Origin of the sequence: Halomonas almeriensis (genome assembly GCF_030409235.1) — a bacterium.
Classification (GTDB): domain Bacteria; phylum Pseudomonadota; class Gammaproteobacteria; order Pseudomonadales; family Halomonadaceae; genus Halomonas; species Halomonas almeriensis.
On record NZ_JAUFPO010000009.1, the window covers coordinates 339582 to 397252 of the forward strand.

Annotated in this window: 42 protein-coding genes (2 of these 42 cut by a window edge); 36 read left to right on the forward strand and 6 right to left on the reverse strand. The window is 62.4% G+C overall.

Annotated elements, in window-relative coordinates:
* The 15 genes from QWY74_RS08405 to lon all read left to right on the forward strand — a co-directional run.
* A protein-coding gene (locus tag QWY74_RS08405; protein ID WP_264824113.1) for an ABC transporter ATP-binding protein crosses the window boundary here: on the forward strand, positions 1-201 show its 3' portion. The gene continues 519 nt to the left of window position 1, outside the view; the window shows 201 of its 720 coding nt (coding positions 520-720); its start codon lies beyond the left edge, outside the window; its stop codon occupies positions 199-201.
* Positions 198-2768, forward strand: coding sequence for an ABC transporter permease (locus QWY74_RS08410; protein WP_290314130.1), 2571 nt, complete (start codon positions 198-200; stop codon positions 2766-2768). The genes QWY74_RS08405 and QWY74_RS08410 overlap by 4 nt, the downstream gene beginning before the upstream one ends.
* A gap of 104 nt (positions 2769-2872) precedes the next feature.
* Positions 2873-4291, forward strand: a complete 1419-nt coding sequence (locus tag QWY74_RS08415) for a hypothetical protein (protein ID WP_264824111.1) — start codon at positions 2873-2875, stop codon at positions 4289-4291.
* 36 nt (positions 4292-4327) lie between these two features.
* A complete protein-coding gene (locus QWY74_RS08420) occupies positions 4328-5737 on the forward strand; it encodes a hypothetical protein (RefSeq protein WP_290314133.1) in 1410 nt (469 codons plus the stop codon).
* Between the two features lie 142 nt (positions 5738-5879).
* Positions 5880-7145 (forward strand): serine hydroxymethyltransferase, encoded by a 1266-nt coding sequence (gene glyA, locus QWY74_RS08425; protein WP_290314135.1) that lies wholly within the window; start codon positions 5880-5882, stop codon positions 7143-7145.
* Positions 7146-7184: 39 nt separating this feature from the next.
* A complete protein-coding gene (locus QWY74_RS08430; protein WP_290314136.1) occupies positions 7185-7400 on the forward strand; it encodes a DUF6447 family protein in 216 nt (71 codons plus the stop codon).
* A gap of 164 nt (positions 7401-7564) precedes the next feature.
* Positions 7565-8050, forward strand: coding sequence for a transcriptional regulator NrdR (nrdR, locus tag QWY74_RS08435; RefSeq protein ID WP_264824107.1), 486 nt, complete (start codon positions 7565-7567; stop codon positions 8048-8050).
* A complete protein-coding gene (gene ribD / locus QWY74_RS08440) occupies positions 8047-9186 on the forward strand; it encodes a bifunctional diaminohydroxyphosphoribosylaminopyrimidine deaminase/5-amino-6-(5-phosphoribosylamino)uracil reductase RibD (RefSeq protein ID WP_264824106.1) in 1140 nt (379 codons plus the stop codon). Before nrdR ends, ribD begins: the two co-directional genes overlap by 4 nt.
* Before the next feature lie 314 nt (positions 9187-9500).
* Positions 9501-10661, forward strand: coding sequence for a bifunctional 3,4-dihydroxy-2-butanone-4-phosphate synthase/GTP cyclohydrolase II (gene ribBA / locus QWY74_RS08445; RefSeq protein ID WP_264824105.1), 1161 nt, complete (start codon positions 9501-9503; stop codon positions 10659-10661).
* 97 nt (positions 10662-10758) lie between these two features.
* Positions 10759-11256 carry a 6,7-dimethyl-8-ribityllumazine synthase gene (ribH, locus tag QWY74_RS08450; RefSeq protein WP_264824104.1) on the forward strand — a complete coding sequence of 166 codons (498 nt, stop codon included), beginning with the start codon at positions 10759-10761 and terminating at the stop codon, positions 11254-11256.
* Complete coding sequence (gene nusB / locus QWY74_RS08455) at positions 11253-11753, forward strand: transcription antitermination factor NusB (RefSeq protein ID WP_264824103.1); 501 nt, start codon at positions 11253-11255, stop codon at positions 11751-11753. Before ribH ends, nusB begins: the two co-directional genes overlap by 4 nt.
* A gap of 14 nt (positions 11754-11767) precedes the next feature.
* Positions 11768-12721, forward strand: coding sequence for a thiamine-phosphate kinase (gene thiL, locus QWY74_RS08460; RefSeq protein ID WP_290314137.1), 954 nt, complete (start codon positions 11768-11770; stop codon positions 12719-12721).
* On the forward strand, positions 12718-13191 hold the full coding sequence (locus tag QWY74_RS08465) for a phosphatidylglycerophosphatase A family protein (protein ID WP_264824101.1): 474 nt from the start codon (positions 12718-12720) through the stop codon (positions 13189-13191). The genes thiL and QWY74_RS08465 overlap by 4 nt, the downstream gene beginning before the upstream one ends.
* Positions 13192-13254: 63 nt before the next feature.
* Positions 13255-14484 (forward strand): DUF945 family protein, encoded by a 1230-nt coding sequence (locus tag QWY74_RS08470; RefSeq protein ID WP_290314138.1) that lies wholly within the window; start codon positions 13255-13257, stop codon positions 14482-14484.
* Between the two features lie 78 nt (positions 14485-14562).
* Positions 14563-16998, forward strand: a complete 2436-nt coding sequence (gene lon / locus QWY74_RS08475) for an endopeptidase La (protein WP_290314139.1) — start codon at positions 14563-14565, stop codon at positions 16996-16998.
* Between the two features lie 173 nt (positions 16999-17171).
* Here the strand turns inward: lon and QWY74_RS08480 are convergent, their stop codons facing one another.
* The gene (locus QWY74_RS08480) at positions 17172-18632 is read right to left on the reverse strand and encodes a M48 family metalloprotease (protein WP_290314140.1); all 1461 of its coding nucleotides are present in this window, start codon (positions 18630-18632) and stop codon (positions 17172-17174) included.
* 151 nt (positions 18633-18783) lie between these two features.
* Between QWY74_RS08480 and QWY74_RS08485 the strand changes: the two genes are divergently transcribed.
* Positions 18784-19032: a sulfurtransferase TusA family protein gene (locus QWY74_RS08485; protein WP_264824097.1), complete on the forward strand. Its 249-nt coding sequence runs from the start codon at positions 18784-18786 to the stop codon at positions 19030-19032.
* Positions 19029-20129, forward strand: coding sequence for an AI-2E family transporter (locus tag QWY74_RS08490; RefSeq protein WP_264824096.1), 1101 nt, complete (start codon positions 19029-19031; stop codon positions 20127-20129). Before QWY74_RS08485 ends, QWY74_RS08490 begins: the two co-directional genes overlap by 4 nt.
* A 98-nt stretch (positions 20130-20227) precedes the next feature.
* Here the strand turns inward: QWY74_RS08490 and QWY74_RS08495 are convergent, their stop codons facing one another.
* Complete coding sequence (locus QWY74_RS08495; protein ID WP_290314142.1) at positions 20228-20704, reverse strand: peroxiredoxin; 477 nt, start codon at positions 20702-20704, stop codon at positions 20228-20230.
* 177 nt (positions 20705-20881) lie between these two features.
* Here QWY74_RS08495 and dapA point away from each other — a divergent pair, with 177 nt between their 5' ends.
* The 4 genes from dapA (at position 20882) to purC (ending at position 24358) form a co-directional block, all read left to right on the forward strand.
* Entirely contained in the window at positions 20882-21766 is an 885-nt protein-coding gene (gene dapA / locus QWY74_RS08500; protein WP_264824094.1) for a 4-hydroxy-tetrahydrodipicolinate synthase, read from the forward strand.
* A 45-nt stretch (positions 21767-21811) separates the two neighbouring features.
* Positions 21812-22786 (forward strand): lipoprotein-34, encoded by a 975-nt coding sequence (locus tag QWY74_RS08505; RefSeq protein WP_290314143.1) that lies wholly within the window; start codon positions 21812-21814, stop codon positions 22784-22786.
* The gene (locus QWY74_RS08510) at positions 22786-23577 is read left to right on the forward strand and encodes an MBL fold metallo-hydrolase (RefSeq protein ID WP_290314145.1); all 792 of its coding nucleotides are present in this window, start codon (positions 22786-22788) and stop codon (positions 23575-23577) included. The genes QWY74_RS08505 and QWY74_RS08510 overlap by 1 nt, the downstream gene beginning before the upstream one ends.
* 67 nt (positions 23578-23644) lie before the next feature.
* A complete protein-coding gene (gene purC, locus QWY74_RS08515) occupies positions 23645-24358 on the forward strand; it encodes a phosphoribosylaminoimidazolesuccinocarboxamide synthase (protein ID WP_264824091.1) in 714 nt (237 codons plus the stop codon).
* 74 nt (positions 24359-24432) lie between these two features.
* On the opposite strand, the gene tsaA is transcribed toward purC, so the two are convergent.
* Positions 24433-25161, reverse strand: coding sequence for a tRNA (N6-threonylcarbamoyladenosine(37)-N6)-methyltransferase TrmO (gene tsaA / locus QWY74_RS08520; protein WP_264824090.1), 729 nt, complete (start codon positions 25159-25161; stop codon positions 24433-24435).
* Between the two features lie 90 nt (positions 25162-25251).
* Here tsaA and QWY74_RS08525 point away from each other — a divergent pair, with 90 nt between their 5' ends.
* The gene (locus QWY74_RS08525; RefSeq protein WP_290314146.1) at positions 25252-25809 is read left to right on the forward strand and encodes a GNAT family N-acetyltransferase; all 558 of its coding nucleotides are present in this window, start codon (positions 25252-25254) and stop codon (positions 25807-25809) included.
* 211 nt (positions 25810-26020) lie between these two features.
* Here QWY74_RS08525 and nadC read toward each other — a convergent pair whose 3' ends face one another.
* The gene (gene nadC, locus QWY74_RS08530; RefSeq protein ID WP_290314147.1) at positions 26021-26875 is read right to left on the reverse strand and encodes a carboxylating nicotinate-nucleotide diphosphorylase; all 855 of its coding nucleotides are present in this window, start codon (positions 26873-26875) and stop codon (positions 26021-26023) included.
* Between the two features lie 232 nt (positions 26876-27107).
* Between nadC and ampD the strand changes: the two genes are divergently transcribed.
* The 12 genes from ampD to QWY74_RS08590 all read left to right on the forward strand — a co-directional run bounded on the left by ampD (position 27108) and on the right by QWY74_RS08590 (position 52767).
* Entirely contained in the window at positions 27108-27677 is a 570-nt protein-coding gene (gene ampD, locus QWY74_RS08535) for a 1,6-anhydro-N-acetylmuramyl-L-alanine amidase AmpD (protein ID WP_264824086.1), read from the forward strand.
* A gap of 335 nt (positions 27678-28012) precedes the next feature.
* Positions 28013-30691 (forward strand): pyruvate dehydrogenase (acetyl-transferring), homodimeric type, encoded by a 2679-nt coding sequence (aceE, locus tag QWY74_RS08540; RefSeq protein ID WP_264824085.1) that lies wholly within the window; start codon positions 28013-28015, stop codon positions 30689-30691.
* A 72-nt stretch (positions 30692-30763) separates the two neighbouring features.
* The gene (gene aceF, locus QWY74_RS08545; protein ID WP_290314149.1) at positions 30764-32809 is read left to right on the forward strand and encodes a pyruvate dehydrogenase complex dihydrolipoyllysine-residue acetyltransferase; all 2046 of its coding nucleotides are present in this window, start codon (positions 30764-30766) and stop codon (positions 32807-32809) included.
* Between the two features lie 641 nt (positions 32810-33450).
* Positions 33451-33936 carry a hypothetical protein gene (locus QWY74_RS08550; RefSeq protein WP_264824083.1) on the forward strand — a complete coding sequence of 162 codons (486 nt, stop codon included), beginning with the start codon at positions 33451-33453 and terminating at the stop codon, positions 33934-33936.
* Between the two features lie 322 nt (positions 33937-34258).
* The gene (locus QWY74_RS08555; protein ID WP_290314152.1) at positions 34259-37177 is read left to right on the forward strand and encodes a hypothetical protein; all 2919 of its coding nucleotides are present in this window, start codon (positions 34259-34261) and stop codon (positions 37175-37177) included.
* Positions 37178-37297: 120 nt separating this feature from the next.
* Positions 37298-43528 carry a COG1361 family protein gene (locus tag QWY74_RS08560; RefSeq protein WP_290314153.1) on the forward strand — a complete coding sequence of 2077 codons (6231 nt, stop codon included), beginning with the start codon at positions 37298-37300 and terminating at the stop codon, positions 43526-43528.
* Positions 43525-44082 (forward strand): OmpA family protein, encoded by a 558-nt coding sequence (locus QWY74_RS08565; protein ID WP_290314154.1) that lies wholly within the window; start codon positions 43525-43527, stop codon positions 44080-44082. Before QWY74_RS08560 ends, QWY74_RS08565 begins: the two co-directional genes overlap by 4 nt.
* Positions 44083-44134: 52 nt before the next feature.
* A complete protein-coding gene (locus QWY74_RS08570; protein WP_290314155.1) occupies positions 44135-46927 on the forward strand; it encodes a hypothetical protein in 2793 nt (930 codons plus the stop codon).
* A gap of 2 nt (positions 46928-46929) precedes the next feature.
* Positions 46930-50325: a CshA/CshB family fibrillar adhesin-related protein gene (locus QWY74_RS08575; RefSeq protein ID WP_290314157.1), complete on the forward strand. Its 3396-nt coding sequence runs from the start codon at positions 46930-46932 to the stop codon at positions 50323-50325.
* Between the two features lie 205 nt (positions 50326-50530).
* Positions 50531-51187 (forward strand): adenylate kinase, encoded by a 657-nt coding sequence (gene adk / locus QWY74_RS08580; RefSeq protein WP_290314158.1) that lies wholly within the window; start codon positions 50531-50533, stop codon positions 51185-51187.
* Between the two features lie 111 nt (positions 51188-51298).
* Positions 51299-52003, forward strand: coding sequence for a tRNA (adenosine(37)-N6)-threonylcarbamoyltransferase complex dimerization subunit type 1 TsaB (tsaB, locus tag QWY74_RS08585; protein WP_290314159.1), 705 nt, complete (start codon positions 51299-51301; stop codon positions 52001-52003).
* The gene (locus tag QWY74_RS08590) at positions 52000-52767 is read left to right on the forward strand and encodes a class I SAM-dependent methyltransferase (RefSeq protein ID WP_290314160.1); all 768 of its coding nucleotides are present in this window, start codon (positions 52000-52002) and stop codon (positions 52765-52767) included. The genes tsaB and QWY74_RS08590 overlap by 4 nt, the downstream gene beginning before the upstream one ends.
* Positions 52768-52773: 6 nt before the next feature.
* On the opposite strand, the gene plsB is transcribed toward QWY74_RS08590, so the two are convergent.
* Positions 52774-55209 carry a glycerol-3-phosphate 1-O-acyltransferase PlsB gene (plsB, locus tag QWY74_RS08595; protein WP_290314161.1) on the reverse strand — a complete coding sequence of 812 codons (2436 nt, stop codon included), beginning with the start codon at positions 55207-55209 and terminating at the stop codon, positions 52774-52776.
* Positions 55210-55260: 51 nt separating this feature from the next.
* Positions 55261-55908 (reverse strand): YecA/YgfB family protein, encoded by a 648-nt coding sequence (locus QWY74_RS08600; protein ID WP_290314163.1) that lies wholly within the window; start codon positions 55906-55908, stop codon positions 55261-55263.
* Between the two features lie 63 nt (positions 55909-55971).
* Here QWY74_RS08600 and QWY74_RS08605 point away from each other — a divergent pair, with 63 nt between their 5' ends.
* Together QWY74_RS08605 and acs are read left to right on the forward strand one after the other, a co-directional pair.
* Entirely contained in the window at positions 55972-56523 is a 552-nt protein-coding gene (locus QWY74_RS08605; RefSeq protein ID WP_264824072.1) for a SprT family zinc-dependent metalloprotease, read from the forward strand.
* Between the two features lie 173 nt (positions 56524-56696).
* Positions 56697-57671, forward strand: the 5' portion of a protein-coding gene (acs, locus tag QWY74_RS08610; protein WP_264824071.1) for an acetate--CoA ligase. The gene runs 975 nt beyond the window's last position; 975 of the gene's 1950 nt are visible here — the first part of the coding sequence; its start codon is at positions 56697-56699; its stop codon lies off the right edge, out of view.

The window sequence follows — 57671 nt, forward strand, 5'->3', positions numbered from 1 at the left end:
TTCGCCGATGAGCCGACTGGCAATCTCGACCCCACGACCGGGGGGCGTATCATCGACACCCTGTTCGAGCTGAACCATGAAGCCGGCACCACCCTGGTGCTGGTCACCCACGATCATGCGCTGGCGCGCCGCTGCGATCGGTGCCTGCAACTCTCCGACGGTCAACTGGCCGAGCTGAACCTCGACGAGGTGGGCGCATGACGGACATGACACGCCTCGGCAGACTCTCCTGGCGGGGCCTGAAACGTGACATGCGCGCCGGCGATATGCGAGCCCTCTTCCTCGCCCTGGCGCTGGCCGTGGCCGCCTCGACCATGATCGGCTTCTTTCTCGACCGGCTCGATCGCGGCCTCACCCGGCAGGCCGGGCAGCTGCTGGGCGGGGATGTGGTGCTAGAGCAGTCGCGGCCCTTCGACACGGCGCTGCGCGAGACGCTGACGTCAGCGGGACTAACGCTATCGGATCAGGTCGATATGGTCTCGATGGTCAGCCAGGCCGATGCCTTTCAGTCGGTGAGCCTCAAGGCGGTGGATGATGTCTATCCGCACTACGGCGTCTCGCGCATTGCGCGAGGCGACGAGGTGGCCGAAGTGGCGTCCGGGCCGGCGCGGGGGGATGTCTGGGTCGCCCCCCGTCTGGCCATGCTGCTCGACGTCGAGGTCGGCGACAGCCTGCGGATCGGCAGTGCCGAGCTGCGGGTCGATGGGATCATCGAGCGTGAGGCCGATCCCTCGGCGGGCTTTGGCAGTTTCAATCCCCGCCTGATGATGCATGTCGACGATCTGCCGGCCACCGGCCTGGTGCGCGATGGCTCGCGCATCGAGTACGAGCTGCTGGCGGCGGGCTCGGCCGAGGCCGTGGCTTCGGTGGCACCGGTGCTCGAACGCCTGCGCGGCGAGGGGGTCGAGGTGCAGGATGTGCGCAAGGATCGGCCGCGGCTCGGCAGTGCCCTGGAGCGGGCCGATCGCTACCTGAGCCTGGCCGGGCTGGCGGCGGTCCTGCTGGCGGGTGTGGCGGTGGCCATGGCGACCCGACGTTATGTCGAACGCCACCTGGATACCGCGGCCCTGCTGCGGTGTTTCGGGGCCAGCCAGCGTGAGCTCGTGCGCCTTTTCGCCCTGCAGTTGTTATGGCTGGCGCTGGCGGCATCCCTGGTCGGCGCCCTGGCAGGACTCGCCGGTCAGGCCCTGCTGCTGGCATTGCTGGGGGCTGTGATGCCCATCGAGCTGCCGCCGCCGGGACTCCTGCCGCTGGGCATGGGCATCTTTACCGCGCTGGCGGTGCTGGCGGGCTTTGCCGGCCCTACGCTGCTTCGCTTGCGACGCGTCAGCGCGCTCAAGGTACTGCGCCGCGAGCTGGACCCGCTGCCGGCCTCGGCCTGGTGGGTGCTGATCATCGCCGCCGGCGTCTTTGGCGGCCTGCTGTGGCTGTATTCCGGTGATCCACTGCTGGCCCTGGGCCTCCTGGTGGGAGGCCTGATGGCGCTGTTGCTGCTGTGGGGCCTGGGGGGCGCCATGCTGACTCTGCTGGCCAGCTTGTGTCGGCGCCTGCCACGCGATATCGGCAAGCCGGACGGCCTCGGGCGGGCCCTGAGAATGGGCGGGCAGCAGTTGGCGAGGCGGCGCAATGCTAGCCTCGGCCAGTTGCTGGCATTTGCCACGGCACTGTTTGCCATGGCCATGATTGCTCTGGTGCGCGGTGACCTCCTGGATACCTGGCAGGACCAGCTGCCCGAGGACACCCCCAACCACTTCGCCATCAACATTCAGCCCGGCGAGCGGGATGTCTTCGAGGCGACCCTCAACGAGCGTGCCCCCACGAGCAGCGACCTCTATCCCATGGTACGCGGGCGCATCACCGCGATCGAGGGAAAGCCACCACGCGAGGTCGTGCCCGATGAAGCAAGGGGGGACAATGCCCTGCGCCGTGAGCTCAATCTGACCTGGAGCGATGAAGTGCCCAACGGCAATCGTTTGGTGGCCGGTGAATGGTTCGCGGCCTCGGCATCCGCCAGCGAAGGCTGGTTGGGTGCCGTGGATGCTCGGAGCGCGGCACCGATTTCCCTGGAAAGAGGACTGGCGAAGCGGCTGGGCCTGTCGCTGGGCGATACCCTGACCTTCACCGTGGGCAGCGAGACCCTGCAAGGGCAGGTCACCAGCCTGCGCGAGCTGGATTGGGACAGCTTCCGCCCCAACTTCTACGTGATCTTCCCGCCCGGCGTTCTCGAGACGTTCGGCCACAGCTACATCACGGCCTTCCATCTGGATGGCTCCCGGAACGGGCTGCTGCGCCAGCTGGTGGACGACTTCCCGGCAGTCACGCTGCTGGATGTCGAGTCGATTCTGTCCCGTGTCCGCGAGGTCCTGAGTCAGGTTACAAGGGCGGTCGAGCTGGTGCTGGCCTTCGTGCTGCTGGCCGGGGTCAGTGTGCTCTATGCCGCCCTGGTGGCGAGCATGCCGGTGAGAGCTCACGAGGCTGGCTTGTTGCGGGTGTTCGGTGCCGGTAATCGGTTGCTGGCCAGGGTTCAGGGGGCGGAGTTCGCCCTGCTGGGGCTCGCCAGCGGTTTGTTGGCGGCCATGCTGGCCGAGCTGGCGGCGGCCGGCATGTACCTTGTCTGGCTGGATCTGACGCCGCGCTGGCACCTCTGGCTATGGCTCGGCTTGCCGTTGGGTGGCATGCTGATGGTCGGGGGGATCGGCCATTGGCTATCGCGGGGGCTGCGCCGTCAGACGCCAATGACCAGCCTGGGCCTGCTCGGCGAAACCTAGCGAGTTGGCATCCGTGCCCGCCATATCGGCGGGGAGGGCGCCTGTCAGTGGCATGACAGGCCTGGTTCGAGGGAGGGACTCGGGGACATGGGCAGGGAAACACGATGAAGGCATCATGGCGCCTCGAGTTGCTTGAGGCCCAGCTCGAGCTCGCCCGACAGGCCACGCGTTCGGTCGTTCTGGTGGTAACCGGTCATGCGGCGGCAGGCAAGGCGGCGCTGATCAACGAGCTCAACCATCGGCTGGAAAACCGCCTCACGGAAGTGCATGCCCTGGTACCCAGCAGCGAGGATCGCGAGCGCCCCTACTGGTGGCGCTACTGGCGTCGCCTGCCGGCGCGAGGGCGGCTGGGCGTCTTCGTGCATGGCTGGTATGGCGATGCACTCTTCGCCCGCGCCGACCAGCGTCTCGGCCCCGGCGGTTTTGCCGATCGACTGGCCGAGATAGGAGCCTTCGAAGCGGAACTGGCCGCCGAAGGGGTGACCATCATTAAGGTGTGGATGGACATCGAGCCCGAGACGCAGGGAGAACACATCAAGAACCTGTGGCAGGACCCGGAGCAGGCCTGGCAGGTCAAGGACCATGACTGGCAGCGTCACCTTCAACATGCGCTCATTGAACAGCTTGGCAGCGAGATGCGGGCCGCCACGGATGCCACGCATGCGCCCTGGTATCGGCTCTCGGGCGGCCCCGGAACCCAACCCTTCAAGCAACTGGCACGCCATCTGGTCGCGGCCATCACGGCGCCCCTTGGCGAGCCGCCTGCCGAGCCCCCCGAGGCTACACAGCATGATGTCCCGTCACTGAAGCACCTCGCCGCCGAGCACCGCGGCGCGCTCGACAAGTCGGATTATCGACAGCGTCTGGCCGAGGCGCAGGCCCGGCTCGCCCGGAACGCGCGCGAGCTTCAGCAGCGTCGCATTCCCATGGTACTGGTCTTCGAAGGCCAGGACGCCGCCGGCAAGGGCGGCAGCATTCACCGCCTGACCTCGGCACTGGATGCCCGGCAGTACCGGGTTCATCAGATCGGCCCGCCCAGCGATGAAGAGCTGGCCCACCCCTGGGCCTGGCGCTTCTGGCGACGTCTGCCATTGGATGGCCGCATCGCGATCTTCGATCGCTCCTGGTATGGGCGGGTGCTGGTGGAGCGGGTGGAAGGGCTGGTGCCGCCAGACGCCTGGCAACGAGCCTATGTCGAGATATGCCGTTTCGAGCGACAGCTGCTGGCGCATGGCGCCGTGCTCGGCAAGCTTTTTCTGGCCATCGACAAGGATGAGCAGAAGCAACGCTTCGAGGCGCGTGCCGCCACGCCCCACAAGCGCCACAAGCTGACCGAGGAGGACTGGCGCAATCGTGAGCGCTGGGCGGATTACTGCCAGGCCATCGATGATGTCTTCCTGCATACTCATCAACACGGGGCGGCCTGGGCCCTGATCGATGCCAATGACAAGCGCCGCGCTCGCATTGACGTCCTGGAAGACGTCAATTGCCTGATGGAAAAGCGGTTGCTCGAGCCGCGATAACCCTTGATTCCAACGATCACCAGGGAGGTGACCGCAATGCGCATGACCCCACTTTGCACCGGCTTGATGGCCGCTGCACTGACCGTTCTCCCCTGCAGCCTGGCTCAGGCAGATGCCGAACGTCTGGAGGCGGACCTCGAGGCATTGTTTGCCGAGCGTTCGGGCGAGCTGACCATCGGTGATGTCTCGGACAGCATGCTGGGCGGCGAGACGCAGGCCAACAATATCGCGTACGTCAGCGAGCAGGGAGAGCGCCTTCGGATCGATCGTTACGCCGTCGAGGGCGATTATGACGACCCGGACCAGGTGGTCATGGAAGGCGTCAGGCTGGCCGACGAGCAGGGCGACGAGGCGGGCGTTATCGAGCTGCAGCGCCTGGTGGCGACTGGCCCGTCTCGCTCTGTGTTGTCCCTCGAGGACGGTTTGGGCGACCTCGAGGCCGAGCAAATGGTCATCGACGGCCTGAGCGTCGAGCGTCGCGGCAGCGTCGTGTTCGATGACACCACCCAGCCAGCGCGCACAATGCGTCATCCGCGGCTGACCATCGAGAGCCTGGAGCTCGCGTCGCTGTCGCCCCAGCACATCGGCAGCCTGGTCGGCCGCAACATCCGCGGCAGCGCCGAGGCCATCGAGGGGCTCGGGGATGGCGAATTCAGCCTGGCCAGCCTGGACCTTCAGGGTCTGCACGACCTGCAGAGTCAGGAGGCGCGGGCCGACCGAGTCGAACTCGAGGACCTGGACATCAGCGCAGAGGGGCTCTCGACCACCCTGGAACGGTTGCTGATCGACAGCGACATGACCGATGGGGCCGGTGGCTTGTGGCTGGAGTCGATGAACCTCGATCTGGCCGGAATGATCGAGCTCGCGCCGCTCGAGGAGCGAACCCGTCTGCGCATGATGAGCAATGTGCTGACCGGCGGCAGCGGCCAGTTGATGCTGGATGCCGCCTTCGATGGACGGTGGGAGGACGAGGGCGAGAACCGAGCCCTCCTGATCAGCGAGAGCCGGGTCACGGCTGGCAAAGCCTTTCGCTGGACCTTCGACAGCGAGACACCGGCGCGCATGCCGGAGGGCGTCGAGCCGGCCTCCTATCTGACCCGCCTCGACAGGCTGGATGAGGTGACCCTGCTGGGGGGCGAGGTCGAGACGACCCTGAGCGACCTCGGCCTGTTCGGCCGCTTGCCGGCCATCATCGCCACCACCCAGGGCATGAGCGAGGCGGACTTCCTGGCCCAGGCGCGTACTCAGGCCAAGGGACTGGGCGGCATGTTCGGGCCGGAAGCCGCTCGGCTGCTGGGCGGGCTGGTCGACATGATGGAAGGTAAGGCCAGCGAACTGGTCGTCAGCCTTTCGCTGCCGGAGGGCGGCGAGCATGAGGTCGAGGCCCTGGCCAATGATCCGCTGGTGTTGCCCAGCAAGCTGGACATGCAGGTCCAGACACGCTGAGCGCGCGCCCCCATGCTTGAGAATTTCTCAAGCCCGGATGAGAAATGATGGAGCCTCCCGAGGCAGCCTCTCATGTGAAAGCCGTCAGGGGCTGGGGTATGATGATCGTCCTGATTATTCACCGATGTGAGGTCCTGAGCCGATGTTCAGCCGTGATATGCAGATTGCCGGGTTCGATGACGCCCTCCTGGATGCGATGCAAAAGGAAAGCGCGCGTCAGGAAGCGCACATCGAGCTGATTGCTTCCGAGAACTATGCCAGCCCGCGGGTGCTCGAGGCGCAGGGCAGCCAGCTGACCAACAAGTACGCGGAAGGCTATCCCGGCAAGCGCTACTACGGCGGCTGCGAGTTCGTCGACATCGTGGAGCAACTGGCCATCGACTATGCTCGAGAACTCTTCGGTGCCAGCTATGCCAATGTCCAGCCGCACTCCGGCTCCCAGGCAAATGGCGCTGTCTTCCAGGCGCTGGTCAAGCCCGGCGACACCGTGCTGGGCATGAGCCTGGATGCGGGGGGCCACCTGACCCATGGGGCGCGTCCCAACTTTTCCGGCAAGCACTACAATGCCGTGCAGTACGGCATCGACGAGAGTGGCCGCATCGATTACGCCGAGGTCGCACGCCTGGCACGCGAGCACCAGCCGAAGATGATCATCGCCGGCTTCTCGGCCTATTCGCAGATCATCGACTGGGCGAAGTTCCGCGAGATCGCCGATGAGGTGGGTGCCTACCTGCTTGTCGACATGGCGCACATCGCCGGCCTGGTGGCCGCCGGGGTCTACCCGAGCCCCATGGCACACGCCCACGTGGTCACGACCACCACCCACAAGACACTGCGCGGGCCGCGTGGTGGACTGATTCTGTCCAGCGAGGACGACGCCGAGATCGAGAAGAAGCTGCAGGCCGCCGTCTTTCCGGGCGGGCAGGGTGGCCCCCTCGAGCATGTCATCGCCGCCAAGGCGATCTGCTTCAAGGAAGCCATGGAGCCCGAGTTCAAAACTTATCAGCAGCAGGTCGTCAAGAACGCCCAGGCCATGGCCGAGGTCTTCATCGAGCGGGGCTTCGATATCGTCTCCGGCGGCACCGAGGATCACCTCTTCCTGTTGTCGATGGTCAAGCAGGGGCTGACCGGCAAGGACGCGGACGCCGCCCTGGGGCGCGCCCACATCACCGTCAACAAGAATGCCGTGCCCAACGACCCGCAGAGCCCCTTCGTGACCTCCGGGCTGCGTATCGGTACTCCCGCCGTGACCACCCGCGGCTTCAACGCGGACGATTGTCGGGCACTCGCCGGCTGGATCAGCGATATCCTCGACGTCATGGTCAAGGGCGAGGACACCAGCGCCATCGAGGCCGATGTGAAGGGCAAGGTCGAGGAAATCTGCGGCCGGCTGCCTGTGTATCGTTAAGTTACTAACGTGGGAGGAAGTTAAATGGCAAATCAGCGAATGACTGCTCAATCTCAGGAGCAATCCCAGACAGTCACCATCGATGGCAAAGAATATCAACTGGATCAGCTGACCGAGTCCGCTCGCAACCAGGTCGTCAACCTGCAGGTCACCGATCAGGAGATCCAGCGCCTGCAGCACCAGCTGGCGATTGCCCAGACGGCACGAACCGCTTATTCGAATGAGCTCAAGTCTGAGCTCGACAAGCTCGGCTAGGCCCGGTTAGCCCGACGCCAGGGGCCGAAGAGAGTGACGGGGATGCCTGCGGGGATCCCTGTTGTCGTTTGCAGGGTCGAGGGGCGCAGACTGCTGTGCGCTGTTTCGGTTAAACGTTACAATATGATCAAACGTCACTTTCTTATTGATGCCGGGTGATTGCCATGCACTGTCCCTTCTGTGGCGCCAATGACACAAGAGTCACCGATTCGCGCCTGGTCGCCGAAGGGGATCAGGTGCGCCGCCGTCGTCAGTGTGCCGCCTGCAGCGAACGTTTCACGACCTATGAAACGGCCGAGTTGATCATGCCGCGTGTCATCAAATCGGATGGCTCGCGTGAATTGTTCGACGAGGCCAAGTTGCGGGCCGGCATGTTGCGCTCCCTGGAAAAGCGTCCGGTGGGAGCGGAGTCCATCGAGGCGGCGGTGGAACGCATTCGTCAGACCCTGCGGGCGCGCGGCGAGCGCGAGATTCACGCCCGTGACGTGGGTGAAGAGGTCATGCATGCGCTCAAGCGGCTCGACAAGGTGGCCTATATTCGTTTTGCCTCGGTGTATCGCAGTTTTCAGGATATCGACGAGTTTCGGGTCGAGATCGACCGCCTCGCTCAGGAGCCCAGCTTTCGCCCCGATGAGACGGAGTCGTCATGACGTCGGCCGATACGCCGCATGCCTGGATGGCCAGGGCCCTGCGTCTGGCGCGCCGGGGGCTCTATACCACCGACCCGAATCCACGGGTTGGCTGTGTGCTGGTAAAGCAGGGTGCGATGGTCGGCGAGGGCTTCCATGTGCGGGCGGGCGAGCCCCATGCCGAGATCCATGCCCTGCAGCAGGCCGGCGACGCGGCGCGCAGCGCCACGGCTTACGTCACCCTGGAACCCTGTGCCCATCAGGGCCGCACCGGCCCTTGTGCCGTGGCACTCGCCGAGGCCGGGGTAGCGCGTGTGGTGATCGCCATGCAGGACCCGAACCCCGAGGTCTCGGGGCGGGGGATCGAGCTGCTGAAAGAGGCAGGAGTCGCGGTCGAGGTCGGCGTGCTGGAAGAGCAGGCACGTGTCCTCAACCTCGGCTTCATCTCGCGCATGGCACGTGGGCGGCCGCATGTGTGCCTCAAGATGGCCATGAGCCTGGATGGGCGCACCGCCATGCGCTCCGGCGAATCCCAGTGGATTACCGGCCCCTCGGCGCGTCGTGAGGTTCAACGCCTGCGGGCGTGCTCGAGCGCCGTGTTGACCGGTGTCGAGTCGGTCATCTTCGATAATTCCCGGCTTACCGTGCGCGCCGAGCAGCTCGAGCTGCCTGATGCCACCTCGATTGCCCAGCGACAGCCGTTGCGGGTCATTGTCGACTCGGGATTGCGTCTTCCCCTGGCGGCGGCCTGCCTGACCCAGCCTGGCCGGACCCTGTTGGCCACCGTCGCCGGCCATGAGGCCGAGCGGCTAGACCGTCTGGAAGCAGCCGGCGCCGAGGTGGTCGAACTGCCGGCCGGGTCGGAGGGGCGTATCGACCTGCCAGCCCTGCTGGCCTATCTGGCCGCTGAGGAGTCGGTGAATGATGTCCTCCTGGAGACCGGAGCGACCCTGGCGGGCGTCATGGTCGACGTTGGCCTGGTGGACGAGATGCAGCTGTTCGTCGCCCCGACCCTGCTGGGCGGTGAAGCCCGGCCGCTTTTCGAACTGCCCGGTATCACTCGAATGGATGAACAACGGCCGCTGACCATCACGGATATTCGGGCCGTGGGGCAGGACTGGCGGATTACCGCCGTGCCCGGGGCGACATCCAGCTGACGTGACGTCATCCAACGATGCAAGGGCGGCACGGCACGCTGGCGTGTCGGCCGATTTACTAGGAGCCTGTCGGATTTGACCGATCGTCGCGAGAATCACGGATTTCGAGACAAGTTTATCGATCTGATGAGGCGAATAGCCCGCTATTTAACGAATCAGATCGAATAAAATTGGCCGAAAGCCCGGGTTTCGTAGCAGATCAGCGTTAAGTCCGACAGGCTCCTAGCGCTGACGCCCATGCCACGGTACCCTGACGCGGTTTCCGGAGGTTGTTGCCTTGCGCCGACAGCCGCACGCTCAAAGATGGAGAATCCATGGTGCACTCCTCAAACGGGGGGCTTTCCCCCATTCCAGAGCTGATCGAGGATATCCGCCAGGGGCGGATGGTCATCCTCATGGATGATGAGGATCGCGAAAATGAAGGCGATATCATCATGGCGGCGGAGAAGGTCGAGGCTGAGCACATCAATTTCATGGCCCGCCATGCGCGGGGGTTGATCTGCCTGCCGATGACCCCTGAGCGTTGCGAGCGACTGCAGCTGCCCTTGATGGTGACCGGCAACGGGTCCGGCTTCGGTACCAAGTTCACGCTGTCCATCGAGGCCGCGGAAGGGGTCACCACGGGCATTTCGGCGGCCGATCGGGCCCGCACCGTTCAGGCGGCCGCCGCGCGCAATGCCAGGCCGGAGGATCTGGTGCAGCCTGGCCACATCTTTCCGCTGATGTCGGAGCCGGGTGGCGTACTGCGGCGTGCCGGTCACACCGAGGCGGCCTGCGATCTTTCGGCACTGGCCGGCCTGGATCCCAGCGGCGTGATCTGCGAGGTCATGAACGACGATGGCAGTATGGCGCGTCGCCCTGAACTCGAGCGTTTTGCCCGGGCGCATGGCCTGAAGATGGGCACCATCGCCGACCTGATACACTACCGTATTCACAACGAGCAGACCGTGGAGCTGGTCGAGAACCTACCGGTGCAGACGCCGCACGGCGAACTGCAGCTGCATGTCTTTCGCGACCGTATTCAGGGCGCCCATCACCTTGCCCTGGTCAAGGGGGATCCGCAGCCGGAGGCCATGACTACGGTGCGGGTTCACCTGACCAATGTGATGCGGGATCTCCTGTCGCTGCAGTCGGGCGAGCACGATAGCTGGACGGCCCATGAAGCCGTGGCGGAGATCGCCCGGGCCGACCAGGGGGTATTCGTGCTGCTGGATGACGGCCGGCCGCGGCCGGACCTGCATGATCTGCTCGAGCAGTTTCTGGAGCGCCGACGGCCGCTGCGCACCACGGATTCCGACGGTGCCGGAAACTACCTGACCATCGGTACTGGCTCGCAGATGCTGCGCGAGCTCGGCGTTGGCCGCATGCGCCTGCTGAGCTCGCCCTGGCGCTTCTCCGCGCTGTCCGGCTTTGACCTGGAGGTCATCGAGCGTGTCGAGCCGAATGGCACAACCGTCAACGAGGGCGAGCACTGAGCGCGCCACCACTCAAGCAGGAATGGTAGGCTGCTGAACCGGCGTGCGCGGCGAGGATGTCGTCAGCAGGCCCTACCGGATTCACCAGGAACAGAACATGCAACCGATTTCTCAAGTCGAAGGAAGCTTCGTCGATGTCGATGGCCGCTACGTGATCGTGGTGGGCCGCTTCAATCATCATGTGGTCGACAGCCTGGTCGAGGGCGCCGTTGACAGTCTGACCCGCCATGGCGTGGATGAAGCCAATATCGACATCATTCACACCCCGGGGGCCTGGGAACTGCCGCTGGCCGTTCAGCGGGCGCTGCGCGTGGTGCAGCCGGAGGCGGTCATTGCCCTGGGCGCGGTGATCCGTGGCGGTACCCCACATTTCGAGCATGTGGCCGGTGAGTGCAATTCGGCCCTGAGCCGCCTGCAGCTGGAGTTCGAGACGCCGGTCGCCAATGGTGTCCTGACGGTCAACTCCATCGAGCAGGCCATCGAACGTGCCGGGACCAAGGCCGGCAACAAGGGAACCGAAGCTGCCATGGCGGCGATGGAGATGGTCTCGCTGATGCGTGCCATGCCCTCCCAGCCGGACGGAGAGACGTCATGAGCGGCAAGCAGCGTCAGCCGTCCAGGTCACAGCAATCGCGGCGCGCCGCGCGCGAACTGGCCGTTCAGGGCCTGTATCAATGGCACATGACGGGCAAGTCGGTGACGGCCTTGGAGGCCGAGTTCCGTAGTCAGGTGGCCGACGAGGACCTGGAGGATCACGAGAACTGGCGCAAGGTGATGGAGATCGCCGATCTGGCACTGTTTCACGAGTTGCTGCACGGTGCGGTGAGCCACCAGGACGCCCTGGACGATCATCTGACACCGGTGCTCGACCGCGGTCTGGATGAGCTGGATGCCATTGAGCTGGCGATTCTTCGCCTTGGCGCCTACGAGCTGGGGTATCGCATGGAAGTGCCGTATCGCGCCGCCATCAACGAGGGAGTCGAGCTGGCCAAGTCCTTCGGCGCCACGGAGGGGCACCGCTATGTCAACGGCATTCTCGACAAGCTAGCGATCAAGTTGCGTACCGCCGAGGTCGAGGCGCGTCGTCGCTGAAGGCGGTGGTCCGAATGCATAGCGAATTCGCCCTGATCAACCGTTTCCTAGCGCCCGACCCGAATGTGCCGGTTTCCGGTGTGTCCCTAGGTGTCGGCGACGATGCGGCCCTGCTGGAGCCCGCCGCCGGGCAGCGCCTGGTGGTCAGTGTCGACACCTCCATGGTGGACGTGCACTTCCCGGCCGCTGCGCCGGCGCATGCCATTGGTCACCGCGCCCTGGCCGTCAGCCTGAGTGATCTGGCGGCCATGGGGGCCAGGGCGCGCTGGTGCCTGATGTCATTGACCCTGCCGGAGCCCGATGAAGCCTGGGTGAAGGCCTTCGCCGAGGGTTTTCATGCCCTTTGCCACAGCAGCGGTGTCGGGCTGGCGGGGGGTGATGTCACCCGGGGAGAGCTGGCGATCGGCGTCACCGTCATGGGCGAGGTGCCGCCGGGCGAGGCGTTGACGCGCGCGGGATCCCGGCCCGGTGACTGGCTGGCCGTGACCGGCTCCCTGGGAGGCGGTGCCGGCGGGCTGGCGAGTTGGCAGGCAGGCGAGCGTGACCTGACCGCGGCGTTGCTGAGTCGCTATCTGCTACCCGTGCCGCGGCTTTCCGCCGGCCGGGCGCTGCGTGGCCTGGCGAGTGCCGCCATCGACATTTCCGATGGTCTGCTGGCCGATTTGGAGCATCTTTGCCAGGCCTCCGGGGTCGGGGCCGAGCTCTGGCCCGGGGCGCTGCCAATGGCCGAGGGGCTGGTCGACGAATGGGGCGAGGCCGCGGCCCGGCAGGCGGCGCTGAACGGTGGTGATGATTACGAGTTGCTGGTAAGTATGCCGCCGTCCTTCCTTGAGCCTGCCCGGCAGCGGCTCGCCGAGCTGGGCGTGGCACTGACCGTGATCGGTCGCTTCACCACTGAACCCGGCCTGACCGGCGTCGACGCGCCGGTATCGTCGGGCTGGCAGCATTTTCCGGGAGACAGGCCATGAATCGGGCTCCTCAGAGCGTCTGGCGTCGACCGGCCCATTTTCTGGCGTTCGGGTTCGGCAGCGGGGCTGTGCCCTTTGCCCCGGGCACCTTCGGCACCCTGGCGGCGATCCCTTGTTACTGGCTGCTCTCGGAGCTGCCCCTGGGCTGGTACCTGCTGGTCGTGGCGGTGGCGTTCATCTGGGGCATCTGGCTGTGCGACAAGACCTCCCGCGATCTTGGTGTGCACGATCACTCGGGCATCGTCTGGGATGAATTCGTCGGCTACTGGCTGACCATGGCCGCCGTGCCGTTTTCCTGGGAGGCGGCGATTTGGGGATTCGTGGTCTTTCGGGTGTTCGATGTCTTCAAGCCCTGGCCAATCCGTTGGGCGGACCGGCGTGTGGCGGGTGGCTTCGGCATCATGATCGATGATGTGCTGGCAAGCGTGTACGGCTGGAGTACCATGCATCTGTGGCTCTGGTTGCATTGAGTCGGTCAGCCATTCCCCCCTGAATAGCTCGGGCCCTGTTGTCGGGCCGACGAGGAGCAGTCAATGCGCAAGGAACGGCTGGTCGTGCCGGTCATCGTGGTTGTGGCATTGACCTGGGCTGTGGCACAGACCCTGGCCAGTCTGATGTTCGAGCGCGAGCTGTCACGGGCCATGCGCGACCTGCAGGCACGCGGCGAGCTCTCCATCTGGCGAAGCGAGGCGGATCAGGGGTGGCTGACATCGACCGGTGTCATCCAGCTGGCGCCGCTATTTGGCGAGTTTTGGAACCTCGAGATCCATTATCGAGCCCGGCACGGCCTGCTCAGCACGCGCATGGAAGGCACCCTCGTGCCCCAACTCGACGGGCTGGCCCCGGGAGTTTCGCCACGACCTTCCTGGGAAGCCCGATATCATACGCTTTCCGGGACGTTCGACGGCAGCATGGAGCTTTCACCGCTGGCGTTGCGCCAGCAGTCACGCACCTTCTCGCTGCGGGGTCTGCGCCTGGCCGTGCAGGGCGAGTTCGGTAACTGGAGCGGGCGCGCTCATATCGACTCGGCGTGTCTCGAAGATGGGGATACCTCTCTCGAGGCGGGGCCCATCACGCTCGACAGTCGTTATGCCTATGTCGACGGTGCCTACCACTTTACTCAGCGCGACCTGCTCAAGATTCAGGGCCTCGAATGGCGATCCCCCGACCTGTCCCTGGATGCCGAGCCAATCGTGCTGCACAGCCAGACCGAGCTGGATGAAGCGGAGCTGCGCGTGCGTTCAGAGCTGCGACTGGGCCGGATCATGTCGGCCGAGCAGGTGTTGCTCCAGGGCTCGCTGGTGGCCGAGCTGTCTCGCCTCGATGGGGATGCCCTGCGTTCCCTGCTGGCCCGGCTGAAACGGGCCACTGCCCGCGGCGGTGCCGGTCTGCAAGGGCGGGACCTGCTGGCTTACCTGGCCGCGGACATGCGTCAGCTGATGAGCGACTCACCGCGCCTCGACCTTCCTGCCGTGGCCCTCGACAGTCCCATGCTCGGCCTGACGCTGGATGGCGAGGGCGCTCTGATCTTCGATGGACGCGATCTGGCCGCGCTCGAGCCGGAGCTGCTCTACACCGAGGCGGAGCAGAACACCTGGCGCGAGCGCCTGGATGGCGACTTCCTATGGCAGGACCTGCCGGCCGTGGTCTCGCTGTGGCTCGGCCTGCCGCTGGACACCCCGGACCTTCAGGTGGATGTGGTCAGTGGTCGAGTGCGTCTCAACGGCCGCCCCCTGGAATCCTTCCTGCCCCTTCGACCATGACTTGAAGTTTCCGTTTCTCGCCCGCATTCCCTGATCATTACGGGGCAAACTATCCCGTCCCTTCCGGATGAGGTACGCATGAGCGACGACAACGATCAAGGTTTCGAACAGGACGGCCTGGAGTGGATCCAGGTCGAGGAAAGCGAGGAAGCCCTGCAACCCGGCAGCGGCATGGGTCAGGCGGTGGTGCCGGCGAGTGACAGCCTTCCCGAGCGGCTCTATCTGCTGCCGGTGCACAATCGCCCCTTCTTTCCTGCCCAGGTGCAGCCGCTGGTCATCAACCGCGAACGCTGGGAAGAGACCGTTCAACGCGTCGGCAACACGCCTCACCAGATGGTGGGTCTGGCGTTCGTCGGCGAGACCGGGGTGGAGGAGCTCGGCCACGGGGATTTCCCGGAGGTCGGCACTACCGTCAAGGTCCACAAGCTGCAGGGCGAAGATGCCCAGATCCAGTTCATCGCCCAGGGCATGCGCCGCTTTCATATCCAGCGCTGGCTGTCCAAGGAGCCGCCGTATCTGGTTGAGGTCAGCTACCCTTGGGAGCCGGTGGAGCCCGAGGAAGACGAGACCCGCGCCTATGCCATGGCCCTGATTAACGGCATCAAGGAACTGCTGCCGATCAACCCCCTGTATGGCGAGGAGCTCAAGCACTACCTCAATCGCTTCAGCCCGCATGAGCCGGGCCCGCTGGCCGACTTCGCCGCGGCCATCACCTCGGCCAAGGGCCCAGAGCTTCAGGACGTGCTGGCCACCCTGCCGGTGATCGAGCGCATGCAGAAGGTGCTGCCCCTGCTGCGCAAGGAAATCGAGGTGGCCCAGCTGCAGAGCGAGATCAGCGAGCAGGTCAATGCGCAGATGCAGGAGCGCCAGCGGGAGTTCTTCCTGCGTGAGCAGCTCAAGATCATTCAACGCGAGCTGGGTATCTCCAAGGACGATCGGGAAAACGATGTCGACACCTTCCGTGCGCGTCTGACCGACAAGGTCGTGCCGGAGCGGGCCATGGAGCGCATCAACGACGAGCTCGACAAGCTGTCGGTGCTGGAGACCGGCTCGCCGGAGTATGGCACCACGCGACACTACCTCGACTGGCTGACTTCGCTGCCCTGGGGCATCACCAGCGATGACCAGCTTGACCTGGCGCATGCGCGCACGGTCCTGGATCGCGACCATGATGGCCTCAAGGACGTCAAGGAGCGCATTGTCGAGTTCCTCGCCGAGGGCACCTTCAAGGGCGATGTCGGCGGCTCCATCCTGCTGCTGGTGGGCCCGCCCGGGGTCGGCAAGACTTCGGTCGGCCGCTCCATCGCCGAGGCCCTGGGGCGCGAGTTCTACCGCTTCTCGGTGGGCGGCATGCGTGACGAGGCCGAGATCAAGGGCCATCGCCGCACCTACGTAGGGGCCATGCCCGGCAAGCTCGTCCAGGCACTCAAGGAGGTCGAGGTCGAGAACCCGGTGATCATGCTCGACGAGGTCGACAAGATGGGGCAGTCCTTCCAGGGCGATCCGGCCTCGGCGCTGCTGGAGGTGCTGGACCCGGAGCAGAACATCGACTTTCTGGATCACTATCTGGATGTGCGGCTCGACCTGTCCAAGGTGTTGTTCGTGTGCACGGCCAATACCCTGGACTCCCTGCCGCCGGCCCTGCTGGATCGCATGGAGCAGATTCGCCTCTCCGGCTACATTGCCGAGGAAAAGATGGCGATCGCCAAGCATCACCTCTGGCCGAAGCTGCTCAAGCGTGACCAGATTCCCAAGAAGCGCATCAACCTCACCGATGCCGCACTGCGCCAGATCATCGAGGGCTATGCCCGCGAGGCCGGGGTGCGGCAGCTCGAGAAGCAACTGCATCGAATCGTGCGCAAGGCGGCGGTCAAGTTGCTGGAAAACGGCCAGCAGACAATCAAGGTCTCGGTGAAGAACCTCGAGGAGTTCCTCGGCGCGCCGACCTTCCGCAAGGAAAAGGTCATGAAGGGCGAGGGCGTGGTGACCGGCCTGGCATGGACCTCGATGGGCGGTGCCACCCTCTCGGTGGAGGCCGGCAAGGTGCACGCGCTGGATCGTGGCTTCAAGCTCACCGGCCAGCTCGGCGAGGTCATGAAGGAGTCGGCGAACATTGCCTACAGCTATGTGCTGGGCCACCTGACCGAATACGGCGCTGATGCCGACTTCTTCGATTCGGCCTTCGTGCACCTGCACGTGCCGGAAGGCGCCACCCCCAAGGATGGCCCCTCGGCCGGCGTGACCATCACCACGGCCCTGCTGTCGCTGGCGTGTCACGAGCCTCTCGACCGGCCGCTGGCGATGACCGGGGAGCTGACGCTGACCGGGCAGGTCCTGCCGGTTGGCGGCATTCGCGAAAAGATCATTGCGGCGCGTCGCAGCGAGATCTTCGAGGTGATCCTGCCGGACGCCAACCGGCGTGACTACGAGGAGTTGCCGGACTACCTGCGCGAGGGCATGACGGTGCATTTTGCCGGTCATTATAGGGATGTGGCCAGGGTGGTGTTCGCTTAGTCACGAGATGCGAGATACGAGATACGAGATACGAGATACGAGATACTAGTTGCGAGGCGTGAGGCGTGAGGCGTGAGGCGTGAGGCGTGAGGCGTGAGGCGTGAGGCGCGCAGCCAGTGGATGGGTTGCCGTCGTTGCGCACGGTGCCATCGTTCTGATCGCTGCTAGCCGCGCTATCGAAAGTCTTCCATGCTGTTGCGGTAATCGATAAAGGTGTCGCGACGCTGGGCGATCTGCGCCAGGGTCGTGTCGTCACCCTGCTGTTCGGCAATGTCCCTGGCGATCTCCAGTTGCTCGATGCCCTGGTCGATTCGCCCCGTCAGTTGCAGTTGCTCGGCACGGGCAACATGCCCTAGGGCCTTGCGCCCGCTGTGGCCGGCGGCCTCGGCGAGCAGGGCGAATACCCGGGGATCCTCGCGGCGATCGTTGGCCAGGTCGCGCAGCACCTGATAGGCCGCATTGGCGTCCCGCTGAAGCAGTGCCTCGCCGAGCACCAGGCGGGCCGGAAAGTACCCTGGCATCAGGCGCAGTTGCTGGCGGCTGCGGGCAATGGCCTGTTCGACGAGGCCGGTTTCCAGCGCGATGTCGGCGGCGGTGGCCGGCAGCAGGGAAAGATCGGGGTGCTGTTCGGACAGGGCATCCAGGCTTTCCAGTGCGCTTGAAGGGCGGCCTTCCTCGGCATCGATCAGCGCCTGCAGGTAACGCCGGGCATCCTGAGGGACGTCATCCTTTTCCAGACGCGTTTGCGCCTGACGCGGGTCACGGTGATGAATGGCCAGCAGGCTTCTGGCACGCACCAGTTGATACGCCAGGCTGTCAGTTCGCAATGCCTCGGTGGCCAGCTGATCGACCCGGCTCTGGGCGTCGCTGATGCGCGACTGGGTGACCGGATGGGTGAGTAGAAACTCCGGTGGGTTGCCGCCCTGCAGGGAGATCATGCGTTGCATGGTACGGAACATGTCGACCATGGCCTGGGGGGCATAGCCGGCGCTGGCCATGATCTGCAGGCCACGGCGGTCGGCTTCGTGCTCGAAACGCCGCGAGTAGGCCAGCTGGTCCTGGACGAAAGCCGCCTGGGAGCCCATGGCGGCGGCGATGCCGGCATCCCCGCCGCCACCGGCGGCGATCAGCATGCCGGCCAGCATGGCGGCCATGGTGGGGATCTGGGTCTGTTCGGCCCGGGCCTTGCGACGGGCATAGTGGCGTTGCTCGAGATGCCCCAGCTCGTGGGCGACCACCGACACCAGCGACGCCTCCTGCTCGGCAAAGGCGAACAGGCCGGCATTGATGCCGATCACGCCACCCGGCACGGCAAAGGCATTGAGCCGCGCGCTGCCGACCAGAGTGGTGATGGGTTCGATGCCGCTCAAGCTAGTATGCGGCAGCAACCTGGCTACCAGGGCTTCCACGTAGGCCTGGGTGATGGGGTCATCCCAGGCGCTGGCATGGGCGCGAAACTGGCGCAGCCAGGTCCGGCCGAGGCGGATCTCCTCGCCACTTACCGCCTGAGTATTGCTGTTGACCAGCGTTGGTAACTCGGGTGGTTCCAGGTCCAGATCCAGGGCTTTACTCGGGATGGCCAGGGTCAGGCACACCATCGCCATGCCAAGGCAGGTTGCGAGTCGTCGTAGCATCTTGGTCTCGTCAGGGAGTGGCCGGGAAATGGTAGCAGTCACTGGGTATCTGACATTGCCTCAAGGGTCAAAGTGCCTTTAAATCCCCAGGGGCGTCGGTGGCATTGCCCCGACCCTGCGAGGCCGACCCCCATACCACCCGGGAGACACCATGACGCTGCAAGCCGATGAAGTGCTGGATGCACAAGGTCTTTCCTGTCCCTTGCCGCTACTCAAGGCCAAGCAGGCGCTGGCGGCGATGGCGGCGGGGGAGTTGCTGGAAGTCCAGGCCACGGATGCCGGTTCCTGGCGGGACTTCGAGTCCTTCATCGCCCAGAGTCGCCACCAAATGCCGGCCCGTGAGGTGCGCGGGGATGTTTATCACTACTGGATCCGCAAAGCGGGGGAGCAGGCCCCATGACCCTGAAGTCGCTGTTTCGTGGCTGGGTGGAGCGCTATTTCTCCGACGAGGAAGCCGTCATCCTGCTGTTGGTGCTGGCGTTGGGTTTCGCCGTGGTCATCTGGCTGGGCCAGATGCTGGCACCCTTCCTGACGGCCCTGGTTCTCGCCTTTCTGCTCCAGGGGGCGGTGAACGGGCTGACCAGGCGCCGGGTGCCGCACATGCTGGCGGTGCTCATTGTCTTTCTGGGGTTTCTGGGCCTGCTGCTGGCGCTGGCACTGGTCCTGCTGCCGTTGATCTGGAACCAGCTGGTCAACTTTCTCCAGGAGACCCCGCGCATGTTCGCCAGTGGGCAGTCGCTGCTGGATGACCTGCAGAGCCGCTACCCTCAGTTGGTGACGCCGGATCAGATCCAGTCCTGGATCGGCATGGCCGGGCGGGAAGTGACCCAACTGGGCCAGCGGGCCCTGACGCTGTCGCTGTCGTCCCTGGGCAATGTGCTCTCGGTGATCATTTATCTGGTACTGGTACCGATTCTGGTCTTCTTCATGCTCAAGGACCGCGACCGGCTGGTCGGCTTTACGGTGTCGCTACTCCCGCAAAACCGCAAGTTGATGAAGCGTATCTGGCAGGAAATGGATGATCAGATCGCCAACTATGTGCGCGGCAAGTTCATCGAGATCATCATCGTGGGTGGCGTTGCCTTTTTTACCTTCATCTTCTTCGGCCTGCCATACTCGGCCTTGCTGGCGGTTCTGGTCGGGCTCTCGGTTCTGGTGCCGTATATCGGAGCGGCGGTCGCCACTCTGCCCGTGGCCGCCGTGGCGGGTTTTCATTTCGGGATCAGCGACCAGTTTGTCTATGTCCTGGTGGCGTATGGCGTGATCCAGGCGCTGGACGGCAATGTGCTGGTCCCGGTGCTGTTTTCCGAAGCCGTGAACCTGCACCCGGTGTCGATCATACTGGCCGTGCTGTTCTTTGGGGGGATCTGGGGGTTCTGGGGCATCTTCTTTGCCATTCCCCTGGCCACTTTGCTCAAGGCACTGGTTTATGCCTGGCCAAGGGGTATTCAGCAGCGCCGTGAAGAAGTGTCACTGGAACAGCCTGTTGACCCGTGACGTGATCCCGGCCGGGCTGGCGGCGGGCCGGGACGGTGAGCGATCAGGGTCGCTGCTGAGGGTCAGACAATGTCGGACCGCCGCATGAGAGGGCTGGGTCACTCGCCGGCATGCAGGGCCTGCGCCGCCTCCAGCACTTCCTCGACATGGCCCTTGACTTTGACGCCACGCCATTCGCGCGCCAGCTTGCCTTCGCTGTCGATCAGGAAAGTGCTGCGCTCGATACCCAGATGCTCCTTGCCGTAGAGCTTCTTGAGCTTGATGACATCGAACAGCCGGCAGACGTTTTCCTCCTTGTCGGAAATCAACGTAAAGTTGAATCCCTGTTTGGCTTTGAAGTTTTCCTGGGCGCGAATGCCGTCCCGGGAAACGCCGATGACAACGGTGTTGGCGGCATCGAAGGCGGCCTTGTGGTCGCGAAAATCACCGCCTTCGGTGGTGCAGCCGGGCGTACTGGCGCGGGGGTAGAAATAGATCACGACCTGCTGGCCACGCAGGGCCGATAGGGTCAGTTCGCGGTCGCCGGTAGCGGTGGCGGTGAAATCGGGCACGGGCTGGCCGAGGCTTATGCTCATGATGTCTCCTTTCGGGTGGTGTCGCCGACTCGCCAGATTACACGCAACCTGAAGCAAACTGTAAAGTCGCCGCTGTACAGCTCCCGGCGGCCTGAGTACCATTTGAAGTTTATCGGCAAGATATCGACCGGGCGCCAGCCCGCATGTCACCAGGCAGGCCGGGAGGATGAGCAGAAGATGATCACGGGTAGCATCGTCGCACTGGCGACACCGATGAAGACAGGTGGCGAGATCGACTGGGAGGCATTGCGTCGCCTGGTGCATTTCCACCTCGACAATGGCACCGATGGCATTGTCGCGGCCGGCACCACCGGCGAGCCGACGACGATGTCATTCGCCGAACATTTCGACGTGATTCGCGCCGTGGTGAAAGAGGTCGGCGGTCGCGTTCCGGTCATCGCCGGCACCGGCTCGAACAACACCACCGAGGCGGTGGAGTTGACCCGTTACGCCAAGGAGGTGGGCGCCGATTACTGTCTGACGGTCGCCCCCTACTACAACAAGCCCACCCAGGAAGGGCTCTATCAACATTTCAAGTCGATTGCCGAGACCAGTGACCTGCCGGTCATCCTGTATAACGTACCCGGCCGCACCTGCTCGGATATCTACAATGAGACCGTGCTGCGTCTGGCAGAGGTCGACAACATCATCGGCCTCAAGGATGCCACCGGTAACCTGGAGCGCGCCGAGGATCTGATCGCGCGCCTCGAGGGCAGTGGCTTCATGCTCTATTCCGGTGATGATGGCACGGCCTGTGACTTCATGTTGATGGGCGGCCATGGCGATATCTCGGTGACCGCCAATGTGGCCCCCCAGGCCATGCATGAACTCTGCGCTGCCGCCGTATCCGGCGAGACCGATAAGGCGCATCAGATCAACACGCGCTTGATGCCGTTGCACACCTATCTGGGTATCGAGGCCAACCCGATCCCGGTCAAGTGGGCCCTGCATCGCATGGGGCTGGTCGAGCCGGGCATTCGTCTGCCGCTGACCTGGCTTTCCGAGAAGTATCATTCCACTGTCAGCGAGGCACTTCAGCTGGCAGGGCTGATAGAAGACTGAGTGGTGGCCGAGGCCATCTTTGATGATATGACGCAAGGTGGACGCATGAACGCTGCGCTCAAATGGATGCCGCTGGTCGCTGTCATGGCACTGGCGGGTTGCGCTCGAGAAGGCTACTACGATAACCGAAGTGTCGATTACGCCCAGGCCGAGCAAAGTGAGCCTCTGGTGTTGCCTGATACACGCAATACCGGACGCTATCGCAACGCCATGCCGGTACCCGATGCACCGGGTGGCTTTGCGGCACAGGGCGAGGATTTTCAGGCACCGCCGCCGCGCGCCCTCAATGTCGGCAGTGGTGTGTCAGCCGGCGGTGTGGCGCGCCGTGAAGCCGGCAATCAGCGTTGGCTGGTGGTTGGCGCCTCTCCCGGCGTGGTGTGGTCGGAGCTCGAGGACTTCGTGGCGACTCGTGGTCTCGAGGTAATCTCGCGCAACCAGCGAGCCGGCCAGCTCGACACGCAGCAGGGGCGTATCACAGTCAGTCCCGGCCTGCAGCCGGGGGAGAGCGAGGTGCGCTGCGAGCGCAACGCTGCCCCGCAGAACGGCTGCTTGAGGGCACTGGAGCGGCGCTTCGAGGAGCGCAGCAATCTGGCCAGCGCCACGGCTTCGGGCCTGGCGACCCAGGGGCAGATGAATCAGCAGAGTCAGCCGCCGCGTCTCGAACAGCGCAATGGCGAGTGGCAGTTGACGCTGCCCTTCGGCCTGCAGCGTGCCTGGGCCGAACTGAGCGCTCAGCTCGAGTCCGACTTTTCCGTGGCGGGGCGGCGCCAGCTGGTCGACCAGGACATGGCAGCGCAGACCTTCCTGGTGGATTATCTCTTGCTCAGTGAGCGCAGTCGCGGCTTCTGGAGCTCCGTGGCCTCCCTGGACTTCAGTGAGGACATGACGCGGGTTCGCCTGGACCTGACGCGTCAGGGCGACGGCACCACCCTGGTCAAGGCGGCTGGCACCGAAGGGGATAGCCTGGCGGACAATGACATCCGCGAACTTCTGGAGCGTGTGGGAGGTCTGCTGCGCTGATGACGCCGCCGCACGGGACATCGGGGAAGCTAAGCTTTGCTTCCCTGGGCAGCGGCAGCAAGGGCAATGCCACCCTGGTCAGTGATGGCGAAACGCATCTGCTGATCGACTGTGGCTTCGGCCTTAAGGAGGCCGAGCGGCGGCTCGGGCGTCTGGGCCTGCATCCACGGCAACTCGAGGCCCTGCTGGTGACCCATGAGCATGGCGATCATCTGCGTGGTGTAGGGCCCATGGCGAGGAAGCACGGCCTGCCGGTCTACATGACGCCCGGCACCTGGATGGCCGGACGCACTGGTGAGCTGCCCCGCTGCCTGTGGATGACGCCGCAGTCCTCGCTGCAGATCAAGGGGATCGAGATCGAACCGATCACGGTGCCCCATGATGCCAGGGAACCCGTGCAGTTTAGGCTTTCGGCCGGTGGTTCCCGGCTTGGTCTGTTGACCGACCTCGGCTACCCCAGTCATCACGTGGTGGAGGCCTTTCGGGGTTGCGATGCCCTGGTGCTGGAGTGCAACCACGACCCGCACCTGCTCGAGAACGGCCCGTACCCACCGCGCCTCAAGCGACGGGTCGCCGGGCGCTGGGGGCACCTGGCCAACCAGCAGGCAGCCTGGCTGATGCGACAGCTGGGGCTCGATCGTCTGCAGCATATCGTCTGTTCGCATCTTTCCGAGCACAACAATCGCCCCGAGCTGGCGAGGGAAGTGCTTGAACCCCTACTCGACGGCGATGCCGCCCGCCTGGCCGTTGCCGCTCAGGAGACGGGGCTGGACTGGCGGATGATCCGCTGAAGAAACGGCATGGCAGGATGCCGATCCCCTCATTCGGTTATTTCTCTTTTTGTGTCCCGGAGGTCCTATGGACAAGCAGCAAGAACTCTATGCCGGCAAGGCCAAGTCGGTCTATGCCACGGACGACCCCGATCGTCTGATCCTGCACTTTCGCGATGATACCAGTGCCTTCGATGGCGAGCGCATGGAGTCCCTGGCGCGCAAGGGCCAGGTCAACAATCGCTTCAATGCCTTCGTCATGGAGAAGCTGCAGGAGGCGGGCATTGCCACGCATTACGAGCGCCTGTTGTCCGATACCGAGTGTGTGGTCAAGAAACTGGACATGCTCCCGGTGGAGTGCGTGATTCGCAACATTGCCGCCGGTGGGCTGGTCAAGCGCCTCGGGGTGGAAGAGGGCAGTGACCTGACCCCTCCGACCTTTGAGCTCTTTCTCAAGAATGATGCCCAGCATGACCCAATGATCAACGAGTCGCTGGCCGAGACCTTCGGCTGGGCAACGCCCGAGCAACTCGCGGAAATGAAGGCGCTGACCTACCGAGTCAATGAAGTGCTCAAGCAGCTGTTTGCCGACGGCGGCCTGCTGTTGGTGGACTACAAGCTGGAGTTTGGCCTATTTCATGGTCGCATCGTGCTGGGCGACGAATTCTCCCCGGACGGCTGCCGCCTGTGGGATGCCAATACCCGGGAAAAGCTCGACAAGGACCGTTTCCGTCAAGGCCTGGGCGGTGTCATCGAGGCCTACGAGGAGGTCGGCAGGCGCATCGGCGTCGATTTTTCCTGAGGCGATCGAGATGATCTGCATGAAGGGCCCCGCGGGGCCCTTCTTCGTATCGGCTTCCGACCGATCGCGGTTTCTCACATCCTCACGATCTCGACGACCTCCAGCTGTGTCTGGCCTGTTTCGCTTGTCACGGCGCGAAAACGAACATCCACGTCGCGCAGGCGCACGCCGTAGGTGCGCGCTTCGTCGCCGCGGCGGTAGGCGGGGCGGGGGTCCTGGCCGAGCACCTGCTGAATCAGCTCGCCCAGCGAGGTGGCGTCGCACCGAGCCGCCAGGGCGGCCTGGGCGGTGGGGCTGAAGCGCACGGGGAGAAGGTCGGGCGCTGCCGGGGCGAAGCCGGCGCGAGCCTGCGGGCGGGATTCCGCCCAGGGTAGATAGGGCTTGATATCCAGCACCGGCGTGCCGTCCACCAGGTCGGCACCGCGCAGATACAGGCGTACGCCACCCGTGGTCTCGAGGTGCAGCAGCTCTACCAGCGACTGGCCCAGACGGTTGGGGCGGTGCGTGCTGCGGCTGGCGAAGACGCCGATGCGGGTATTGCCGCCCAGGCGTGGCGGTCGTACCAGTGGCGTCCAGCGCGGTGGGCTCAGGTGAAAGAGAAAAGTGAGCCACAGGTGGCTGAAGGCCTCGAGGCCGCGCACGGTCAGAGGGTCATCATGGGGCGGGTCCAGAACCAGGGTGGCTCGGGCCGCATCGGCCAGGCCCGGCTGACGCGGCACGCCGAACTTGTCGGGAAAGTCACTTTGTATGTGACCGATCGGCGTCAGCTCGATGCTGTTGTCCGGGGGGCAAGGGGAAGTCATGCGGTGTCGCTCTGCGTCGAGTCCCGGGGTTGGCCCGAGTCTCGGGTTTAGGTAGCCTCGTGGCGGTTACATCATCTCAGGAAGTGCCGTATGCGTCATGCCGATACCGCGCCCCACGCCACACAAGCCCACCAGGAGCCGACCGGGCGAGGACGCTCGCCACGGATTTTTTATCGCTTCGCCCGAGGCGCGGACGGAGCGGATCAGGCCGAGGTCTTCCATCATGCCGTGATGCAGGGCGCGGCAGGCCACTATTCCCGCGAGGCCCGTGAAGCCTGGGCGGCCGTGCTGCCGCGTGACGGCAGCGCCTGGGTAGCGCGTCATGTCTTCTACTCCACCCTCGTGGCCTGCTGCGAGGGGCGTTGCGTGGGCTTTCTGGAGCTGGATGTGGCGGCCGGCCGGGTCGAGTCACTCTATGTCTGGCCGTCGCTGGCGCGTCGCGGGATTGGCGCGAACCTGCTGGTGCATGCCGAGCGTCTGCTGGTGGAGCAGGGCTTCACGGGAGTCGAGATCGCCGCCAGTCTGGTGCTGGCCGATAGCCTGGAGAAGCGCGGCTGGCAGCGGATGCGCGAGGAGTGGGTCGAGCGCGGCGGCCAGCAGCTTCAGCGCAGGCTCCTGAAGAAGTCGCTGGCCGCGGTGGAAACCTGACCGCAGAGTCGCGAGAAACGAGAAACGAGAAACGAGAAACGAGAAACGAGAAACGAGAAACGAGAAACGAGAAACGAGAAACGAGAAACGAGGGGCGAGCCACGCCTCACCCTTCACTCCTCACCCCTCACTCATCCTTCTTCCCTCTTCACTCATCCCTCTTCACTCTTCCCTCTTCACTCTTCCCTCTTCACTCATCCCTCTTCACACCTCACTCCCCCTCCTGTGGGAGAAAGCGCATCGACAGGTCGACGGCCTGTACATCCTTGGTCAGGGCGCCGCTGGAGATGCAGTCAACGCCGGTCGCCGCGATCTCGAGCAGACGTGTGTCGTCGACATTGCCAGAGGCCTCGAGAGTGGCGCGCCCGGCGTTGCGCCTCACCGCTTCGCGCATGTCGTCCAGCGAGAAGTTGTCGAGCATGATGATATCCGCCCCGGCTTCCAGGGCCTGGTCGAGTTCCTCGAAGGTCTCCACCTCGACTTCCACCGACAGGTCGCGAGCGATGTCACGCGCTTCGCGGACTGCCGCGTCGATACTGCCGCAGGCCGCGATGTGATTTTCCTTGATGAGAAAGGCATCATAGAGCCCGATCCGGTGGTTGTGACCACCGCCACAGGACACGGCATATTTCTGGGCCAGACGCAGGCCCGGCAGGGTCTTGCGGGTATCCAGCATGCGAACGCCGGAGCCCTCCAGCAGGTCGACATAGTGGCGGGCCCGGGCGGCGGTGCCGGAAAGCGTCTGCAGCAGGTTCAGCGCGGCACGTTCACCGGTCAGCAGACTGCGTGCCGGTCCTTCGAGTTCCAGAAAGGTCTGGCCGGCCGCGAGTCGATCCCCGTCGGCGGCCTGCCAGCTCAGGCTCACGCTGGGATCCAGGCGGCGAAAGAGTTCATCCACCCAGGCGACCCCGCACAGCACGGTGGCCTCGCGGGTGATGACGCGCGCTCGTGACCAGTGTTTTTCGGGAATGAGTTCGGCAGTGATGTCGCCGGGGCCAACGTCTTCGGCGAGAAGCCGGGCGGCGCTGTCGCGGATTTCTTCAGCGAGGGCGTCCTGATAGTGCATGATGGGTTCGTCTCTGTGCGGTGGAAACACTCTGTCGATGTCGACGCCGGCCATTCGCGCTGCTCAGGGCAGCCCCACGGAAGACTTCCCCGGGCAGTAAGCTGGTCTTGCGGGGCTGGCCACTCCTGGGGCCTGGCGCTTTACCATGCTGGATGCGTTGTGCCGCGTCTCCCGGTGTGGCGTCATGGCTGCAGTATAATGGATAGTCGGACTTTTACGTCAGGGGAAAAGCATGTCGATCGACCATGGATGGTGGCAGCCGGCCAGAGCCGTCGTCTCGCCCAATCAGGATGCCCGGCCAGAGGGCGAGGTATCCTTGCTGGTGCTGCATTCCATCAGTCTGCCGCCCGGTGTCTTCCATGGTGATGCCATCGAGGCGTTGTTCACCAACCGCCTGGATCCCGAAGCGCATGTGTATTTCGCCGCCATCCAGCATCTGCGTGTCTCGGCACACCTGCTGATACGCCGCGATGGCCAATGCGTGCAGTTCGTGCCCTTCTCGGCGCGAGCCTGGCATGCCGGACGCTCCTGCTGGCGGGATGGGCAACGCTGGCGTCGCGCCCTGAACGACTTTTCGATCGGCATCGAACTGGAAGGCGATGAGGTCACGCCATATACCGCGGCCCAATACCGCTGCCTGGTGTCGGCCACCCGGGCCTTGCTGGCCGGGTATCCGCAGCTGACTCCGGCGCGCATCACCAGCCACGCTCATGTCGCGCCATTGCGCAAGAGCGACCCCGGCCCCGCCTTCGACTGGGCGTACTTCCATCAGTGCCTGGCAGAGCCTTTTTTTGGTGTGTAATAAAACATTTGTTTCATACGGATGACTTCCTTTGTCGCGTCCTGATGGCCCGCTTCAAGATGTGGCGAGTTAAGGCGTCCAGTGTATCGGGAAGCCTCTGGCAGAGCGGCTGGAGGCAGGCTATGCATTTTGAAAAAAATTTCCAATTCTGTTTCAATTGGCAGCCATGAGTCTTTACGGTATCGTCGAGTTACCCGCCACGCATGGCTGCGTTGCCTTGTAAAACGACTACAAAATCTGGCAGCTGACGTGGACACGCTTCCACGTACCTCCAACAGAGCGCCACACGCCCCTCGCTCGGGGCTGTCGCCCCAACGTCATTCGGAGAGACGTCTATGAGTCTTGAGACACGAGAAGATCTCGATCCGGTCGAAACCCAGGAGTGGTTGGACTCCCTGGAATCGGTCCTGGATCGCGAGGGTGAGGACCGTGCCCGGTACCTCATGACCCGGCTGGCTGACCGCTATCGCCGCGATGGCATGCAAGTACCCTTCTCGGTGACGACCCCGCACCGCAACACCATTCCGGTGCACCGTGAGGCGCCGATGCCGGGCGACATGTTCATGGAGCGTCGTATCCGTTCGCTGGTGCGCTGGAACATGGCCGCCATGGTCACCCGGGCCAACAAGGCCAACAAGGGGATCGGCGGTCACCTGGCCAGCTTCATGTCGAGCGCGACCCTGTACGACGTGGGTTTCAACCACTTCTTCCGTGCCGCTCATGGCGACTTTCAGGGTGACCTGGTGTTCATCCAGGGCCACAGCTCTCCGGGTGTCTATGCGCGTTCCTATCTGGAAGGACGCCTGACCGAGGACCAGATGGACAAGTTCCGTCAGGAAGTCGATGGCGACGGCCTGTCTTCCTATCCGCATCCCTGGCTGATGCCCGACTACTGGCAACTGCCCACGGTTTCCATGGGACTGGGGCCGATCATGGCCATCTACCAGGCTCACGTCATGAAGTATCTGGATCAGCGTGGCCTGCAGCCGATGCATGATCGCAAGGTCTGGGCCTTCCTGGGTGACGGTGAGTGCGACGAGCCGGAAACGCTGGGTGCGATTCACCTGGCCAGCCGCGAGAAGCTTGACAACCTCAACTTCGTCATCAACTGCAACCTGCAGCGTCTCGATGGTCCGGTACGCGGTAACTCGCGCATCATGGATGAGCTCGAGGGCGTCTTCCGCGGTGCCGGCTGGAACGTCATCAAGGTGGTCTGGGGCCGGCTCTGGGACTCGCTGTTCGAGAAGGACAAGAAGGGCATCCTGCAGAAGCGCATGGACGAAGCGGTCGATGGCGAGTACCAGAACTACAAGGCCAACGGTGGCGCTTATACCCGCGAGCACTTCTTCGGCAAGTATTCCGAGACCGCTGAAATGGTCCAGGACATGACCGACGAGGATATCTGGAAGCTCAACCGCGGCGGCCATGACCCGTTCAAGATCTATGCCGCTTATCACGAGGCCTTCCACAACGCTAATGGTCGCCCGACCGTCATTCTGGCCCATACCGTCAAGGGCTATGGTCTGGGGGCCGCGGGTGGCGAGGCCGACAACGAAGCGCACCAGGTCAAGTCCATCGATGATCCCGAGGTCCTCAAGGATTTCCGTGACCGCTTCGGTATTCCGGTCACCGACGAGCAGATCGAAAACGAGATGCCGTACTACAAGCCGGAAGACGACAGCCCGGAGATGAAGTACATGCATCTCCAGCGCGAGCGTCTCGGCGGCTACCTGCCGGCACGCAACCCGGACTTCGAGGCCCTCGAGATCCCGTCGCTGGAGGACAAGACCTTCGCGTCCCAGATGAAGGGCTCCAATGGCCGTGAAGTCTCCACGACCATGGCCTTCGTGCGGATCCTCAATGGCCTGGTCAAGGACAAGAAGGTCGGCAAGCGCGTGGTGCCCATCGTGCCCGACGAGGCGCGGACCTTCGGCATGGAGGGCATGTTCCGGCAGCTGGGCATCTACACCTCGGAAGGCCAGAAGTACGAGCCCCACGACAAGGGTCAGTTGATGTTCTACCGCGAGGACAAGGCGGGTCAGGTCCTCGAGGAAGGCATCACCGAAGCCGGCGCCATGTCCTCCTGGATTGCCGCGGCGACGTCCTACAGCAACCATGGTTTGCCGTTGCTGCCGTTCTACATTTACTACTCGATGTTCGGCTTTCAGCGCATCGGCGACCTGGCCTGGGCCGCCGGCGACATGCAGGCGCGCGGCTTCATGGTGGGCGGTACCGCCGGTCGCACGACCCTCAACGGTGAAGGCCTGCAGCACCAGGATGGCCACAGTCATCTGCAGGCGTCGATGATCCCCAACTGCCGCAGCTATGACCCCACCTATGCTCATGAGGTGGCGGTGATCGTGCAGGATGGTCTGAAGCGGATGTATACCGACAAGGAAAACTGCTTCTACTATCTGACGGTGATGAACGAGAACTACGAGCAGCCGGCCCTCGAGGAGGTGCCCACCGAGGACATCATCAAGGGTATGTACCTGCTGCGCGAGACCCAGGGCGACAAGGGGCGCGTCCAGTTGATGGGCTCCGGCACCATCCTCATCGAGGTCGAGGCCGCCGCCGCGCTGCTGGCCGAGGAGTGGGGCATCGGCGCCGATATCTGGAGTGTCACCAGCTTCAACGAGCTGCGTCGCGAAGCCCTGGAAATCGATCGTCAGGCCTTCCTCAAGCCTGCCCAGGAGCCCGGCAAGCCGCACGTTACCACTCTCCTGGAAGGGCGCCAGGGACCGGCCATTGCCGCCACCGACTACATGAAACTCTTTGCCGATCAGGTGCGCGCCTGGGTGCCGACTGACTATCATGTACTGGGTACCGATGGTTATGGCCGCTCCGACACTCGCGAGAAGCTGCGTCACTTCTTCGAGGTCAATCGCTACTTCGTCACCGTGGCGGCGCTCAAGGCGCTGGCGGACCGTGGCGAGATCGACCGCAAGGTCGTGGCCGAGGCTATCGAGAAGTACGGTATCGACCCCAACAAGCCGAATCCGCTTGAGATGTGAGTCGTCGACCGACCCGGTGGCATGGCGGGCCTCTTGGCCCGCCCCCCGTCAAGAGTTTGAAGGAGCGCGACCTTGAGTAGCGAAATCATCAAAGTGCCTGATATCGGTGGCGATACCGATGTCGAAATCATCGAGATCGCGGTGTCGGAAGGTGATGTCATCGATGCCGAGGACACCCTGATTACACTGGAATCCGACAAGGCCAGCATGGACGTGCCTTCGCCCAAGGGCGGCAAGGTCGTCAAGGTGCTGGTCAAGGAAGGCGACACCGTCTCCGAAGGGGACGACATCGTCGAGCTGGAAGGAGAAGGCGGCGGCGATGCGCAGCCGCAACCAGCCGCGGACGAGACCGCTGCCTCCGGCGCCGATGAGCAGGAGGCGTCGTCCGAGGCCCCCGAGAAGCCGGCGGCCGGGTCCGGCGGCTCGCGCACGGTGGATATCACGGTGCCGGATCTGGGCGGTGCCGACGATGTCGAGATCATCGAGGTGTCCGCCAGCGAGGGCGATACCCTCGAGGCGGAAGACACCCTGATCACCCTGGAGTCCGACAAGGCTTCCATGGATGTTCCCAGCCCGCATGCCGGCAAGCTGGTGAGTCTGACCGTCAAGGAAGGCGATACCGTCTCCGAGGGCGATGTGATCGGCCGCATGGAAGTCGCCGGTGAAGGCGGAGACGAGGCCGCGAGTGGTAGCGATGCCGCCGAGGCATCCAGCGAGGCGCCCGCCGAGACGCCGGCGGCCGAAGAGCCCGAGGATCAAGGCGGTGGCGCTGAGCCGGAGCGCAAGGAAGTGCGCGTACCGGATCTGGGCGGCTCCAGTGATGTGCCGATCATCGAGCTGGGCGTGTCGGAAGGGGACGAGGTCAGTGAGGAAGACCCGCTGATCACCCTGGAGTCCGACAAGGCTTCCATGGATGTGCCGAGCCCCTTCACGGGCAAACTGGTCGAGCTCAAGGTCAAGGAAGGCGATACCGTCTCCGAGGGCGATGTGATCGGCTTCATCGAGACCGCGGGCGGCAATCCCGCGACCGCCAGGGCCGACAAGCCGGCGGCGTCAAGCGGCTCTGCCGACAAGGGCGCCGACAAGAGCGCCGGCAAGTCCGAGGCGTCGAGCAGCCAGCAAGCTCAGCCGTCATCACCCGGCGGCGGTCGTCCCAGCCCCGAGGCCGAAATGGCGGCGCACAAGCCGCGTGACGGCAAGCTGGTGCATGCCGGGCCGGCGGTGCGCCTGCTGGCGCGTGAGCTGGGCGTCGACCTGGGGCTGGTAAAGCCGTCCGGTCCCAAGGAACGCGTGCTTAAGGAAGACGTCCAGGCCTACGTCAAGCAGGCCATCGCCAATCAGGCCAGCAAGCCCGCCAGCCCGGCAGCCGCCGAGGGCGGATCGGGTATCCCGCCGGTGCCGGATGTCGACTTCAGTCAGTTCGGCGAGGTCGAAGAGAAGCCGATGGGCCGCCTGATGAAGATGGGCGCCACCAATCTGCATCGCAGCTGGGTGAACCTGCCGCACGTCACCCAGTTCGACGAAGCCGACATCACCGAGCTGGAAAACTTCCGCAAGTCCATGAAGGCGGAAGCCGAGGCCCAGGGCGCCAAGCTCACGCCGCTGCCCTTCCTGATCAAGGCCTGTGCCTTCGCACTGCGCAAGTTCCCGCAGTTCAACGTCAGCATCAAGAGTGACGGCGAGACAGTAGTGCACAAGAAGTATGTGCATATCGGCATCGCCGTGGACACGCCGGATGGCCTGATGGTGCCGGTGATTCGCGATGCCGACCAGAAGTCGCTGATCGAGTTGGCCAAGGAATCCATCGAGCTGGCCGGCAAGGCGCAGTCCAAGAAGCTCAAGCGTGACGAGATGACCGGCGGCTGCTTCACCATCTCGAGCCTGGGCTCGATTGGCGGCACGGCCTTCACGCCGATCGTCAACGCGCCGGAAGTGGCCATCCTCGGGGTCTCCAAGTCCCAGACCAAGCCGGTGTGGGATGGCCAGGCCTTCCAGCCGCGGCTGATGATGCCGCTGTCGCTGTCCTATGACCACCGCGCGGTCAATGGCGCCGACGCGGCGCGCTTCACGGCATTCCTGGCGAATGCACTTACCGATATCCGTCGCATGTTGCTGTAGCGCTAAGCCTGGGCGGCCACGCCAGAGCTTGCAAAAAACTGCAAAGCCCCACTCAGGTGGGGCTTTTTTTGGTGGTGCGCCAGGCATGGCGCGCAGCGCCTGACTGGCGCTGTTCCCGAGGGTGGTGTCTCTGGGTGACGTGAAGGTAAACGTCCCCTGAACGCCCGGCAACGGGAAGTGCGCTCTGATTTCCTCGAGAGCTGGTTCAGGCTCACGGTCAGTCGCGACAAGGGGGCGGCGGATATGAGGCCTGCTCCCACCGGGCGGGATGACCCTTGCTCGTAGACCAGGTTAGATGCGCGACGAAGTGCTGACAGGTCGGTAATCAACCCACTGATACCAGAGAGGCACAGTACCGTTGAAAGTCCCTCGCTTACTAAGCCGTAGACATTGAGGAAACTCACATGTACAAATCCTAACCAACCCCTTTGACGGGGCCAAGCATACTAAGAGGGTGATGTTAGGAAGGTGATGTTGGTCCACTAAGCTTCTACCCGCCTGAAACGGTCGGTCCACACCTCCTGTCCATCCCCAAAAGATGAAAAAAATTGACTCTGGCTTGTTTAGAAAGGCCGTTTTTCGTATGGTGCGGGATAGTTGTACTAAGTGTGGCTAAGCTTCCCTGATTAACGGGTGTCAATATGCAAAAGACCTTATTAAGTGCCGTCCTCTTGGGCGCCTGCCTGCTGGCCAACGCCGCCAGCGCCCAGGAATCCCCGCTGGAAAGTACTCTGAAAAGTTACCTGGTGGTGAAGGAAGCCGGTGAAGAGCGGATGATGCCGGCTGAGGAAGCGGGTCCTGGCGATATCATCGAATACCGCCTGATGTACACCAATGTCTCAGACCGCACGCTTTCCGGGCTGGTGATCAATGGGCCGATTCCGAGCAACACGAGTTACCTGGCTGACACGAATAGCGCTAGCGTCAACGCTAAATTCACTGTTAGCGCCGGCCAGGGTGATGACTTCCAGAGCGAACCCTATACCCGCACGGTGACTGACGAAGACGGGGATCAGCGGGAGGAAGTGGTACCGCCGGAAGACTATGCCCAGCTGCGCTGGGAGCCGGTCGACAGCATTGCCCCCGACCAGACTCAGACCTACGTCTACCGGGTTCAGGTCGACTAAGAAAGCACTAAACCCACGAGCGACGGCCAGGTCAGGCCAGGCGAAATCAGCCGGAAAAGCGGAGAATAGGGCTGGCGTGTGCGCATTTAAAAGCTGGTTTCAACGTCGCATATGTGAGCGCAGTAATGTGTACCCCCCAAAAATGTGTACCCCCCAAACAAGTGGTTAGGTTTTTTGTGGCCAGGGCCGGTGGTTCTGGTCAAATCCAGGTCCGGTTTTCCGGCAAGCACCAAGGAGGTTAGAAAGCTTTGCATCCTGGCCGCCATGGCTTCACTCATCGCAACATCGCACCCATTCTTGAGCAGATGATTAGGAAAATATCATGAAACGACATTTCACTAAAAAGCCTCTGGCGATGGTGGTCGCCGGGTTGGCTTTCGGGGCGGTTGCCTCGGGGCAGGCCTGGGCGCTCACCCCCGCCGGCACCGAGATCAATAACCGAGCCACGGTTACCTACCAAGATGAAAATGGTAACGAATACTCGGCGCAGTCCAATGAATCCACCGTCACCGTGGCCGAGGTCTTTGCTGCTACTCTGTTGGACGACCGTAACAAGGCTGGTGCGCCCGGCGAAACGGTCTACTTCCCGCATACCCTGACTAACACGGGTAATACGGAAGAAACCTTTACTATCTCCAACGTTGATGGCCACGACGTTTACCGTGACACCAACGGTAATGGCCTTCCGGATGCCGGTGAGCCAATTGTCAGCGGTACTGGTGGTGCTGGTGATCAGATTACCCTGAATGCCGGCGAGCAGGTCGAGCTGGTAGTCGCGGTGCCGGTTGATAGCACTGCGACCGCCAGCGATCCCGCCATTAAGTCGATACTGAAGGTTGAGTCCAGTGATGCTGGACGTGCAGGCAGTGTAGTAGATGATATCGGTGCCGATGGCGATGGTGACGACAATACCAACGTCGATACGGTTACAGTCACCGAGGATGCGGTACTGGTGCCCACCAAGTCTGCCGTGGTGGATCGGGGTAACAACGAGATCACCTACACCCTGCAGGTCACCAACACCGGTAGCCGTGCAGCCGATGATGTCGATATCTTTGATGCTTTCCCCGAAGGCACTACATTTGTCGAGATCGACTCTGTCAATGGTTTGTTGGGGAATAATGGTGACCAGTGGAAAGAAGGCACCGCGCTAAAAGCATTAGGCCATAATTACTCCTCATCGAATCTGGCTAAAGTTGATGAGCCAGCGAACGTAGATCTGGACAATGACGGCACAACGGGCGAGACAGGGATTGACGGTATCTCGTTCCGGGATGCCGAGCTGCCTGCCAATACCACGGTGTCGATCGAGTTTACCGTCTCGTTTGATCCTAACGATCCTAACACCCCCGCCGGCACCGAGTTTATCAACACCTTTGCCGCCCAGGGTGATCTCGATGGCGATGGTACTCCAGACGATCCGGTACCTTCCAACCCGGTAACCACCACCGTCGACCCCATCTATGACGTTGATGCGGCTGATACTGGCGATACTGGCAAAGATGATGCGGATGGAACGTCGAATGACATCGCGAAGCAGCAAGATGTGTCTTCTGGCGGTACCGCCGTGTTTGGTAACGCTATCACCAACGATGGTAACGCCACCGATACCTTTGACCTGACCATCAATAACGATGCGGGTTCAGGGTATAATGGCTCAGCTACTGTACCGACAAGTGCACAGGCATTCCCCACAGGCACCATTTTTGAATTCTGGAATGCGGCCAACAACACCCAGCTGACCGATACCAACGGTAACGGCACCCCTGACACCGGTTCTATTGCAGCGGGTGACACGCTGGATATCCGCGTACGCGCCAAACTGCCTTCAGGTGTCGACGGTGCTGGGCCTTATGTGGCGACCATGACTGCCACGTCAGGCGGCGACCCCAGCGTATCGGATACCAAGCTGGAACAGCTTGATGACATTCTTCCGCCTACCATTGACCTGGCCAACAGCTTTACAGGTTCAGGGGATGACCTGACTGACTCTGCCATCGATGCCGATGAGTTCAATGCGTCGTCACCCACCACAACTGAAGAGGCCGATGTAGGCGGCTCGGTGACCTTCCCGTTATTTGCGGCCAACAACAGCGGCAATTCGGATTCTTTCACTCTGGGCGCTGACCTGCCGGACGGCTGGGACGTCACCTTCCGTGAGTTGGGTGTTGATACTGATGGTGATGACACTATCGACAACGACGCCAACGCTGGCAGCACAGTCACCTCGACCCCTAATATTCCGGGCGGTGCGGTTTACCACTATGAAGCCGTTGTCCAGGTGTCTTCCGTGGTTAGCCAGGCCCTGGGCGACTTTACAGGGTCGGTTGATGGTATTGCTGCTGTGGATGGCAACTCAGACTCAGACGGCGACTACCCGATTCGCTTTACCATTGAGTCTGCCAACTCTGGTGCATCGGATGAAAAACTTGATGCGGTGGATGTCAAGGAAGAACGCGAAATCGCTGTGACACCGGACGGTCAGAACCAGGTGCAGCCCGGCGGTAACGTCGACTACAAGCACGTGCTGGCCAATCGCGGTAACACCACCGAAGACGTCACGCTGACCACTGAGAATGATGCGAGCGGCTTTAGCAATAATACTCAGCTGAAGGTGGACACCACTGGGGACGGAACGCCCGATTCCTGGCAGAACATTGCCAATATTCCTGATGGCAGCGTAGATGTGCGTGCGCCGGATGGCACGTCTGTTGAGGTCACTATCGATAACAGCGGCGCTGATACCGTCGTGACCCTGGAGCCAGGTGAGCGCCTGGATGTCAAGACCACTGTCTTTGCACCGGCCAGTGCCGGCCAGGGCGATGTGGATACCTACACCCTGACGGCTGATGCTGGTAACGGGATTGAGGGTGTCGCCACCGATACCACTGAAGTGATTGTTGGTCAGGTGCGTCTTGAGAAAAGCGCCGCTATTGATACCGCTTGTGCCTGTGGTGGCGGTAGCTGGCCTTCAGCAGGTGATTTTAAGCCTGAACAGGACACCAAGGTAGAACCAGGCCAGTGTGTAGTATGGCGCTTGGAAGCTCGCAACGAGGGCGCCACAGTAGCCGAAGAAGTGACCATTAACGATTCGGTTACCGAATTCACGACGCTTGAAGCCGCCAAGGATGCCACAACGGGAGATGCAGCCAGCATTTCTGGTGAGAATCTTGAGTGGCAGATCGGTGAACTGGCCGCTGGTCAGAGCGAAAGCGCTCAGTTCTGCGTGGAGGTGCAATAACCTCCAGCCCGTGAAACAAAGCTCTCCCCTTAGGGGGAGGGCTTTCCAGGCAGTGGCGTGCCGTTGCCTGGAAAGCCCCTGGCTTAGCCTGCCGACCATTAGCACTCAGGGTAATCTTTTATGAACGCTTCACGCCTAACCGTGGCTGCCTTGATGGCTCTGGTACTGATGGCCAGCAGCGCCCTGGCCCAAGCACTTACCAGCCCGGGAACCGTGCTGCGTAACCAGGCTGAGATGACCTACTTCGACCCGTTGGAAGGTGAAGTGGTGCGGGTACTTTCCAATGTCTCCAGCGTGGTGGTGGCCGAGCGGGTCAATCTGAACCTGGACGATGACAAGACGCGCACGGCGGCTCCCGGCCAGAGTGTCAATATCGAGCATCGTTTGACCAATACCGGTAACCTGAAGGACACCTACCGGCTGGTGCTGGAAAACTTCGAGGGCGACAGCGCCGACCTGAACGGCCTGAGCGTACATATCGATTCCAACGGCAATGGCCTGGCCGACCCCGGCGAGCCGGCCGTGGAGACCCTCCCCCAGCTGCTGCCGGGTGAGAGCCTTGACCTGGTGATCAGCGGCAGTTTGCCCGTCAACGCCCGGGTGGATGACACTATCGAGTTGACTCTTAAGGCGATCTCCGCAACTAACGGCGAGGTGACCGACAGCGCGACTGACCGAATCCAGGTGATGGCCGGCGCTATCCTGACGCTTAATAAGCAGGCGTCACAGATGTGCTCACAGCCCCTTGAGGAAGGCGAGTCTCTCGGCTATACCATCTCGTTCAGTAATGTAGGCCGTGAGCTACCCCAGGAGCGTGAGTTGCTGGTGGAGGGCAGCCGTGAGCGCGGCGTGCTGATTGAAGACCCTCTGCCGGCCAATACCCGGCTCAAGGCCGGTGAGCCGCTTTCCTTTGCCCCGCTGCAGGGCCAGCTTCTGGTCCAGCTTGCCGGGGCTAGTGCTGATACCTGGCAGCGCTATGCAAACTGGGACGGCAGCGCGGTGCAGCGCGTGGGCTTTCTGGTCCCGGCGGCCAATATCCAGCCTAACCAGTCCGGAGAGTTCAGCTTTGCGGTGACGGTCAACCGGGACATCACGGCGGGCACTCTGCTGTTTAACCAAGCCGAGATTGATTACCAGGGCGATGGTCAGGCGGAGGTTGAGAGCAACCAGGTCTGTAACCGCGTGGATGCCGGCCAGCCGGCGCAGATCCGCTTTCAGCGGCCCTCTAATGCGGTGCTGGAAGAAGGCACAACGCCTCGCCACGGTGATGACAGTGATTTTGTGGATGCCGAACTCTATACCTTGATGGCAGAGGGTAATCCGGAGGTGCTGCAGGAGGGAGTGTATCTGCGGTTGAGCGCTTCCCAGCTGAACCTGGAGGGCGGCCAGGCCGAGTTCTTTCACCAGACCGCGGATGGCCGCCGGCTTTATGAAGCCACAGTCACTTCACGGCAGACCGGAGACACTTTGCGGGTGGTCCTGCAGGAAACCGGCCCGGATACGGGGGTCTTCCGCAGCGTCTACCCCATGGTGCTTAGCGAGAATCTGGAAGGTGGCGGCGAACAGTGCCCGGCTGATGCCACGCCGGATAACGCCCTGCGCTATACGTCGACGACCACCACAGCGGAGGCTATCGAGCAGGGCTGCGTGCTGAACTCCCGCCCTAATGATCGTCTTGATACCCTGTTCAGCGTGCCCACTTACGCCCCGGATGGCAGCGTCGCCAGTACCCAGACGATTACCGATACCGCCGCCGTCAACCCCTTTGGTACCGTCTTTGACGCCAGCACCGGGGCACCGGTCAGCGGCGCCGAGGTCAGCCTTTTCCAGTCGCGCCAGCCTCTTGCAGAAAGTAAGGCAGCCAGCTGCAGCGCGCTGAAAGCGGGCGACTATCAGCCCGCTCGTGACCCCGTAAGCGGGGAGCCACTGGCCTCGGATGTTACCGATGCCAGTGGTAACCTCAGTGGTATCGGCCAATACCAGTTCCTGCAAGCGGCGCCGGGTTATTGTTACTACCTGGATGTGGCACCGCCGCCAGGCTATGCTTTCCCGGCCACCACCAACATCGAGTCTGCGCGCGAGTTCTTCAGCAATGTTGACGACAGCTCCTACGGCCTGGGAGGGTTCGCACAAGAAGGCGTAGCCGGGGCTTTTCTGCTTGGCGCAGCCAGTGCCTTTGTAGATATCCCACTCGACCCCAGCGGCGCCGGCCAGGATGGCGTACTGGTGATTGACAAAAATGCCGAGGAGGATAGAGCCGCCGTCAGTGATGTCGTTTCCTATACGGTGGATATCACCAATAACCTGGATGAGCCGCTGTACGACCCCAGGGTCGAAGACACCCCGGCCTACGGTTTCCGCTATATTACTGATAGCGCCTGGCTGGAAGTAGACGATCAACGCATTGAAATTCCTGAGCCGCAGCAGGGCCTGGGCAGCCAGATGACCCTCCGCCTGGCCCGGGATGAAGCCGATAGCCTGCAGCCCTTTGTGCTGGAGCCGGGCGCCACCGTCACCCTCCATTACGCCATGCGGCTTTCCGCCGGGGCTATCGACAGCGATGGTATCAACCGCGCTACGGCCAACGCTGCGACCCGCTCCGGCTTTAGTTATACCTCCAACCAGGACGAGGCCGAGGTGGAGGTTCGCAGCGAGGGCGTGCTGTCTGATCGCTCCATGCTGTTTGGCAAGGTCTACGTGGATAGTGACTGCAACAACCTGCAGAGTGAAGGCGAATGGCCGATTGCCGGTGTCAAGCTCTACCTGCAGGATGGTACCTGGGTAATTACCGATGAAAACGGCCAATACAGCGTGTTTGGCCTACGCCCGGAACTGCATACCATCAAGGTGGATACCCTCACCCTGCCGGAAGGTCTGACCCTCAAGCCGATTGATAACCGCCATGCGGCGGATGGCGAAAGCCGTTTTGTTGACCTGAAGGGCGGTGAGATGCACCGCGCCGACTTTGCCGCAGCCTGCCCGTCACCCGAGCGCGCTGACGACCTGCTGGCAGAGCTCAAGCAGCGCAATGCCGATATTGACGGCGAGTGGATGCTTGATGAAGCCGCTCGCTTTGATCCGCTGCGCGACAATACCCGTAACCGTCGCCTCAACCAGGCGGATGGCAACGGCGACCTGGGCAGCGGGGTGTATACCCGCGAGGGCATGCTCGACGAGCAGGACGACTTGCAGCAGCGCCTGCAGCAAAGCACGCCCCAGGAGTCGTGGCCCAGAGTGCCTCAGCAGGATACCCAGCGCGCGCAGATGCCGGAAACCGCCGACGTGGCCTCGCGCATCACCCGCCAGCAGGCCGAGGCAGGTGAGTGGCTGTGGCCCGAGGATGGCCTGAGCCTGGATGGTCGCCTACAAGTGGTGGTACCTGGCGGGCTGACCCCCACCCTGGTAATCAATGATGAGGCGGTAGGCGAGGGCTATCTTGGCGAGCAGATTCTCAACCGTCGTGAACGTGCCCAGGTGATCAGCTGGTACGGCGTACCGCTGGAAGAAGGCACCAACGACGTCAGGGTGATGACCCAGGATGCCTTTGGTAACCAGCGAGAGCTGGCGGCGACCGAGATCACCCGCCCGGCTTCGGCCTCTTCGCTTTCGCTCAAGCCGGAAGCTGCCACCCTGGCGGCCGATGGTGGCCGTTCAAGCGTTGGCGTGGTGGTTAAGGTGACGGATGCCAACGGCAACCCGGCGCGCGGCACCCACTTTGTAACCCTTGAGAACACCCGTGGCCTCTGGGTGGAGGAAGACCTGCAGCCGGATAACCCTGGCTTCCAGGTACGTGTGCGTGATGGCGAGGCGCGGGTCAATCTGCGCAGCACCGAGAATACCGGCCCGGTAGAGCTCAAGGGCTCGCTCAATGATGTCACCGCTCGCGCCAGTATTGAACAGATTGCCCCCATGCGCCCGCTGGTGGCTACTGGCCTTGTTCAGGGTCGCCACACCTTTGGCAACGTCAGCAGTAATGGCGAGATGCCAACAGCGCTGGCCAGCGATGTCCCCCGGGACGGCAGCGAAAAACGCCTGGCGGCCTTTATCAAGGGCGGTATCCGTGGCGATATGCACCTGACCCTGGCCTACGACAGCGAAAATAAGCTCGATGAGGAAGATGAAATCCGTCGCGACCTCAATCCGGCCGATGACTATCCTATCGCGGGCGATGCCTCGGTGCGCGGCTACGATGCACGAAGTTCCAGCAAGCTTTACGCCAAGCTGGAAAAAAACCGCAACAGCCTGATGTGGGGGGACTACCTGACCGACTCAGGCAACAACTACGAAGACCTTGGCCGGGTACAGCGAACTCTGACCGGTATCAACGCCGTGCTGGAAAATGACAGCACCCGCCTGCAGCTGTTTGGCGCCGAGTCTGACTATGACCAGGTAAGCGAGGAAATCGACGGTAACGGCACCGCCATGCTGTTTACCCTCAGCAACCGCCCACGGCGCGGCTCCGAAACTCTGGAACTGGTGGTGCGCGACCGCAACAACCCCGGGCTGGCGCTGTCTACCCGCACCCTGCGGCGCAACGTTGATTACTCGATCAACTACTTCACCGGCGATATCCGCTTCTTCGATGTCATTCCGTCCTTTGACGATGACAACAACCCTGTGGTGATCCGCGCCAACTATGAGCTGGCAGACTCAAGCGATAAAACCAGTACCATTCTGGGCGCGCGCCTTACCCACCAGTTTACGGATGAAATTGATGCCAGCGTCAGCTACACCGACGACGACCATGCAGAAACCGGCTTTGACCTGAGCAGTATAACGGCCCGTTACAGGCTGGATGACCGCAATACTCTCTACGGCTCAGTAGCCACCATGAACAACCGCGAGGACGATACCCAGGGCGAGGCCGTCAGCATTGGCGCCAAGCGCCAGTGGCAGAACGGTGCCAGTACCGACCTGCGCTGGGCGCGGGCAGAAGAAGGCTTCCGTAACAGCGCCGGCGGCATCAGTGAAGGCCGCGAGGAAGCCCGCCTGGAACACCGCCAGCCGCTGAGCGAGAACCTGGATGCCAAGGTGGAAGCCATCCATTCCAACGAGCTTGAAAGCGATGACCAGCAGACCAGCGTTGGCCTGATGGGGGAGCTGCAGCTGGGCAAGACGCGCCTGACCGCCGGGGCCAGACGCATCGAGCAGCGCGACGAGGACGGCACAGAGCGTTTTGATACCGGTATCGTGGGCGTTGAGCGCAATTTGCGCATTGCCGACAAGCCGCTTTCGTTGGGCGCCGAGTATGAGCAGGATGTGTCCAGCAGTGACCGCAGGCGCCTGCAGGCGGATGCTGAGCTGGGGATTTCCGACAACACCAGCGTTTACGCCCGCTACGATGTCAAGAACAGCCTGAGCGGGGTCAACCAGCTTAACAGTGACAACGAGACAGAACGCTTGGCGCTGGGTACCCGTTCCAGCGTGACCGAAAGCACCGATGTGTTTTCCGAATACCGCCTCAATGGCGCCCAGGATGGCCGCGATACTGCCGTGGCCAGTGGGGTTCGTTCGGATATCGAGATCGAGGAAGGCCTGTCGGTCAGCCCCTCGTTTGAATGGATCAACGCGGTAGAAGGTGACAGCAACCAGGAAAGCACCGCGGCGTCGCTGGCAGTGGAGGATCTGCGTGATGAAAACCGCCGCACCCTGGCGCGGATCGAAACCCGCTTTGGCAATGACCGTACCTATTACGGTTTGAGCGCGGCGAATATCTGGCGTCTCGACCAGGATTGGTCCGGCGTGGTGCGTAATGATCTGCGCCTGCAGGATTTTGACGACAAGGCCCGTGAGGGCGACAACATTGTGACCTTTGGTTTTGCCCGTCGCCCCTTGACGGATAACCGCCACCATATGCTGTTCATGTACAAGTGGAAGGAAAAGTGGGGCGGCGACAATGGTAACGACAGCACCGTTCACCTGCTCTCCAACCATCATAACTATCAGGCCCATGATGACTGGGTTCTGTCAGGCCGTGTCGGCGGCAAATGGCAGACCACCGAGCTGGATGCCTTCAGCCAATCCACCGAGGCCTACATTGCCGATGGCCGAGTGATCTGGGATTTCAACCGCCGTTTTGATCTTGACCTGCACGGCGGCGTACTGACCAGCGATGGTGGCGACGAGCTGCGCTACAGCTATGGCCTGGGCCTTAATGCCCTGGTGAAACGTAACCTGCGCCTGGGCATTGGTTACAACGTCAGCGGGTTCAGGGATGAAGACCTTGACCCACAAGGTTATAACGCCGAAGGCCTGTATATCGGTTTTGAATTCAAGTTTGACGAAAACAGCCTTGATTGGCTGGATGCCACGGCTTCCGATCAACGCAGCTATATGGGAGAGTCACAATGAACAAGACACCACTGGCTGCCATTATAGTGGTGGCAGGGACCTTGACGGGCTGCGCCTCTACGGAATCCCTGTATGCCGAATATGATGCCTTCTGCAATACCGAGCCGCAGGTAGTGCCCACCGCGGAAGATAATACCCGGCTATGGGAACCGGCAGTGTACTTCGGCTTTGATCAGGCCGTGCTTAACGCCAACCAACGTGAGCGGCTGGACCGTAACCTGGCCCTGCTGGAAGATCACCCGGAGCTGCAGCTGAGTGTCCGCGCCTTTACCGACCAGCGTGGCTCCCAGGCCTATAACCTTGAGCTCTCCGAGCGCCGCCGCCAGGCCGTGGTGGCCTATCTGACCGGTCAGGGGCTATCGTCAAGTCGGCTGCGTTCCAGCCCGGTGGGCAGGGTCATGCCGATACTTGACAGCACGGCGGTGGATGACCGCATTATCAATCGCCGCGTGGAAATGCTGCTGCTCGATGCCCGGGGGCGCCCCCTGGTGCTGAGTCTGGACGCTGAGGCCAGCGGCGGTGATGACTTCACTCCGCCCACACCAGTGGAGTGAACCAATGAAATGCATAAAAAAAGTTTTTACAACCATAGGCCTGGTACTGAGTATGCTGACACTAGGTGCCAGCGCCCAGGCTGCCCCGCTGGCGGGCACGGTGATCAGCAATCAGGCCTCGGCCTCATTCAGTGCCTGCCTGGATGACACCTGTAGCCAGACGGCTGAAACCCAGAGCGTGACCTCCAACCTGGTGGAAACCGTGGTTCAGCCGGTGCCCGCTTTCACCCTGGAGGCCAGCCAGCTCAAACCCGCCGTTTCCGGTGCGCCGGTGCGCTTTCCCCATTCCCTTAACAACACCGGTAACGTGGATGACAGCTACCAGCTGTGTGTGGTCGATGTGGCTGCAAGCGTTGACGAGTGGGCGGTCTACCCGGATACCGACAACGACGGCCAGCCGGATATCGGTGACCCGCTGTTTGATAGCAGCTCAGCTGATGCTAGCGGCTGCTGGACAAGCCCTACCCGCGTGGTCGCGGCGGGCGAGCAGTTGGATCTTGTTATCGAAGCCATTGCAACGGGTAGTACAGCTAGCACGCTTGAACTGTTTGAATTGAGTGCTACCAGCGACAAGGATTCCAGCCAGACGCAGACCAACAAAGACGAAGTTGTTTTCCCTGACGGGCCTGTGGTCGAGGTAGTGAAGTCCCTGAGTCAGAACCTTGGCCCTTCACCCAACCAGAACCTGACGGTTTCGCTAAGTTATCGCAATATTTCCCCATTGAAAGCCGAAAACCTTGAAATTCAGGATCTGCTGCCTACCCAGTATACGAATCCAAGTGGTACGACGATCTCCACCAGCGGCATGACCTATGTATCAGGTTCCGCCCGCTGGAGCCTGGATACCACCACGCCACTGACCGATGCTGATGACGGTAATCAGACTGTTAATGGTGAAAATATAGACTACTGTGCCTACGAGACAGGGTGTTCTGACCGTGTTAAGGCAATTATCAGCAGCCTTCCGGCAGGCGCGCGAGCCACCCTGACCTTTGAGGTCAATATTGATGCGGGCATTCCGGCCGGCAGCCGGGTGCTGAACACGGCGGATTACAAGTATCTTAACGAAGCTGAAACAGACAGCTTTCCCGATACGGGTTTCTATTCTACCAATACCGCCGTCTATACCATTATCGACCGTGCCCGGGACCCCGGCGTAGTGGCCAATAATACAGGCACTGACAGCAGCGTAGGCGTAGATGATGCCCTCGAAAATGGCAATGTCGTGGATGTGGCATCGATAGGCCAGGGCGGCACCGCAGTTTTCGAGAATTTTATCTGGAACACCGGTGACGGTACTGACAGCTTTGATATTGCAATCGATAAACTGAAAGACCGTGAAGGAAATTCGCTTACTGCCCCCTTCCCGGAGGGCACGGCTTTCCAGCTTTTCCGCAGCGATGGCGCCACTCCGCTGACCGATACCACCGGCAGCGGCACTGTGGATACTGGCCCGATCCCGATTCCCGATAGCAGTGACAGCTGCCCCGCGCGCTTTGTCTCACATAGCAACGCCTGCGGTATCAAGGTGGTACTTAAGGCCATTCTGCCCCCGGATGCCACAGGCGGGCCTTATGATGTCACCAAGGTGGCCACCTCCAATACCGATGCCAGCGTCAGCAATGCGGTAACAGACCGCCTGACAGCAATCTCCGAAAACTCGGTGGATATCACCAATAATGCAGAAGCTGACGGTAATGGCGGCGCCCCGGGTGAAGGCATTGGCCCTGAAACAGCCCCAGTCAATGAAAACCAGGTAGCACCGGGCAATACCACCACGTTTAACCTCTTTATCAACAACACCAGCGACCGCCAGGACAGCTACGCCCTGGCCTATAGCGACACACTTAGCCCCTTTGAGGCCAACCAGTTGCCTGACGGCTGGCAGGTTGAATTTTTCAACGACGGCGGCAGCGGCGACTGTTCAGCCCTTGGCGAGGCTATCAGCACAACGCCTCTAATTCCGGCTGATAAGAGCCATCAGGTATGCGCCCAGGTAACCGCCCCGGCCAACGCCACCGGCGGTGACAGCGTGGACCTTTACTTCCGTGCGCAAAGCCCCACGACTAACGCCCAGGACATCAAGTTTGACCGCGTGACGGTGACCGCTGGCGCTGCTATCAGCCTGACACCGGATCAGCAGTCCCAGGTCGAGCCGGGCAGCGCTGTAGTGTATACCCACCAGGTGCGCAATACCGGCAATGTTGTTCTGACTGAGCTAACCCTGACCGCCAGCGCGGATGCCAACAGCGACGATTGGGCAGTGGTGCTTTATCAGGACACTGACGCTAACGGCGAATGGAGCCCGGGTGATACCCGCTTGAACGCGGATGGAGATTTAAGCGGCAACTTGGCGCCGGGCGAAAGCTTTACCGTGTTTGCGCGCATCTTTGCCCCCGCCGAGACCTCGCTGGGCGATGTCAATATCCAGGTGCTGACGGTAGAAGCCGCTCAAAACGTCAGCGACACCGCCACCGACACCACCACCGCTAACAAGAGCGATATCGTGATTACCAAGCGCCAGTCTCTGGACAGCCAATGCGATGGTAACCCTGACAGCGGCAGCTTTGTGTTTACCTCCTTTGATGTCGCGCCGGACGAATGCGTGATTTATAAGTTGGTCGCCACCAACCAGGGGGTGGAACACCTCAGCAATGTCACCATCAGCGACCGTACCCAGTCTTTTACCGTCTACCAGGCGAATGCCTTTGAATGCACGACGCCTAACGGTAGTTGTACCGAGACCCAACCGCCTAACGGCGGCGTTGGCGATATCGTCGCCAACGCTGGCACCCTGGCCCCAGGTGAGCAAGCCACCCTGACATTTGGATTAAAGGTGCAGTAGAAATGCAAACAACATGGCTCAAGGCTTTAAAACTCGGTACAGGGTTTCTGCTTTTCTCGGTGGCTTGGCTATGCAGTGCGGCTACCCATGCCGCCCAAACGGGCAGCTGGTCGGGGAGTGGAGGAAATTATACTAGCACTGATGGAGTAACAACGGTTTCTGCGACTTACAGCGGTGGCTCATTTTCTAGCTTTTCTAATGATACAGTAAATAATTTGGATGATATCTACACACCGGATGTGGGCGGTGATGCCTCGCATCAATGGGTGTTTAATCCGGGCGTTCTTTCAACGAATGAAGGAAGAATCGTTTTTGAATTCCCTTACCCGGTCACAGACCCCGTCTTGCATATCGACCGATTAGGGGGGCGGTCGTCAGGTGTTATAAATACTGCGGCTTTTACGTTAAATACAGGTGAATCTGACGGTGCGCAGTCTTTGACTAGGCGTTCGGGGGTTGATCATTTTGTTGTTGATGAGTCAGATACCCGGATAAGAGGAGGTTTTAATGTAAATTCCGATTTTGGATTTTCAACCGAATGTCGTGCTTCGAGTTTAGACGGTACTGCCTGCGGAAGTGTCCAAGTTAATGGCACTTTTACTGAGGTAGTATTTGATCTGCAAATGCTCGGGGCTCCTGGTTCAGGAGACGGGATAGAGCTAATATGGACGTACAATGAAGTATCCGATATGCGGCCAGAGTTCAGCAACTTGCCAAACGCTTTTTTTCCAGGGGATACTTACACTGACCTTGAGTTAACCTGTATCAACGATGGGCCTTATGCCGCCACTGGCGCATTTTGTCAGCCCAGTGTGGATGAGGGGACTATTTCCAACCTGTCCTGCTCGCCTGCTTCTCCAGCTTCTGTTTCAGCTAACAACTCATCAGTTTGTACTTTTGATTGGCAAGCGCCTGTTTCTGTTGACACGGTGAATTTCACCGGCCAGACCGGCGCCAGCAACGATAATGACGGTGGCAATGATGGCACGGCGGGTAATAACCAGGTGACCCAGACGGTTCAGGATATTGCCTCTAGCGCCGCTCAATGCCCTACAACTGATCTTAGCGATTCTGGTGCGGGCGCGGGCTATGCCACCTCCGGTGATGGCCAGTATAAGGATTCCCTGCTGTGGCTCGACTGGAACTGTGGCACAAAAAACACTTTTCAGACTGGTGACGTGATCCGTAAAACCTGGGAGTACGGGCCTTTGGAAGTGACGGCACTGCTGTATGATATCGAAGGGTCGCCTATTGAACCTTATAACACCGGGGATTTTGGTGGAGATCGGCTAGATTCGTTCTACGGTGGAGTTAATCCGGTGGGGTTAAGTAACGTAGATAACGGTGTAGGTTTCAGTTATGAAATTCAATGGGAAACCCGTCTAAACGGTTTATTAGTTGATAATATTATTGCTGTGGCTGATGCAGAAAGCACGGATGGCTCTGAAGGTTGGCGGGTCACAACAGATCAAGATCCGTGGGAACTGATTGATGTAGCTTCAGGTACCGGGCTGCAGCTTGAATGGTCAGCGGATGGTCGCACATTGGATGCAAACCCTTCAGGCAATCTACGCGGCAGCTTTGTAGCCCTTTCCGACAATATTGGCAAAACCTCCTTTGTAGCCGATATCGTAGGCAAACAGGCTGCAGCCTATGCCGTGCCCTTTGGGCGTGATTTTGGCGACCTGCCGGCAGCTTATGACAATGCCTTGCCAGGTCACCATCTGCTGCGGCGTATCGGTGATGGCGGAAGCAAACCTACCTCGCCGACAACGGCTACGTCGATTGATCTGGCGGATTTTATCCTTGATCCGATATCGCCTTATCTGGGTGCTATTGAGCCAATCTCCCGGAATGAGGCGACGCCCAATGCAAGTGCTGATGCACACGAGCAGGATGACGGTGTACAGCTGCCCGATTCTCTGGTGCCGGGCTCTAGCGTGACGATTCCGGTGTTTGTAAGTGGCAGCGGCACCCTGGACGCCTGGGTCGACTGGGACGGAAATGACAATTTTAACGGTGGCGATGAGCAGATAGCCGCCAACGTCAGCGGCACCGATGTTATTAACCTAACCGTGACGGTGCCTGATGATGCCCAGCCGGGCGAGACCTTTGCCCGTTTTCGCTGGTCCAGCCAGAGCAGCCTTAGCCCCAGCGCGATAGCCGCCGATGGCGAGGTGGAAGACTATCGTATCACCATACTGGAGCCGACCACCCGGATTAGCGGGCGGGTATTCAATGATAACGGCCTGAATAGCGCCACTGGCGGCATTGCTCACGATGGTGAGGTCAATGGTGATGAAGCCGGGCTGGGCGGGGTTATGGTTAAAGCACTCGATAACAGCAATGGTAATTGTCAGCCAGGTGATGTGCTTGCCGAGACCACGACCAACGGCAACGGCGATTGGTCGCTGGCGCTTGGCGTTAACGATGAAAATACGCCGGCCTGCCTGGTGGCCGAGACGCCCAATGGCTTTCGCGCCATCAGTGAATCTGATGGTACGGCAGGTACCGACATTACCTTGGACGCTCTCGACGATGCCGAGATGACCTTTACGGTGCCATCCCCGGGCACCGTCTGGGAAGGTATCAACTTCGGCAAGGTCGGTTCACCCCGGCTGGTGCCCAACCAGCAGGGCGATGTAGCGCCGGGTAATGTAATCTTCTACCGCCACCAGTTTACCGCCGCCACTGCCGGCGAGGTGACTTTCAGCCTGGCGAACCCGACCAGCACACCGGATAGCCCGGCCTGGAGCCAGCAAGTCATCCGAGACCCGAGCTGCAGCGGTGAAGCGGATTTTAACGAGCCGCTAACCGTTAACGTAGAGGCCGAAGAACAGCTGTGCCTGCTGGTGCGCGTCTTTGCCCCGGCCGATGCCCCCACTGGCGCCCAGCACAGCGTAGAACTAACCGCGACCCAGACGCTGGCACTTGCTGACAACAGCACCGTAACCGATAGCGCCGCGGTCACCGATATCACCCGGGTGCAAACCGGCCAGTTAGGCCTTGAAAAGCGCGTGCGTAATATTGGCGTGGACGGTGCTATAGGGGGAGGGGATGACGGTGATACCGCCTTTACGACCCGCAATCAGGGCGAGCCTTGCGAGGTGCTGCGCTATGAGATCCGCTATACCAACGGCGGCAGCTCCCCGATAGACGACCTTGAAGTCAACGACGCCACCCCGGCCTACACCTCCCTGGCAGCCGGCGTTGCTTGCCCAACCAGTTTTCCGGAGAACCTGACTGGCTGTACAGCGAACACTCCGGATGGCACTAACGCAGAAGGCTATCAGGGCAGCGTGGCCTGGCAGTTCGACGGCCAGCTTGCCCCCGGCGCGCAGGGCACGGTTAGCTATGATGTCAGGATTGAAGGAGCCGCAGGGCAGTGTCCTCCGTAAATCAGTGAAGTCCTGCCTGATGACAGGGTAACGACAAGGGTAGCCGGAAAGCACCACCTAAGGCTTTTGGGGAGTTGTGCCCGAGAGGCGGCATCGGTATTGTCTGCCAACAACTGTTGGCTTATTGGTATTGGGTGCAATGCTGCCCGGATATGCCTGGGCGTATAATCCAGTATTTCATTACCTGTTACTAAGGAGTAGTTCTATGCGTTTGATCTTGTTGGGCGCCCCCGGCGCCGGCAAGGGCACCCAGGCCCAGTTCATCTGCGAGCGTTTTGGTATTCCGCAGATTTCCACCGGTGACATGCTGCGTGCCGCCGTCAAGGAGGGCAGCGAGCTCGGACTCCAGGTCAAGGAGATTATGGAGACGGGTGGACTGGTGTCAGATGACCTGATCATCTCGCTGGTCAAGGAGCGCATCCAGCAACCGGACTGTGCCAACGGCTTTCTGTTCGACGGCTTTCCGCGCACCATTCCCCAGGCCGATGCAATGAAGCACGCCGACGTGAAGATCGATCATGTTCTGGAAATCGCCGTGCCGGACGAGGAGATCGTCAACCGCCTGGCGGGTCGCCGCGTGCACCCCGAATCCGGGCGCGTTTATCACGTTGACCTGAATCCGCCCAAGGAAGCCGGCAAGGATGACGTGACCGGTGAGGCACTCATTCAGCGCGATGATGACAGCGAGGCCACGGTGCGCAATCGCCTGTCGGTCTATCATGACCAGACCGCTCCGCTGGTCGAGTATTATCAGAGCTGGGCCGAGCAGGAGCCGAGCCAGGCGCCGCGCTACCACCGCGTTGAAGGTGTCGGCAGTGTCGATGACATTACCTCGCAGGTGATCAACGCCCTGGAAGGTTGAGAGCGGCGCGACGTTGCCCGGCAGGATCCCAAGGCTCGCTTCGGCGGGCCTTCGTTGTGCTGGGGACCCTGCGTATAATGGCCCGTTCAACTCATACTCATGGTTGCTGCTATGCCGATCCTGTTGGCCCTGGATGCTTCATCGAGCGCCTGTTCTGCTGCCTTGCTGCGTCGCCGCGAAGAAGCGCCGGATGAGCTGGTATCCCGCTTCGAGCTGGCGCCGCGCACCCATACACAACGCCTTCTGCCCATGGTGGACGAGGTGCTCGGCGAGGCCGGCCTCTCGCCCGGCGATCTCGATGCCGTGGCCTATGGTCGTGGCCCCGGCTCCTTCACCGGGTTGCGCATTGCCGCCGGTGCCGCCCAGGGGCTGGCATTCGGTCTCGATCGCCCGCTGCTGGGGATATCGACCCTGCAGTCACTGGCACTGGGCGCCCATCGTCGTCATCACTATCGCTATCTGGTCACTGCGCTGGATGCGCGCATGGGCGAGGTCTATGCCGCCTGCTGGCGTTGCTTCCAGGGACGGGTCGAGGCCCTGAGCGATGAAGCCGTGCTGCCGCCGGCGCAGTTGTATCTGCCGGCCGGCCATGACGACCACGACTGGGTGGGAGTGGGCTCGGGCTGGACGCTGCAGGCCGACATGCCGGCCCCGACTCAGGTCGCCATGAGTCTCTCTCTGCCGGATATCGAGGTGACGGCCGAGGATATGGCGCTGCTGGCCGCCGATGCCTTTGCAGCGGGCGAGGGGCGTGCCGCCCATGAAGTGCAACCGGTCTACCTGCGCGACCAGGTCGCCTGGCGCAAGCAGCCATGAGCGCTGATGCCAGCGTCGCGGTGGAGGCCGCCCCAGCCCTGGCGGATCACTGGGGCCTGCCGCTGCGCAGCTTGGCTCCGGACGCTCCACTGGTGCTTCGCCGTGAGGACGGTCGCCTGGTACTGGCGGGGGAGCCGAGAGAGTACGGCAACCCCCTGGCGGTGGATTTCGTGACGGGCCGGGCAGCCCATCGACGCCGCTTCGGTGGCGGTCGTGGCCAGTTGATCGCCCGGGCCTGCGGTCTCGGCCAGGGCATCACGCCCTCGGTGGTAGACGCCACGGCCGGCCTGGGGCGCGATGCCTTCGTGCTGGCCTCGCTGGGAGCCGAGGTGCTGCTCATCGAGCGCGTGGCGGCCATCGCGGCGCTGCTTCAGGATGGCCTGCAACGCGCTGCCCGCGACCCCGAGGCAGCTGAAGTGGCCGCCCGTATGCAGCTGGTGCATGGCGATGCCGGACGCGACCTGGCTGCGCTGGTGCAGCAGGGCGGGGTGGCACCGCAGGTCATTCATCTCGATCCGATGTTTCCTCATCGTGCCAAGTCGGCCCTGGTCAAGAAGGAAATGCGGCTGTTCCGCGAGTTGGCCGGCGACGATGCCGATGCGCCCCGCCTGCTGGAGGCCGCCCTGGACGTGGCGACGCATCGGGTGGTAGTTAAGCGCCCGCGCAAGGCGCCGGCCATTGATGGCCCCCCGCCGCGCCACACCCTGGAAGGCAAGACCAGCCGCTATGACCTCTACGTGCACCGCTCCCTGAAGGCCACTTGAGGTCGTTCAGGCCTCTGCCTGACGGCGCACTCGCCGCAGACGCTGGCGCAGTGCCGGGTCGAAGAGAGTTTCCACCTGCCGGGCCGCCGCGCTCAGGCGTGCATCGGGATGCAAGGCTCCTGCCTCGTCAGTGCTGAGCCAGGCTTCGCCCTCCAGATTGTCGACCAGCCCGGAAAACAGGGTTTTGTCGAAAAATTCCGGTGAGTCGCGACCGGTCAGGCGTGCCAGGCGCTCGGCCAGCTGTCGGGTGCGCTGGGTAAGCCCCTCCCGGGTGAAGTGGCCGGGTGCCTCGCTGAGTAGCACCGAGAGCAGCAGATAGCCACGTTCCATGGAGGGCTGAATCAAGCGACCCAGCATGCGCAGTTGCTCTTCACCGGCCAGGCAACGGGTGGGCCGCCAACCGCCTTCATCGACCTCCAGCAGCGACAGCCGGGTCAGTTCATCCAGCACCTCGGCCAGGCCGTCACGCAGCGAGGCCGGTGCGTCGATTGCCAGCTCGCGCGCCAGGATCGGCCAACTGGGCGCCAGCAGTGTCTCCAGGTCGTCCAGCGTATGGTGGGCATGGTGGCGGAAGGCAAAGGCCGTCAGGGCGCTCAGAGCAAACAGGTGCAGGACATTGTTGCGATACCAGCCCAGCAGGGTGGCCTGCGCCGGTTCGGCGGTGATCAGCTCGCCCAGGGTGTCACGACAGTGGTTGAGCATGCCCAGCTTGTGGACCTGCTCGACCCAGTCCTTCGGCTCGCCCTCCGGCAGGGCCGTGGCACGGCGCCCGCCGAGCCCGGCCAGCAGCGCCATCTGTCGCTCAAGCAGCGGTCTTTCGATGGCGCGATGAGGTGTCGTCAGCAGGACCAGGGCCACCAGATTCACCGCGTTCAGGGAGGCCGCCGCGTTGATGCGTCGGCTCAGGGTCTCGCCCAGTCGTGTCACGGCATGGCGTTGCCAGGCGGGGCGCGCGTCGGTCGACGCTGCCTGGCGCCACTCGGGTACCTCGCGATCCAGGAAGGTGTTGAGAGCCAGCGGCTCGCCGATGTTCAGCGCCACGCGGCCATGCGGTTCGCGCAGGCGTCGCAGCACCCGCAACAGGGCCAGCGGCGACTCCTTGCGCTTGCCTCCGCCGGCCAGCTCGCGCTGATAGCTGGCCTCCTCGAGAATACGCTCGTAGCCGATATAGACCGGCACGAAGATCAGCGATTGCCCGCCTTCCTGCTGGTTCCGCAGGAAGGAGTCGAGGGTCATGGAGAGCATGCCCGGGCGTGGCGGCAGCATACGACCGCTGCGCGAGCGGCCGCCCTCGATGAAGTATTCCAGCGGATGGCCGCGGCTCAACAGCCGGTGCAGGTACTCTCGGAAGACCGCGGAATACAGGGCCTGCCCGCGAAAGCTGCGGCGCATGAAGAAGGCGCCGCCACGCCGCAGCAGGGGGCCGATCAGCGGCATGTCGAGATTGCGCCCTGCGGCAATGTGTGGCGGCATGAGGCCCTGGGAGTACAGCGCATAGGAAAGCAGCAGGTAATCGATATGACTGCGATGGCAGGGCACGTAGACCAGGGTGTGCTCGCCGGCCAGTTCCTTGACACCTTCCAGCCCGCGGGCATCGACGCCGTCATAGAGCCGATTCCACAGGCGCCGCAGGAGGCCGTCCATGAAACGCAGCACTGGGTAGCTCATGCTGGCGGCGATCTCTCGGCCATAGCGCCTGGCACGTCTTGACAGGCGAGCCTGCTGACGGGGACGGGTCGCCTCCTGCTGAATGGCGCTGCGGACCGGCGCACTGTGCACCACGCCTTCGATCAGAGTACGACGATGCGACAGGTCCGGCCCCAGCACCCGGCTGCGCATGCGCCGAAAGTGCACCCGCAGCAGGCGGGCGGCCTTGCGATCGGTCAGGGGGATGTCGCGGCCATCGTCGAGCTCCGAGAGGCGCAGGGGAGCCCCGAAGTGCACTTCCAGATCGCGGCCGTTGACCAGCACGGCGAGCAATCGTCTCAGGCGTCCGGTCAGCCGCCAGCTGTCGGCGGCCAGCAGTTGCCAGATCCCGAAGCGCTTGCCCGGTGCGCGCCCCCAGAAAATGCTGACCGGCACCAGCTGGATGTCCTGACCGGTTTGCCGATACGCCTCAAAGGCCGCCTGAAAGGGGGCGGTGGGCCGACGGCGACGCTGCATCAAGCGCCGCCGCGTGCTCGGCAGGGCGATGAGCGATGCCACCAGTTGGTCACCCACCTGGTGGCGAGCCGTGGCATCGGGCAGGTCGCCATCTTGGGTCAGACTCTCCAGCAGCAGGCCGTCGGAGAGTGACGAGCGCGGCAGGACATAGAGCGTCGGCATGTCGGGGGCGATGCCCAGATCCTGCGCCGAGGGTTCCTGCAGGCGTACCTGGGTGACGGCCGCGACCAGGTGGCGCAGTGGCGCACGGAGCCACTGGAGGCGACGCGGTCTGGGCATCCTGGTGCACTCGGACGAAGAGGGGGACCGGGTGTCGGGCATCATTCGCGCCTAGCGCTTCCCGGGCCGGCCGGGGTGACCCTTGCGGCGAGGCTTGGGTTTGGGCGTTTCCGGCGGTACTCGGTAGTGAAGGTAAAGGTCCAGCACCAGCTCGGGGAGTTGACCCGCGAGTTTCTCGAGGCGCTGGGTGTCGCCGGCCAGTTCGGCCATGTCGGGCTCGTCGGCAAACAGCCCGGATAGCAGCATGAAGGGCAGCAACAGGGTGGCCGCGGCTTCCTCGTCCTCGGCAAACCAGGCAGCCTCGTCCAGGAAGACGCCTTCCATGAAGCCGGCGCACCAGTCACCGATCGGGGTTTCCTCGGGGGCGGCACCGCCAAGTTCCAGGTCGAACAGCAACTCTGGCAGGCCGCCTCCCTCGAGCACCTGCATGGCGTTGTGGCGCAATGCTTCCAGCAGGGCGAGGATGCGCTGCCGCTCGGTGTCGTCGGCAAAGTCCGGCTCGCCATGAAAGAGTTCCGGCACCCAGGTCGTGGACGGGACCTCGCGCGGGGCAATGGCCAGGGCGATCAGAAAGCCGTGGGCGCTGATCAGGTCCAGGGCATCAGCATCCACTTTATCCGACTCGAGGAAATCATCGAGCTGGTCGAGGGCTTCGTCATCGAGGAGTGGCTGGGGTTGCGGTGCTTCGGTCTCGGACATGTCTTGAGGCTCTGAAATAAGTGGACTTTACGCTGCCTTGGCGTGGCGTCATTCTAGCACCCTATGACGTCGCCCGTGTTGCCCGACCCTGATCGCCGATGGCTCGATGCCCTCGACCGTGATGCCAGCCAGCAGGCCCTGCATGAGCGGGTCGAGGCCGCCTGGCGACTGTGCCGTGATGTCCACGATAGCTTGCCGCGCCCGGCGGTCTGGCTGGACCTGCGTGGCAAGGGCGCCGGGCAGGCGCACTTCGGTCGCGGGGGGCTGCGCTTTAACCCGGTACTCTTCGATGACCATCGCCACGCCTTCCTGGTGGAAGTGGTGCCCCATGAAATGGCGCATTGGCTGGTCCATCACCTGGCCGATGGTCAGCATCTTGCACCACACGGCCATGAATGGCGCACGGTGATGCGTCAGTTGTTCGGCCTCGAGCCTCGAGTCACTCATCAGTTTGATACTCGCCGTGCCAGTCCCTCTCCCTACCGCTATCGCTGTGCGTGCCGCGAGCATGATTTCACAGCGCGGCGTCATGGTCTGGCGCGCAAGGGTCGGCAATACCTGTGTCGTGACTGCCGCCGCCCCCTGATCTACGTGGGGCGTTCAGATGGAGCGTGATTTTCCGCTAACATCTTGTTATAAATAAGAAAAATCTTCATACCAATGTCTAAGGGGAGCCGCGCTCCGCGCAGCGTATGCTGGAATCAAGATTCATGGCGTCGGGCGGGCCGTTGTGTCCTTGCCCGGCTTCATCAACCTGAAGGGATCATCCCGAGGATAGAGGCATTTTGATGAGCGATCAGCAGCACATCTACCCCGTTCTTGATGGCATCGCCGCCCACGCCTGGGCGGACAAAGCGACCTACCAGGCCATGTATCAGCGCTCCGTGGATGATCCGCAAGGGTTCTGGGCGGAGCAGGCCGAGCGACTCGACTGGTCCATCCAGCCTTCCATCATCAAGAATTCCTCCTTTGCCTCGAACAACGTCGATATTCGCTGGTTCGAGGACGGCAAGCTGAACGCCAGCGTCAACTGTCTTGATCGCCACCTGGAGAAGCGCGGCGACCAGCCGGCGATCATCTGGGAAGGTGATGATCCTGGCCAGTCCAAGACGCTGACCTATCGCGAGGTTCACGAGCGTACCTGCCAGCTGGCCAACGCACTCAAGTCGCTGGGGGTCAGCAAGGGCGACACTGTCACCCTGTACATGCCGATGGTGCCCGAGGCGGCGATGGCCATGCTGGCCTGTGCCCGGATCGGCGCGGTTCACTCGGTGGTCTTCGGGGGCTTCTCGCCGGATGCCCTGGCGCAGCGCGTTCAGGATGCCGCTTCTCGGGTGGTGATTACTGCCGACGAATCCGTGCGCGGCGGCAAGCAGGTGCCGCTCAAGGACAACGTCGACGCCGCCCTGACGCGAGACGGCACCGATGTCGCCGAAAAGGTGCTGGTGGTTCAGCGCACCGGAGGCCAGGTCGACTGGCATGAAGGACGTGATGTCTGGTTCCACGAGCTGGTCGACCAGCAGTCCACGGACTGCCCGGCGGAGGACGTCGGTGCCGAGGATCCGCTCTTCATTCTCTATACCTCCGGCTCGACCGGGGCACCCAAGGGGCTCAAGCACACCACCGGCGGTTACCTGCTGCAGGCCGCCATGACCCATCAGTACGTCTTCGACTACCAGGAAGGCGAGGTCTACTGGTGCACGGCCGATGTCGGCTGGGTGACGGGGCACAGCTATATCGTCTACGGGCCGCTGGCTAACGGG

Bases quoted from the DNA above. Each gene is read 5' to 3' on its own strand.
- QWY74_RS08410 (WP_290314130.1), top strand. From the start codon at position 198: ATGACGGACATGACACGCCTCGGCAGACTCTCCTGGCGGGGCCTGAAA.
- QWY74_RS08415 (WP_264824111.1), top strand. From the start codon at position 2,873: ATGAAGGCATCATGGCGCCTCGAGTTGCTTGAGGCCCAGCTCGAGCTC.
- QWY74_RS08420 (WP_290314133.1), top strand. From the start codon at position 4,328: ATGCGCATGACCCCACTTTGCACCGGCTTGATGGCCGCTGCACTGACC.
- glyA (WP_290314135.1), top strand. From the start codon at position 5,880: ATGTTCAGCCGTGATATGCAGATTGCCGGGTTCGATGACGCCCTCCTG.
- QWY74_RS08430 (WP_290314136.1), top strand. From the start codon at position 7,185: ATGACTGCTCAATCTCAGGAGCAATCCCAGACAGTCACCATCGATGGC.
- nrdR (WP_264824107.1), top strand. From the start codon at position 7,565: ATGCACTGTCCCTTCTGTGGCGCCAATGACACAAGAGTCACCGATTCG.
- ribD (WP_264824106.1), top strand. From the start codon at position 8,047: ATGACGTCGGCCGATACGCCGCATGCCTGGATGGCCAGGGCCCTGCGT.
- ribBA (WP_264824105.1), top strand. From the start codon at position 9,501: ATGGTGCACTCCTCAAACGGGGGGCTTTCCCCCATTCCAGAGCTGATC.
- ribH (WP_264824104.1), top strand. From the start codon at position 10,759: ATGCAACCGATTTCTCAAGTCGAAGGAAGCTTCGTCGATGTCGATGGC.
- nusB (WP_264824103.1), top strand. From the start codon at position 11,253: ATGAGCGGCAAGCAGCGTCAGCCGTCCAGGTCACAGCAATCGCGGCGC.
- thiL (WP_290314137.1), top strand. From the start codon at position 11,768: ATGCATAGCGAATTCGCCCTGATCAACCGTTTCCTAGCGCCCGACCCG.
- QWY74_RS08465 (WP_264824101.1), top strand. From the start codon at position 12,718: ATGAATCGGGCTCCTCAGAGCGTCTGGCGTCGACCGGCCCATTTTCTG.
- QWY74_RS08470 (WP_290314138.1), top strand. From the start codon at position 13,255: ATGCGCAAGGAACGGCTGGTCGTGCCGGTCATCGTGGTTGTGGCATTG.
- lon (WP_290314139.1), top strand. From the start codon at position 14,563: ATGAGCGACGACAACGATCAAGGTTTCGAACAGGACGGCCTGGAGTGG.
- QWY74_RS08480 (WP_290314140.1), bottom strand. From the start codon at position 18,632: ATGCTACGACGACTCGCAACCTGCCTTGGCATGGCGATGGTGTGCCTG.
- QWY74_RS08485 (WP_264824097.1), top strand. From the start codon at position 18,784: ATGACGCTGCAAGCCGATGAAGTGCTGGATGCACAAGGTCTTTCCTGT.
- QWY74_RS08490 (WP_264824096.1), top strand. From the start codon at position 19,029: ATGACCCTGAAGTCGCTGTTTCGTGGCTGGGTGGAGCGCTATTTCTCC.
- QWY74_RS08495 (WP_290314142.1), bottom strand. From the start codon at position 20,704: ATGAGCATAAGCCTCGGCCAGCCCGTGCCCGATTTCACCGCCACCGCT.
- dapA (WP_264824094.1), top strand. From the start codon at position 20,882: ATGATCACGGGTAGCATCGTCGCACTGGCGACACCGATGAAGACAGGT.
- QWY74_RS08505 (WP_290314143.1), top strand. From the start codon at position 21,812: ATGAACGCTGCGCTCAAATGGATGCCGCTGGTCGCTGTCATGGCACTG.
- QWY74_RS08510 (WP_290314145.1), top strand. From the start codon at position 22,786: ATGACGCCGCCGCACGGGACATCGGGGAAGCTAAGCTTTGCTTCCCTG.
- purC (WP_264824091.1), top strand. From the start codon at position 23,645: ATGGACAAGCAGCAAGAACTCTATGCCGGCAAGGCCAAGTCGGTCTAT.
- tsaA (WP_264824090.1), bottom strand. From the start codon at position 25,161: ATGACTTCCCCTTGCCCCCCGGACAACAGCATCGAGCTGACGCCGATC.
- QWY74_RS08525 (WP_290314146.1), top strand. From the start codon at position 25,252: ATGCGTCATGCCGATACCGCGCCCCACGCCACACAAGCCCACCAGGAG.
- nadC (WP_290314147.1), bottom strand. From the start codon at position 26,875: ATGCACTATCAGGACGCCCTCGCTGAAGAAATCCGCGACAGCGCCGCC.
- ampD (WP_264824086.1), top strand. From the start codon at position 27,108: ATGTCGATCGACCATGGATGGTGGCAGCCGGCCAGAGCCGTCGTCTCG.
- aceE (WP_264824085.1), top strand. From the start codon at position 28,013: ATGAGTCTTGAGACACGAGAAGATCTCGATCCGGTCGAAACCCAGGAG.
- QWY74_RS08550 (WP_264824083.1), top strand. From the start codon at position 33,451: ATGCAAAAGACCTTATTAAGTGCCGTCCTCTTGGGCGCCTGCCTGCTG.
- QWY74_RS08555 (WP_290314152.1), top strand. From the start codon at position 34,259: ATGAAACGACATTTCACTAAAAAGCCTCTGGCGATGGTGGTCGCCGGG.
- QWY74_RS08560 (WP_290314153.1), top strand. From the start codon at position 37,298: ATGAACGCTTCACGCCTAACCGTGGCTGCCTTGATGGCTCTGGTACTG.
- QWY74_RS08565 (WP_290314154.1), top strand. From the start codon at position 43,525: ATGAACAAGACACCACTGGCTGCCATTATAGTGGTGGCAGGGACCTTG.
- QWY74_RS08570 (WP_290314155.1), top strand. From the start codon at position 44,135: ATGCTGACACTAGGTGCCAGCGCCCAGGCTGCCCCGCTGGCGGGCACG.
- QWY74_RS08575 (WP_290314157.1), top strand. From the start codon at position 46,930: ATGCAAACAACATGGCTCAAGGCTTTAAAACTCGGTACAGGGTTTCTG.
- adk (WP_290314158.1), top strand. From the start codon at position 50,531: ATGCGTTTGATCTTGTTGGGCGCCCCCGGCGCCGGCAAGGGCACCCAG.
- tsaB (WP_290314159.1), top strand. From the start codon at position 51,299: ATGCCGATCCTGTTGGCCCTGGATGCTTCATCGAGCGCCTGTTCTGCT.
- QWY74_RS08590 (WP_290314160.1), top strand. From the start codon at position 52,000: ATGAGCGCTGATGCCAGCGTCGCGGTGGAGGCCGCCCCAGCCCTGGCG.
- plsB (WP_290314161.1), bottom strand. From the start codon at position 55,209: ATGCCCAGACCGCGTCGCCTCCAGTGGCTCCGTGCGCCACTGCGCCAC.
- QWY74_RS08600 (WP_290314163.1), bottom strand. From the start codon at position 55,908: ATGTCCGAGACCGAAGCACCGCAACCCCAGCCACTCCTCGATGACGAA.
- QWY74_RS08605 (WP_264824072.1), top strand. From the start codon at position 55,972: ATGACGTCGCCCGTGTTGCCCGACCCTGATCGCCGATGGCTCGATGCC.